Source organism: Staphylococcus sp. Z5-21 (assembly GCF_056529615.1).
In genome coordinates, this window is record NZ_CP096462.1 from 1,903,159 (window position 1) to 1,960,829 (window position 57,671).

Below are 57,671 nucleotides of genomic sequence, written 5' to 3' on the forward strand. Positions count from 1 at the left end.
AAATAAATGAATCATGAACTCTTTTCCAAAAAGGAAATGGTCTAAATCGAGCAAATCGTATCTTCTCATTGGCTACTCTATATTGTATTGCATTCACATTCTTATGTTTAATACTCACATGATCAATGGTAGTTAAAATTGTGTCCTGATTAACTGGTGTTATCAAACACGTATGATGTTTAGGTAAGACTAAGGGAGAACCTACCGTTCTAAAGACTCTATTATTAATCGATGCGATTTCTGCAATTTGCATTGCTTCTAATGAAGGATGTATCAATGCCCCACCTAACGCTTTGTTATAAGCAGTTGAACCTGATGGTGTGGATATACACAAACCATCACCTCTAAAACGCTCAAACTGGTTACCCCTTATATTTACATCCACAACAAGCGTAGACCCATTTTCCGTTTTCATAGTAGCCTCATTTAAAGCTAAATGGCGAGTTTCATAACCATTATCATTATAACGAACGATGATTTCTAATAAGGGATACTCAATGACTTGAAATTCGGAATTATTAATTTCAATAATTAACTTTTCCACTTCATGTGGTAGCCAATCAGCATAAAAACCTAAATGTCCTGTATGAATCCCAACAAATGCACAACGAGAAAGCATGTAACTATACTGGTGAAACGCTTGTAACAATGTGCCATCTCCCCCTACAGAAATGACAATCTCTGGATTATCTGGGTCTTCAACCATTTGAAAATCTTTCATATGGTTAATCATCTTATGTTTTAAAGCATTTGATTTTGAATCACCTTTAGATAATATCGTGTAACGCATCGTAACATCCCCTAGTCATTATTATGCTTTTTCGCACGCTTTTTAGAATAATATTTCTGTGCTTCTTGAATTTCTTCTTTTATTTCAGACATTTCTTCGTCTAATAAGAAAGCTGCTTCTGCCGCTCGCTCTAAACGATGTTGAATCTCAGGTGGATAGTCTCCATCATATTTATATCTCAGTGTATGTTCTATCGTTGCCCAAAAATTCATCGCTAACGTTCTGATTTGAATTTCTGCTAAAATGCTCTTTTCTCCATTAAGTGTTTCTATAGGATATTCAATAATCACATGGAATGAACGATAACCACTTTGTTTCGTATTACTAATATAATCTCTTTCTTCGACAACTTTAAAGTCTTTACGTTGTCTCAATAAATTAACCACGATATCTATATCATCAACAAATTGACACATTAAACGTAAACCAGCGATATCGTACATTTCTTCATGTAAACGATCAAATGATATTTGGCGCTTATTTGCCTTATCAATAATACTCGTCATTGGTTTCACACGGCCCGTTACAAATTCTATAGGAGAAGCATTATCTTCTACTTCATATTGTTTTCTAAGCCCTTTTAATTTAATCTTCAGTTCGTCGACTGCTTGCTTATATGGAGATAAAAACTGATCCCACTGATTCATTGTGCTTCACTCCGCTTCAATCTAATTCGAAAGTATTTTCAACAACGGACACAAACTCCTTACCATAATTTGAATTACCTTGTATGTTATCCAATATATAGTTAAATTCATTTTCGAATTGTTTTAATTCTAGTTCATCATTAATAATCAATTTCTTGCCTTTATTTTCATGTAACATAGACCAAGTTTCTTGGACAAATATTAAATAAGAATATGATTGTCCATCGTCTAAAATATATGCAAAACTATAATTATCGCTATCAACAAGCATTTGTCCTGCTTCTTGTAAGCCTTCTGTAGATTGCTCTGTATAACAATTTATACTGTCTTCTGTAACTTTAATTTCATTTACATAAATACGCATGCTTGTTCCTCCTTATTCCTCATCATTTTAACATAATTCTATCGTACATAACACGTCACAACTTACATGTTTTACCAACATATATACATAACTTTTACTTAATTCAAATTTTACAAATGCAGTTCAATTTAAAATAAGGAAAAAGTGATTTAAAATAAGTTATTATATGTAAAAAAGGAGTGTATGCATGGCTACGAATAATGAAATTGAATTTAAACAATTATTAACCCAATCACAATACCAATCCATTTATAAAACCTATTTTCAGGATGTCGGTACCTTTAGTCAAACTAACTACTATATTGATACACCACAATTTGACTTGAAGGCAAACCAGTCAGCCTTAAGAATTCGTGTGAAAGATGATTATAATGAGATGACTTTAAAAATACCTGCTGAAGTTGGTCTGATGGAATATAATTTTGAAACTCGGGTCGTGCCTGAATTAAACAAATCAATCACGACACAAATGTTGCCTGCTGAAATCATAGAACAACTTGAAAAAATGGACTTTGACTTAAATCAATTAGTTATTCTTGGCGCATTAACGACAGAACGACTCGAAAAAGAAGTTAATGGGAATTTACTTGTATTAGATAAAAGTCGCTATCTTGCTTTCGAAGATTTTGAACTAGAATTTGAAGTTGATGATTACGATGAAGGGTTCAAACAATTTAAAAATATTCTTGAACAATTTAATATGCAACATGAAATACCAGATAATAAAGTCCAAAGATTTTTTAAACGTAAATCAAATTTATCTGGCAATTAATCAAGCACAATAGCAAGAAGTCGAATTACTTCCAAATGTAAAAATTCATGTTATATTAGTAATATATTAACAGGATACGGTGATATTATGACTCAAACACCTTATGAAATCATTGGACATGACGCCTTATACAAGATGATTGATCATTTTTATTATTTAGTTAAACGCGACGATAGAATTAACCATTTGTTTCCTGGGGATTTTGAAGAAACGAGTAGAAAACAAAAGCAATTCTTGACGCAATTTTTAGGTGGTCCAAACCTTTATACACAGGAACATGGTCACCCAATGCTAAAAAAACGGCATATGGATTTCATAATCACAAATCACGAACGAGATGCGTGGCTTGAAAATATGGCACATGCAATCGCGCATGCACAATTTCCAGCTGGTGTTGGTGATTACTTATATGAACGATTACGTTTAACGGCAAATCACATGGTTAATTCCGAAAATTAATTGTAGGTGGAATAGACATGACTGAAGAATTAAGATTAATACAACCTAATAGTCGTGAAGATGCAAATCTTTCACCTGTGAGCAAGATAGAAATTTATTCCTTTTTCGATCCATTCAGTAAGGAATGCTTTAAGCTATCGGCTATCCTTTCTAAATTACGTATTGAATATAAGCAATATATTAGTATTAGACATATATTGAACCCTTCATTACGTGTTTTAACAAAATGCCAAGCTCAGAGCACCTCTGATTTAGATAATATCGCATTAGCCTATAAGGCTGCGGAACTTCAAGGACGTATTCGTGCTGAACGATTTATACATCTCGTTCAAAATGAAATTATTCCTAAGCGTGATATTATTACTGAATCAATGGTAAATAGTTGTATCAGTAACGCAGGTTTAGATTACGAAGTATTTAAAGAAGATTTAAATAGTTCTTGCTTAAAAGAAAGTTTACAAGTAGACTTGCATATTGCTCGAGAAATGGAAATTGAGGAAGCGCCCTCTCTCGTATTTTTTAATGAAGATGTTCATGAAGAAGGCTTAAAAGTGGAAGGCTTATATCCTTACCATATATACACATATATTATTAATGAGCTTATTGGTTCAACAATAGAAAAAGAATTACCACCAAGTTTAGAAGACTATATTCAACAACAACAATTGGTTACCAAAGAAGAGCTACTTACGATTTATGAATGGCCGGAAAAACTAATGAATAAAGAACTTAAAAAGCTAGCACTACAGCAAAAAATTGAAAAACTTAAATCACCAGATGGCAAATTCTGGAAAGCAAAAAATTAATCTTTTTAACACGTACGATATAGTATAAATGTATTAATTTCAAAAACATGAAGTTGGGACATACAGTCCCATGTTCAAATAAAGAGGACTAATCACTATGTAAATGGATTAGCCCTCTTTATTTATATTCATTACACCATTTAGATTGTACTTGCTACTCTAGAGATATAGACCAACCCATAGTCCTTAACTCATACAATTTCTCTGTATATCAGCACGTGAAGATTTCGTGTAGAAACGATAAATACATACAATTTAAAATGCACTTGATTTTCACGCTATTCATAAATAAGAACTTGAAATTGTCCTAATGACACTATAGTAAAAAGATTACTTAATACATTAGAAAATTATATTAATGTAAACAAAACGTGAATTCCTATATTTTGTCCTTTAATCTTACAAATATTTAGTTATTAAGCTATTCATAGTCAAACTATTTTCCTTTATTACGATGACATCTTTTTAATTGCAGAGATATTTGCACTACTTAGTATGTTCATAAAAAATGGACTAGTGCGCTTTTGCTCACCAGCCCATTTTATGATAGTGCTTTATTATGAATGGCTTACTACTTTTTTGTTTTTTGAAAATTACTTTGCAAATACCGCAAAGCGACTTTGAATATGTTCAGGGCCCATTGCCTCATCTACAATTGCTTTAGCAAAATCTGCATAACTTACATGTGTACCTATTACTTCATCATCACTCACTTTATAAGTGCCTGTTTTCTCACCATCAAATTGAAAATCTGGTGCTGGACACACAAAAGTCCATTGCACATCATCACGCTTTTTAATTTCTTCAAATGTTTTGACTTGCGCCATGCTAATAGGTTTTACTTCTTCTGGCATATCAGGAGAATCAATCAATCTTTCTGTATGTGCTTTATCTACGTATAAACTACCTGCGCCACCTATAATAATGAGTCGTTTTTGACTGTCACTAACCAAATTACTAAGATGTTCTAGCGATTGACTGTGCTCATTCAACTTATCTTTATTCATTTGTCCAAATGCATCAACAATGACATCAAAAGGTGCAATATCTTCTTTAGTCAAATCAAACAAATCTTTTTGTAAGACTTGATGCGCAACTGTTTTATTCTCACTTCTAACAATTGCTGTAACATCTAGCGATCTTTCTACCGCTTCCTTAGTAATAAGTTGACCGGCTTTCCCATTTGCTGCTACTACTGCAATTTTCATGAAAACACTTCTTTCTTGTATTTATTTTAGATACAAGTTTAGGATAACGCTTTTTCGGAATAAAGTCAATTGAATAGTTATTCATTTAAACGCATCTTGGAAATTTATTTAAAAAGAGCATAAAAAAACGCCGTGTCTGATTACACGGCGCTAAACAAAGGGGATGGGAGAAATTTTTCACTTCAAACAAAGGGGTATGTTTGTTATGTGATTAATTTCATGTTTATAATATAACACGCTAAAATAGACCTTTCAACCATTTGAATTAAATAATTTTAGTTTGTCACAAACTTGTCATATTGTAAACGAATACATTCACATTAAGCTTTCATTAGCTTTTCAAAAGCGTCTAATTTTTGTTCAAAGACTTTACAAGCTTGTTCAATTGGTTCTGGTGTTGTCATATCTACCCCAGCATTTTTCAATATTTCTATAGGATAATTTGAACTACCTTTTTTCAGAAATTCATTAATATAACGATCAACAGCAGGTTGTCCTTCAGTTAATATTTGATGACTTAAACTTTGTGCTGCACTGTATCCGGTTGCATATTGATACACATAATAGTTCATATAGAAATGAGGAATTCTAGACCATTCTTTACTAATATCTTCATCAGTTTCAACTGAATCGCCAAAGTATAATCTGTTTAATTCTGCATACTCTTCGTTCATACGATTAGCTGTTAACGGCTCACCCGCCTCTTCAATTTGGTGAATTTTATGTTCAAATTCTGCAAACATTGTTTGTCTAAATAATGTAGCACGGAAACGTTCTAACTCTTGATTTAGTAACAATAGTCTTCTTTCATCGTCTAAATGCTTATCCATATAGTCACTTAATAAAGCTTCATTACAAGTAGACGCAACTTCAGCAACAAAAATCGTATAATCACTTGAATTAGAAGGCTGATTTTGACGACTAAAATAACTATGCGCTGAATGTCCAAATTCATGCACTAAAGTATATAAATCAGAAACTGTATTCGACCAATTTAAGAGAATAAATGGGTTGGTTAAGTGCGCACCTGAAGAATAACCGCCTGAACGTTTGCCTTTGTTTTCAAACACATCAACCCAGCGATTGTTTAAGCCTTCATGTACTACTTTCATATATTCTTCACCCATTGGTTGCAACGCTTTTACCATCCAGTCTTTTGCTTCCTCATATGGCATTTCAAATTTCACATCTTTAACTAATGGTGTATAAAGATCATACATTTTCATATCATCTAAACCTAATAACTCTTTACGTAATTTGGTATAGCGATGTAACAATGGTAAGTATTCATGTACTGTTTTCACCAAATTATCATATACTGTCTCTGGTATATGGTTATTACTTAACGCCGCTGCTCTTGCCGATTCATAATGATGTGTTCTTGCATTAAATACATTCTTTTTAACTTCTCCAGCCAATGTAGCACTTAGCGTATTATTGTATGCGCCGTATGCTTTGTATAAGTTTTCGAATGCAGATTTACGTAACACGCGATCATCTGATTCTAAACATTTAATAAATGTACCTTGAGTGAGTGAATGCGTATTACCATCCTTATCGACAGCGTCTTCAAACTCTAAATCAGCGTTACTAAACATACCATATACATTATCTGGTGTTGATAATGCATCTTGCGCTTCTGTTAGTAACTTTTCTTTATCTGCAGTTAATACATGAGGACGTTTTTCATTAATTAATTTCAAATCAAATGCATATTGTTTTAAATCATCATTTTCTTCAATGAATGATTGAATTGTTTCTTCATCTATTTGTAAGATTTCAGGTACTAAGAAACTCCAACCTGAACTAAATTTTATAATTAATTGATGTGCACGTGATTCGTATCCTGTATATTTATCATTGGCAGTGTCTTGGTCTTGTTTTAAATGTGCATATACATATACTTTTTCTAATTTTGAACCTAGTTCATCTTCTAATGCTAACGCTTTATATAAAGTTTCAGCATTATCTCCTAAATGTCCTTGAAATTGTTGCTCTTGACCGAGGTTATCCTCAACCTCTTTGAAAGCTTGTTCAAAAGCTTCATCTGATTCAAATATAGTTGTTAAATCCCATGTATATTCAGGATATTTACGTTCTTGTTCTTCTCTTGTTAATTGTTGTGTCATTTTTAGTAAACCTCCTATGTTTTTCAATACTTTAATTTTCTCACGTCCGGCCTAATTTTGCACGTTATTGTATTCCATTTTACTGTAAGAATTTCTGAATTTATTTATAAGCTCATTAACTATGACATCCTTTGTATTTTCTATGTTATAAAAGTGATTAAGCATTATTTTTTCATTAAATTCGTTTAAATTTTGCGGTGTTTTAACAAGTAAATATAATAATTGCAATTGCCAATAAATAGGATGGGATTGAATGTATAATTGTTCTGGATATATGATTCCTAAATACGTACTTACCCAATTATCAGATAGACCTAAATTATACATAACGCTTAAACTTGGTTCTTTAACAGAGCGTGTACATCGACAACGATTTATATATTGCTGAATCGTATTTTTGTTTAATTTGATATCACGCGTAAAATCTTCAGTTTCAATTTGACTAAACACATAGTCAAAATCTTTAATCTCCAGTTTAAATTTATGTGCAATATAGCGATTGCCACCAATAAAATTATAAATTTGATACATATATAACTGCTTGTTACTACTGTCCCATGTGAGCAAGCGTTTAGATTTAAAATCTATAAAAGTTCTTTCGTACTTCGTTAATATTAAAATATGCCTAAGTTTATCGTAATATGGGTTTGGAATAATCCATATTAATCTATAACCAATATGTAACAAACCGTTACTACGTTTTTTCACACTAGAAATTGTGATTTTTGAAAATTGTATTTCTATGGCGATCTTTTTATCAATAATTAAATCAGGATATTGATAAATCCCAGCAATATAAGGCTCGATTTGTACATGATAACCGATACATGACAATTTCAGTGCAAGCTGATATTTAAGTGAGTAATGTGCCTGAGTTTCACCTTTACTACAAAAAATAGAAGCTACTTTTAAATGAGCAAAATGTGGTGTGATTATTTCACCTTTTTTTAAAATCATTTTATTTTTACAATGTGGACATGTATATTCGGCACCTTTAACAGCATGATTTGCAAAAACTAAATGTTTATGATGGTCATACGCTAACAACACGCTTCTTCACCTCATAATAATTACACCTTATTAATCAATAAATTACTTCTACTACTAGATAAAATATTGCCTATTTATTTAAAAACGCAATTGCTCTATAAAAAAACCAGCTAAGGGTAATGACCCATAGCTGGTTTCAACATCTTATAATGCATTTGTTATCTAACGTGCTTTTATAAATTAAATACGTTAATTTTGACTTGTATTTTATGCTTCTGTGTTTGGGAAATAACGACGTACTTGTGATGCAACATTATGACTCATGATAATTTTGGCATAGTCGTTTAAATACACTTCTGATTTATCAGTAGGATATGCGAACTCAAGTAATTGACTATAACTATCATTAATTGTTTCTTGATCTACTGTTTCATCATAATGGACAGCATAATAATATACATTGTTAAGACTATATAATAAATCTTCGAACTCATCTGTCACTTGATTATTATAGTGTGCATATTCAATAACTTCTTCTAAATCATTGAATTTAACAATCACAGTACGTGTATTTTGACGATTGCGCTCATTTTGATCTTGATTTTGCTTGTTATCTTTTTGTTGTTGACGTTGATCAAATAAATCTTCTAAACTATCATCTTGATCAAATGTTTGTGACAATAAATCATTTACCTGATAATCAAGTTGTTCATTGTCTTCATCTGACATATTAATAAGATCTTCATTTTTAGATTTAGATATCGTAACTTCAACGCCTTTTTCAAACGCATGCACTTGTATCCATAATGGGCCTTCTACTACAAAGTCTTCTTCTTCATTGATTTCTTCCATCATATTCCAAAAGAATTCTTCTCCACGTTTGCGGTTTGTCCATAAATCTTCTCGTTTAAATCCTCTAGCCTCAATATCACTATAAGTTATAAATAATTTAACAGTTGTAGCGTCAACGCGCTCTATTCTCATATCATCTCACTCCTTACAGTCGATGAATAGTAATCATATTGTATTAGAACGTAGTAAGAATTACAATTGATTTGTTTGATTAATTTTTACTAAATCCTATTTGGTCTCTAATATTAACATATACCTTTGAATTAGCCAAAAAAACAGCACTAAACTAAGAAAGTGCTGTTGCAATCATGTCATTACTTATTTACAAATAGCTAGCCACATCATAACAATAAGATGATATCACCTTATCATTTGACGTGCATACCCAATTGTTTGTTATGTTAAAAATATAACAAAACCACAAAGCAACATGCTTAAATATCGCTTTATGGCTCGTCTAGTTCATGTATTTAATGTATTAATTAGTCAACCATACGTTGTGCTTCTTGCAATTGGAACGTACGAACTTTTCTTGGTAAGAAACGTCTAATTTCGTCTTCATTATAACCAACTTGTAAACGTTTTTCGTCTAAAATAATTGGGCGACGTAATAAACCAGGATTATCTTGAATAATTGAATATAAATCTTGAAGTGGTAATGCGTCAATATCCACATTTAATTTTTGGTAAGTTTTAGAACGTGTAGATATAATTTCATCTGTACCATCTTCAGTCATTTTTAAAATTTGTTTGATTTCGTCGATTGTTAAGTGTTCTGAAAAAATGTTACGCTCCGTATACGGAATGTCATGTTCTTGTAACCATGCTTTCGCTTTACGGCAAGATGTGCAACTTGGTGAAGTAAATAATGTTACCATACATCTCACTCTCCTATTTTTCATGAATGTAAATTCATTTGATTTCAATATTTATATGATTAAGAAATTGCTTAAGTAATTTCGTCTTTCTTAACCTTACAATGAAAGTATACCCTTTCAACATTAAAATTAAATGAGAATTCTCTAATTTTTTCAAAAATTTTAAATTAAAAGTATTTCTCAATAAATTCAATTAAAAATATTGATATGTCTATAGTATAACATAACTTACAAATGATTGAAATACTGTTATAATAAACCTATTATGTAAAAAATTAAATTTAAGAAAGTAGGCATTGTAATATGGAAACATTATTTTCGGGTATCCAGCCTAGTGGTATTCCTACAATTGGTAATTATATTGGTGCTTTAAAACAATTCGGTGAAGTTCAAGACGATTACAATTGTTTCTTTTGTATCGTAGATCAGCATGCAATTACGGTACCACAAGATCGTTTGAAATTACGTAAACAAACAAGACAACTAGCTGCAATTTATTTAGCTTCTGGCATCGATCCTGAAAAATCAACTTTATTTATTCAATCAGAAGTGCCAGCGCATGTTCAGGCAAGTTGGATGTTAACAACCATTTCTTCTATCGGTGAATTGGAACGTATGACTCAGTTTAAAGATAAAGCCGTTAAACAAACGGAAGGTGTCCCTGCCGGCTTATTAACATATCCTCCTTTAATGGCAGCGGATATCGTTATATACAACACAAATATCGTGCCCGTTGGTGATGACCAAAAGCAACACATGGAATTAACAAGAAACTTAGTTGATAGATTTAATTCTCGCTACAACGACATTTTAGTTAAGCCTGAGATTCGTATGCCTAAAGTTGGCGGCCGCGTAATGAGTCTCCAAGATCCAACGAAAAAAATGAGTAAGAGTGATGATAATCAAAAAAACTTCATTTCTTTACTAGACCAACCAAGCGTTGCGGCTAAAAAAATAAAAAGTGCTGTAACTGATTCAGATGGTATTATTAAATTCGATCGCGACAATAAACCAGGTATCTCTAATTTATTATCTATTTATTCAAGTTTAACTGACGAATCAATTGATGCGCTTCAAGAAAAATACAAAGATTCGAATTATGGTGTGTTTAAAGCAGACTTAGCAGAAATCGTGAGTGATTTCTTAACTGCTTTCCAAGAAAAATATGAATACTATTTAAATTCAGAAGAACTTGACACTATTTTAGATAATGGTAGAGACAAAGCACAACAAGTATCATTCAAAACGTTGAAAAAAATGGAAAAAGCAATGGGCTTAGGTCGTAAAAGATAAGTTATTTATCTCAAATCCCGCAAGTTAAAAAGGAGCATCCATTAAGTTGGATGCTCCTTTTATGTTACTTTTTAATTTTTTATTAGTCTTTCTTTTTACCAGTTTTAGGATCGATATCTTTATCAATGGTTACATCTTTAAGTGTTGTATCACCACCGATTTGGTGATATACCAAACCTTTAACTTGTGGATTTGTTAAATGCGCTTCCCCTTTTTGATAAATTGGTGCAACTGGGGCATCATTTAACATTAATTCTTCAGCTTGTTTCATAGCTGCATTACGTTCTTCAGGTTTTTTCAATAGTTTTCCGTTAGCATCTTTAACAAGTTTATCGTATTCCTTACTACTCCATGCTGTATTATTATTAGAGTTACCTGTTGTCATAATATTTAAGAATGTTAGTGGATCAGGATAATCAGGACCCCAACCAGATAATGAAGCTTCAAACGTTTCTGTTGATTCTTGATTTAAACGCTGTTTAAATGGTAATTGTTTAATTTTCAAAGTAACACCAGGTAAAGTGCTTTCCACCTGTGATTTAATATATTCAGCAGATATTTTAGCATCTGGTGTATCTTCAGTGTTCATCGTAAAGGTTATATTTTTAACGCCTAAATCCTTTTTAGCTTTTTCAAAATGTTTTTTTGCTGCTTTTGGATTATAAGTTAATGGCGAATCAATAGACTCAGAAAAATCTTTAGCATCAGGTGTCTCTGCTGTTAGTTTCGCAGTGAAACCATTTGTTGCTTCTGACCCATTGTTTTTAACTGAATTAACATATCCTTCTTTATCAATAGATTGTGCAATTGCCAGTCTTAAGTCTTTATTTTTAAATTCAGGTACATTATCTTGGTTCATTTTAATGTAGAATGTACTTGCTAATAAACGTTTTTTCAAGCCTGGGTTGTCAGCATATTTATCCACTTGATCTGCTGTAATCGTCGTATCATCAACTGAACCAGTATCATAAAGTGAGGCACCAGCTTGCTGATCTTTTAATACTTTATAGTTTACACGATCTAAGTGTACTTGCTTTTTATCCCAATAATCTTCGTTTTTTACAAGTTGTATCTTATCTTCTACTTTCCATTCTTTCACTTTGAACGGCCCATTAAATACTGTTTTAGCTGCTGTTGTCCCATATTGGTCACCATTTTTCTTCACTACTTTTTCGTTCAGTGGCATAAACGTACCAAATGCGAACATTTCATTAATATATGGAATCGGTTTTGTTAACTCAACTTTTAATGTATGGTCATCAACCGCTTTCACACCTAGCTCATCGACATCCTTTTTACCCATATTAATTGCTTCAGCATTTTTCAAATCATACATGATATAAGCATACTCAGATGCCGTATCTGGATTCACCACACGTTTCCAAGCGTACTCAAAATCATGTGCAGTTACTGGATCCCCATTTGACCACTTGGCATCTTTACGTAACTTGATTGTAAGTGTTTTTCCCCCATTACTTTCTTTTGGCATTGCTTTTGCTACCCCTGGTTGTGCTTTATCATCTTTATCTAATGTATATAAGCCTTCGTATATTTGATTGAAAATATCGAATGACACCGTATCTGTAGCTAATGCAGAATCTAATGTTGAAATATCTGATGGCAGTACTTTCCTAAAAACTTGTCCTTTATCAGAATATACCCCTTCCGCACTACCACAACCAGCTAATACAACCGATAGTGCAATCAGAATAATAAATAATTTGAATTTTCTCATCGTAATCCCCCTTTCCCATGTTATACAGATGCTTCTTGTGTATATGATTTCAAATCTTCCGCTTCGTCATCTGTTGTAAATACAAAATGATTCGGTCTGATTTCATGCAATGTACGTTGGTCATTTTTAGTCTCGTCTTCTTTAAAAAGTGTTCTCTTTCTCACACGTTCACTTTCTGGGTCTGGCTGAGGTACAGCCGACAGTAGTGATTGCGTATAAGGGTGCATAGGATGATTATAAATTTCATCCGCACTACCAATTTCGACAATTTTACCAAAGTGCATCACTGCAATTCTGTCCGAAATGTATTTAACCATGGAAAGGTCATGAGCGATGAATAAAAACGTAATGCCTCGTTCTTTTTGCAATTTAAGTAATAAATTTACAACTTGTGCTTGTATTGAAACGTCTAATGCTGAAATAGGTTCATCCGCAATAATAAACTCAGGTTCAACGGCAAGTGCACGTGCAATTCCAATACGTTGTCTTTGTCCTCCAGAGAACTCATGTGGATAACGATTAGCGTGTTCTTTACTTAGTCCCACAGTTTCTAATAAATCGTAGACACGTCTTTGACGATCTTTGACACCTGTAGAAAGTTTATGAATATCAATCCCCTCTGCCACAATATCCATTACTTTAAGTCTTGGATTGAGCGATGCGTATGGATCTTGAAAAATCATTTGTATCTTTTTATTAAATTTCAATGAATCTTTACGATTTTTAATTTTTTGAATATCTATACCTTCATATAAAATTTCACCATCAGTAATATCATTTAGTTTAATAATCGCTTTACCTGTCGTTGATTTACCACAACCAGATTCTCCAACTAGGCCGAAAGTTTCACCTTTATAAACGTCAAATGAAATATTTTCAATTGCTCTTACTTCATTGCGTTTACCTTCGTTAAAATACTGTTTTAAATTTTTCACTTGTAATAACAGTTCATTTTTATTTTCCATCGAACGACACCCTTTCTACCTGTTGTGGCTTATCGAAATTATTTGGCATGTTACGCAAACGTTTTTTCACCATTTCCGGTGGTTCCACATGTGGTGCGCGTTCATCTAATAACCAAGATTTTGCAAAATGTGTTGGTGACACTTGGTACCATGGCGGTGGCGTTTTAAAATCAATATCTAAAGCAAATTGACTTCTTTCTGCAAACGAATCACCTTTAGGTGGATGTAACAAGTCGGGTGGTGTACCTGGAATAGCTAATAATTCAGTCTCTGTACCAGTTGTCAAATCTGGCATAGATGATAATAATCCCCATGTATATGGATGTTTAGGATCATAAAATATTTCATCCACATCCCCTGTTTCTACCATTTGTCCTCCATACATGACCGCTACTCGGTCAGCAATATTCGCAACGACCCCTAAGTCATGCGTGATAAATATAATGGAGGTACTAATCTTATCTTGTAGTTCTTTCATTAATTCCAATATTTGAGCTTGCATTGTTACATCAAGCGCTGTTGTTGGTTCATCTGCAATAAGCACTTTAGGTTCACAAGCAAGCGCGGTTGCGATAACAATTCTTTGACGTTGTCCGCCTGAAAATTGATGAGGATATGCATTAAATCTTTTATCTGCATTTGGTAACCCAACTAAATTCAATATGTCTAACGCTCTTTTTTTAGCTTCTGTTTTACTGTAATTCTTATGTTTCATAAGTGGTTCCATGACTTGTTTACCAATTTTCATTGTTGGATTTAATGATGTCATTGGATCTTGGAAAATCATTGAAATGTCTTTTCCACGTAATTTGATTAATTCTTGCTCTGATTTTTTAGCTAAGTCTTCCCCTAAAAAATTAATTTCACCTTTTTTAATACGTCCAGCGTCTCCTTGGAATAACTTAGTGATCGCTTTGGTTGTAACTGACTTCCCAGAACCAGATTCACCAACAATTGCAAGGGTTTCTCCTTTATTGATAAAGAAGTCCACGCCTCTTACCGCTTGCACTTCCCCTGCATCGATATCAAAGGAAACATGCAAATTACTAACTTCCAATACTCTTTCTGACATATATGTTGCCCCCTTTTGTTATCTACGCATTTTAGGATCAAATGCATCACGTAATCCATCACTAAATAGATAGAAGAATAAGATTAATAAACTTAATACAAGTGCTGGAATAAATAATTCATGCGGATGAATTAATAACATGGCTCTACCTTCATTCACTAAAGAACCTAATGATGTTCTAGGTGCTGGTACCCCAATACCAATGAAACTTAAGAAAGCCTCGAAGAATATTGCATTAGGTACTGTAAACATAGATGTAACTACGATAACACCTAATGTATTAGGTAAAATATGTTTGAATATTAATTTTATTTTAGATGCTCCCAAAGTTTTAGATGCTAATACAAATTCTTGGTTTTTTAACTTTAGGAATTCACCACGAACCACACGACTCATGCCAATCCATCCTGTAATTGCCATGGCTAATATAATTGTCCAAATAGACGGTTCGAATATTAGTACGAATAAAATAACAACAATTAGTGTAGGTATAGACGCAACGACTTCAATAATACGTTGCATGACATTATCTATCCGTCCCCCAAAGAAACCGGATATTGCGCCATATACAACGCCTATGAATATATCTAGTAACGCTGCTACAACACCAATGAATAAGGATACTTGTGCACCTTGCCAAGTTCTAGACCATAAATCTCTTCCAAGTTGGTCTGTACCGAACCAGAAGTTTTCTTTCACACCTGCTTCTTTATATGCATCTACGCCCTGTGCTCCTTCACCATCAAAAGGTAAAAATGGAATTTGATCCAATACAGGAATTTTTGCAGGTAAGTTACGTCTCTCTACATCTTGCTCTGCATAATCATGAGAACTTAATAAAGGTCCAATCAATGCTAGTAAGATAATGATGATTAAACCTATCATCCCTACGACGGCAAGCTTGTTTCTTTTAAGCTGTGCCCAAGCGTCTTGCCAAAAGTTTTTACTTTCTCTTTGTATTTCTGGTTCTTTTTCTAAATCGTTTTTACTTCTAATAAAATCCGAAGCTGGTATCGCTTCTGAGGTATGTGTCATAACTGCATTTGAATGGTCATCATTGTATTTTTCATCTCTTTTATCAGCCATTATTTTTTACCTCCTTGTACACGAATACGTGGATCAATCACACCATATAAAATATCTACAAGGAAAATAGAAACAATAAATAGTGTACTGAATAAAATCGTTGTCGCCATAATTACTGGGAAATCATTTGTCGTAATTGAACGTACAAATTGATCCCCTAAACCAGGCACACCGAATATATTTTCAATTGTCAATGTACCCGTTAATATACTTGCTAACATCGGTACAATAATTGTGATGACTGGGATTAATGCATTTCTTAATGCATGACCAAACAACACTCTCATCGTTGAATTCCCTTTTGCACGTGCTAACAAGATATAATCTGAACTTAAAACTTCTATCATTTCCGCTCTTATGTATCTTGCAACTGTTGCTAATACTGCTGCTGACAATGCCAGTGAAGGTAGTACAGCTGTCGATATACCTTCCCAACCTGCGACTGGAAACCACTGTAATCTAACTGAAAATACGTATTGTAACAATACCGCTAACACGAACGATGGTACTGAAACTGCAATAACTGAGATGACCGTTGCTGTATAATCAACCCAAGTATTTTGCCGTACTGCTGCAATAACGCCTAGTATCAAACCTATAATTATACCTATCACCATTGCCGTTAACCCCATCTCAAGCGACGGAACTAATCTCGGTTTAATTAACTCCCATACAGGTTGGTTATCATATTGAAATGAGTTACCAAAGTCCCCCGTAACGACATTCTTCAAATAACTAACATACTGCACTGGTACTGGATCATTGAGACCATATTTTTCATTTAAAATCTGCTTTTGCTCTTCATTTAATTTTTCATCATTAAATGGTGAACCGGGCATCAGCTTCATTAAGAAAAATGTTATCGAAATGATAATGAACAGTGATAAAATCATGTAGCCTAAACGCTTCAAAATATACTTAAGCATTTTTTATCCCCCTTTAATTTCAGAATAAACATTCCCTTCGAAATATTCAGAAATATTTAATAATAGTATACTTATAGTTCATATTTTAATCAATATTGTTTTGCTTTACTTTATTAAAGTAAATGAATTTTATTTAATTTTCTTTCTCTTTAAAAGTGTTGATATAAAAGAATTTATAAGGCAAATTATTCATTTTTTAGTTATTTTAAGTTACAATAAATTTATTAAATAAAGGAGACAATAAATATGAGGAAATTTACCACTTATCTATTTTGGCTATTATTTACACCATTGATTTCATTCTTATGTTGGCTCTTTGCCTCACATCAATTAACTCAGTATTTAAATATCATATTCTATGTATCTTTTATATTTGTGATTATCCTATTTAGTTTAATCATTGTTCAAGAAGGTATATTAGATGCTACGAGTTACGGTTTTAGAAGACTAAAGTATCAGCTAACGAATAAAAAACACAAAGATACGCTAGAAAATGATGATTTTTTTAAACCTACACAAGCCAAAAAATCATCCTACTTTGTAAATCCATGGATTAAAGTGGGCTTTGTTTTTAATTTGCTATATTTACTTATTTCGATTGCCATTTCATTTATTATATAAAAAAGACTGTATTAGCTATTGTGATGATTCACAATAAACGAATACAGTCTTTTCATTATTTTGTTTCAATATTAGGGTTATGAAATAATGCGTAATACAAGAGGATAAATCCTAATAGTACTATAACAGCTACATATACTGACATCATCCAAGGCAGAATAAACGCACCAATTATTAATCCCAAACGTGCCAATATATTCCCTCCATAGAATGAAATCATCCCAAATGTATTATAAGTACTTCGTTTATCTTCAGGAATCATCAAGAAACGTTGCGCATTTTGAATTGGGGAATAAATCAATTCACCTAATGTAGCTATAATAGAAAATAAGCATAATATCCAAAATTCAGAAGCTGACATCAAAACACTGTAACCAACGGTATATAAAACAATACCTATCATAAATGCAATTTTCTTTGAGGTGTTATCTACAATTCTATTAACCGTAAAAGTTAATGTCGCCACTACAAGTGTATTGATGATCATAATTACTGTAAACATTCGGACACCATCAATATAAAAGCCTAAAAAATGTAAAGGTTCAAACGCTTCTTTTAGTCTTACAACTACATAAGAATTCAAACTGAGTTCAGCCATGATGACCATCATAAACCCAATATTAAGCAACATATAGTATTTATCCTTAATGACAACATGATAACTATCTACGAAATGTTTAAATTTAGAGGTTAGATCTTCTTTTTTAGTAATAACTTGCTCCACGTCATAATATTTTTCAAATAAATACCAACTTATCAGCATAGCAATGAAAAATAATACAAATAATAAATGCTTATGTCCTAAATATAACAACGCGCCTAATGCCATGCCAATCGCCGTACCAATATTAAACATCCAATAATTTAATTGATAAACGTACTCGCGAACTTCTTCATAAATGGCATCCATAATTGCTGCTTCAAAAATAGGTTCACTCGCAGCAAACAATAATTCAAAGATAAATACCGTTATACAAAATATGATTAAACCTAAACCATCCATAGTCACCGTAATACTTAAAATAATCAGACACACAGCGTAGATAAAATGTATTAAATTGACTACTTTCTTCCTATTATAATTGTCTCCTAAATATCCACCTACGAAGGACACTACAAAACTTACAATGATATTGGCAATTAAAAATGTACCAGCAAATACAGCATTTACTTTACTCGTTAAATATAATGCCATAAAGGGTAAAATCGCTTGGCTCGCTATAATTAAGATGAAATCTGCTATCATTCTTGTTTTCAACGTTGTAGATAATGTTAGAAATTGCTTCATCTTAATTACACCCCACTTTATAATCCAATAATTTACATTATACACTAAATGTATGTCTTGAATAGACATTTTATAAATATAAAATTATCTTCACTTTATATTTTAACTTTTTCTAAACATTTCACAATATAAATTTTATGTTTTATAAGAATTTTAAATATTCAACCGTTAAAAAGTTATTATAATAAACTATAAGCCTCTCTATTATTGTTATCATTTCTCTAACTTTCTTAAGTTCGATATTTACAAAAAAAGCAAGAGCATCCGGTTGAGATGATCTTGCTTTTCAAAATATAACTTATCTACATTAATCAGTAAATTTTTTCAATACAAGTACAGCATTGTGTCCACCAAAACCTAAACTATTACTCATTGCATAGGTAATATCTAAATCTTCTGCTTTGTTTGGAACGATATCTAAATCGCATTCAGGATCTGGTGAATCAGCATGAATCGTTGGTGCAATACGACTATCTCTAATTGAAAGTGCAGAGAAAATAGCTTCTAATCCACCTGTAGCCCCTAGTAAATGACCTGTCATTGATTTAGTTGAACTTACTTTCAATGATTTCGCCGCTTCACCGAAAGTATTCTTAATAGCTTGAATTTCAGTTAAGTCACCTACTGGAGTGCTTGTTCCATGTGCATTTAAATATTGAATGTCTTTCGCTTCAATACCAGCATCATCTATTGCCGCTTGCATAGCACGTGAACCGCCTTCACCTTCTGGAGCTGGGGCTGTTATATGATATGCGTCACCAGTTGATCCATAACCTACGACTTCAGCGTAAATTTGCGCACCACGAGCTTTCGCTGATTCAAGTGATTCTAAAACGACAATACCTGCACCTTCACCCATGATAAATCCATCACGACCTTCTTGGAAAGGACGACATGCAGTTTCTTTATCATCATTTGTAGATAATGCACGACTCGCACTAAAGCCAGCTAATGCCATATGTGTAATCGGTGCTTCTGTACCACCAGTAATCATTGCATCTGCATCGCCACGTTGTATAATCTTGAATGCTTCACCTATTGAGTTCGTACCAGTTGCACAAGCAGTAACCGTCGAACCATTCGGCCCTTTAGCACCTAAATCTATTGATACTTGACCTGTCGCCATATCTGGGATCAGCATAGGTACGAAGAATGGACTCACACGTCTTGGTCCACGATTTAATAATTGGCTATGTGAAATTTCAAATGTTTCCATACCACCAATACCTGAACCAATCCATACGCCAATTTTATCCGCAGTACTATCATTAATTTCAAGTTTAGCATCATTAACGGCTTCTCTTGCAGCTACAACTGCATATTGTGTAAAGCGATCCATGCGTCTCGCTTCTTTTTTAGGAATATGCTCTTCAATATCAAAGTCTTTTAACTCTCCAGCTAAATGGACATTGTAATCCGTTGTATCTATGCGTGTAATCGAATCTATACCACTTACACCTTTTAATGCATTGTCCCAAGTAGACTTAGCATTATTTCCTATAGGTGATAATGCGCCAATTCCTGTAATAACAACACGTTGTTCTTTGCTCATAATTTATCCTCCTATTTTCCCCATCTTAGTGTCACAGCGCCCCATGTTAAGCCGCCACCAAAACCTACTAACACTAAGACATCATCATCTTTAATCCTACCATTTTCTAACTCTTGTCCTATACTTAATGGGATTGACGCTGCTGAAGTATTACCAAAGCGATCAACAGATACACTCATTTTTTCTTTTGGTATACCTAAACGTTCTCTCGCTGACTCCATAATTCTTATATTTGCTTGATGAGGTACAAACATATCTACATCATCTGCAGTTAAATTAGCTTTTGCTACTGCGTTGTTAGATGCTTCACCCATAATTCTTACAGCAAATTTAAAAACTTCACGGCCATTCATAAATATTTTTCCGTTTTCTGGATTTAAATATAAATGCTTAGCACCTGAGCCGTCTGAACCTAATTCATAACTTAAGATACCTCGACCTTCAGATACTTCACCGATTACTACAGCTCCAGCTCCATCACCAAATAAAATGGCTGTTGAACGGTCTGTCAAATCTGTGATTTTAGATAATTTGTCCACTCCAACTACTAAAATATTTTTATAATCACCAGATTGAACAAATTGTTTAGCATTTATCATTGAATACATGAAACCACTACAAGCGGCTAATTGATCCATAGAAGCAACTTTGCCGATGCCTAATCTTTCTTGTAATATATTGGCAACTGTTGGGAATGGAAAATCCCCTGTTGATGTCGCAACAATAATCATATCTATTTCTGATGCTTCTATACCTGCATCTTCAATTGCTTTTAAACTAGCTTGATAAGCCATGTCTGAAGTTTCTTCGTCTTCACCAGCCCATCTACGTTCTTTAATACCAGTCATTTGAGAAATCCATTCGTCTGATGTTTCTAAAAATGATTCAAAATAGGTATTTTCTACAACTTTTTCAGGTGCGTATGCACCAAAACCTTTAATACCCACGTCCATGGTTGTACACCTTCTTAAATTTAATTTTAATACCAGGTATTAATTTAACATAATACACATTTCAAATACAAGAACTATACATATTTCATTGCGTATTTTCCACAAATAATTATAAATGACTTAGCTCATTATCACAAAGTATAACCACAATTATTACTAACCTACTATACAAACTACACTTTTTTATTTATAATGTAGATATATATACGATATTGGAGGCATTACATAATGAAATACCTCGCAGTTTTATTTTGGTCTATTGTCTTATTACAAATGATTAATTTCGTACTTAACAGCTTAAATGGTGGCGGTGCACTGAACCTCATTACACCAGTCATAGGCGCTGTTGTATTTACGATTATTATTATCTTATTTGATTTGGTAATTAAACCTAAACATAATAATACAAATGAACAACATTAGATGACTAGGATAATGGTTTAGCTTATGTTTAAGAACGAATCATTTTAATGAAATGTAAAGTTTGAAACATTGATTTATATCCTAGAATCTTTAAACTGTCAACAAAGTCTTCTGACTGACGTTGGCAGTTTTTTTATTTTCAATATTAAAAAATAAACTTATTGGTTTGTTGAGATATGATATATCAACTTACAATCTTGTTCCCCGATTTTATAATTAAAAAAGTGGCGCAGAAACCAATGTAAAAATTAAGGTTTCTGCGCCACACCGTTTTGTTAAATTCAATTATACTTACTAATCGATTTCTGGTTTGTTTTCAGTAAATCTTAAACCATCTTCTGATAGGTCGATGTCTATTGTTGTGCCTTCAGGTAAATTTTCTCTAATCATTTTACGTGCAAGTGGTGTTTCTATTTGTCTTTGCACAAAACGTTTCAACGGTCTTGCACCGAATTGTGGTTCGTATGCTTCTTCACCTAACCACGCTTTAGCTTCATCTGACACATTAATTGAAATACGTTGTGCCATTAATCTAATATTCAATTCAGTTAATATTTTATCTACTATAGAACTCATATCACTGATTGTTAATGGTTTAAATAATACAATATCATCCATACGGTTAATAATTTCTGGTTTAAAGTATTGGTTTAAGCTATTCATAACAGCTTTTTCTGTATCATCAGTAATCACACCAGCATCTTTTACGTTTTCTAATAGGATTTGTGAGCCAATGTTACTAGTCATAATGATAATTGTATTTTTAAAATCAACTTCACGACCTTTAGAATCAGTAAGTCTACCTTCTTCAAGTATTTGTAACAATACATTAAATACGTCTGAATGTGCTTTTTCAATTTCATCTAATAATATAACAGAATATGGATTACGACGAACCGCTTCAGTTAATTGTCCACCTTCATCGTGACCTACATAGCCTGGAGGTGCACCAATTAAACGGGAAACTGAATGTTTTTCCATGTACTCACTCATATCAATTCGTATCATATGTTTTTCTGAATCAAATAAAGTTGACGCTAAGGATTTGGCTAATTCTGTTTTACCAACACCTGTAGGTCCTAAGAACAAGAAACTACCTATTGGTCTATTTGGATCTTTAATGCCAGCGCGCGCTCTGACAACAGCATCAGAAACTAAATCTACAGCTTTATCTTGACCAACGACACGTTCGTGTAAAATGTCTGAAAGATTTAATAACTTCTCTCTTTCTGTTTCTACAAGTTTAGAAACAGGGATACCTGTCCATGAACTAACAATATCACCAATTTCTTCATCTGATACAATCTCACGTATAATGCGCTCATTGTCACTATTTTGCTCATTTTGGAATGCAGCTTCTAACTCGCGTAATTCTTTTTCTAATTCAGGAATTTTACCATGTTGTAATTCTGCCGCTTTTTCCAAATTATAATTGTTTTCTGCATCTTCTAAGGCTTTTCTACTTTCGTCTAATTCAGTACGTTTTTCTTGTAGTTTTGCAATTTTGCCTTTTTCTTCTTCTACGCGTGATTGAATTGCGTTTTGTTTTTCTTTTTCATTAGACAATTCTTGTTGTAATTCTTGTAAGCGTTGTTTACTCGCGTTATCTGATTCGTTTTTCAATGCGCTTTCTTCAATTTCTAATTGCATGACGCGACGATTAACTTGGTCTAACTCTGTTGGATTTGAACCCATTTCAGTACGAATCGTTGCACACGCTTGGTCCACAAGATCAATCGCTTTATCCGGTAAGAAGCGATCAGTAATATAACGATCTGATAGTTCTGCCGCAGCTACTAATGCTTTATCTTGAATACGTACACCATGATAAACTTCATAACGTTCTTTCAGTCCACGTAAAATGGAAATTGTATCTTCTACATCTGGCTCAGACACATTTACTTTTTGGAAACGACGCTCTAATGCAGAGTCTTTTTCAATATATTCTCTATATTCATTGAGTGTTGTTGCACCGATACAGTGTAATTCGCCACGTGCAAGCATTGGTTTTAGCATATTACCTGCATCCATCGCGCCTTCTGTTTTACCTGCACCAACAAGCATGTGAATTTCATCTATAAATAATATAATTCTACCGTCTGAGTCTTTCACTTCTTTAAGTACTGCTTTTAAACGTTCTTCGAATTCACCACGATATTTTGCACCTGCAACAAGCGCACTTAAATCTAATTCAAATATTGTTTTATCTAAAAGTGATTCAGGCACGTCTTTACGCACAATACGTTGTGCAAGGCCTTCAACAATTGCTGTTTTACCTACACCTGGTTCACCGATTAATACTGGATTATTCTTAGTCTTTCTACTTAAGATTCTCACAGTATTTCTTATTTCTTCATCACGTCCAATGACAGGATCCATATTACCTTGACGGACTTCTTCAACTAAATCTCTACCATATTTTTCTAAAGCTTCATAATTTGCTTCTGGGTTTTGTGACGTCACATGATTTCCTCCTCTAATTTTTTTAATGATTTCTACAATAACTTCTTTTTTATTATCGACAAATTTAATTGTTGTATCATCTATGTCCATTGCAGCTAAAATGATATGTTCCATAGAAATATACTCATCTTCATAAGTATTCATATACGTTTCAGCTTTATTTATTAATTCATTTGCTTTCTGGCTAATATATTGACCATATTGCACGTTATCCCCTTGTACTGAAGGATAATTTTTCAATTTTTCATCGTAAGCCTTATTTAAAAGTTCGGTCTCTATGTTTGCTCTTTCCAATACACTTTTAAATAAACTTTCACTTTCTTCAAGTGCTGCTTTTAATATTGCTTCTATTTCGATATTTTGATTTTCGTTATCTTTTGCTAGCTCTATTGCTTTTTGCAAAGCACCTTGAACTGCATAGGTCATTTGATTAATATCCAAAATGATTCACCTCACCATTTAGTCTTTGATCAAGAACAAAGTAAGTTTGACTTTGACTTTCTTTGACCTTAATTTTATTATAATCCTATTGTTCACTTTTATCAACCAATATAACTATAAATTTTAAATTATTTTAGCTGCGTGTAATGCTTTATATACCTATGTTTTGCCCATAATTTTTATATTCTAAACAATGACTTTGTTCATTTTAAACATGATATATAAACACCCCTTAGATATGAATATTCATGACACTCAATAAATTAAAAGGCATAACCTCTTGTTCATTAAGCGGTTATGCCTTTTATTGTGTTTTAGCAGTCTATTTCATGCAAATCACACTCTAATTAAATTTATTAAATTGACTCAATTTCATATTTAATTTTGCTACTTAGCGGTTGATTTCGTTGCAATATGTTTTAAAATTTCATCTGTTAATGCTTTTACACCTGAAGGCTCTAAATGAATACCATCTGGTGCAAAGTACTCGCTATGGCCTTTCGAACGTTGATACCAATCAATCAATGTTACATTATGATGCTTTTTAGCTGCGTCTGACATAACTTGGTTGACATGACCTTCATAGCTTCTTGGTACACGCGTGTTAATCAAATACACATTGGCTTTACCATATTTGCCTATCAGTTCGTCCAGCTGTGCTTCAGAAAAATCTCCATTCGTTCCTAATTCTAAAATCACTTGCTTAGACTTATAATTGTAAGATTTATATTTTTCATCTGTTAATGGTATAGCTTCATATAAATTACGTCCGACTTTACCATCAATGGTTGCATTGGGAACGTGTGTTTTAAAAGTTTCTCCAATATCAACCATAACCGAATCACCAATAAGCAGTGGACTCAAATCAGTATATACCTCATTATCTTTATCTTTTTTAAAATTTGAATCTCCTAAAAAGTTAACATCGTCGACCGGTATGGGTCTAACCATATACTTATCAATTTCTGCTGTATTATATGACGTTGATTTATTATTAATTTGGTCTTTTCCTAAACGATCAAATGTCCCCGCAAAAATAAAAATGGTTGGTAGCAGTATCACGCCTAGTAGTATAGTTCTGATTAATGTGGACTTTTTATATTTATTAATACTTAAGGCCTTGAATCCTTGTTTTCTAAACGGTGTTTCAATGAATCTATATGATATTTCAGCAAAGAAAATAGTCAATAAGATGTCTAGAGCATATACATATAATGGGACTTGGCCTTCAACATAATAGGAATGTAAAAAGCTTATGACTGGGAAATGCCATAAATATAAACTATAAGAGCGTTTACCAATATAAACAAAGAAAGGATTTCCTATTAATTTAGCGAAATACCCCGATGGATGCACTACACTAATGATAACAAATAAAGTGATACCGGAAATAAGGTAAAAACCACCATTATAGATCCAATCACTATTATCATCGACTTTAATGAAAAGTAATAAGAGTATTAAAATCCCTATTGCACCTATACTATCAATAATGAACCTGAGACTAGGATTAGGGTTCTGCTTTAATTTAAATGGCGGCCAAATAAAGGCTAATATAACGCCGAGCAACATCGTTTGTAACCTTGTATCTGTTCCAAAATAAACACGAGAATGTTGCATATGTGGTTGAGGAATCCAAACCATTAAAAGTAATGAAATCAGTGAAATAATCCAAAAAATAAGTGTTACATTTCGGTATTTCTTAATTTTTAATAATAATGCTATCAAAACGATTGGAAAAACTATGTAGAATTGCTCTTCAATTGCTAATGACCACAAATGTTTTAATGGCATAAAGGCAAACTGTTCAAAATAATTTACATCAGTTGCAATATACCACCAATTTGATACATAAAAAATGGCTGCAAATGCATCATGCTTTATACTTATAATTTGTTCAGGCTTAAAAATGAGTGTCGCTAAAGTTACTGTAACAACTAATACCAATACGGCGGGTATCAAACGTTTAATTCGCCGTAACCAAAACTGTTTCAAATTGATAATGCCGGTACTTTCATACTCAAACAAAAGTAAACTTGTAATTAAGTAGCCCGAAATTACAAAAAATGTATCTACACCAAGAAACCCACCAGATAACCATTGCTTATTTAAATGATAAATAATAATACCTATAACTGCAATTGCTCTAAGTCCATCTAAACCAGGCATATAACGCGTGTGACGGTTGGTTTGATTACGATTATTAGAATTTCTGTTCATTTACTACCATACTTTCATCTCCGAATATATTACTTTTGCTTTTTAATGTTTTACACCAAGCCATTGTAATACTTTCGTAACATAACTGCAATTATTTTAATGATTTGCACTATAGAAAATTTTTATTTTAAGATTGTCAGCATGCTTTAAATTTTCAAAAAAATACTAGCCTATAGACCATTATCGATCTTTAAGCTAGTATTTTCAATTACTATTAGTAGCGTTAGCCGATGCCTAATGCAATTTTAGCATAACGAGACATCATGTCTTTACCCCATGGTGGACTCCAAACAATATTCACTTCTGTATCTGCTATTTCTGGAATCTCAGCTAAAACCATTTTAACTTGGTTAACAATTTGTGGTCCCATTGGGCATCCCATAGATGTTAATGTCATTTCAACTGTACATAAACCTTCGTCATTAACATCAACATTATATACTAAACCTAAGTTGACAATATCAATACCTAACTCAGGGTCAATAACCATTTCTAACGCATTTAATATGCTATCTTTTAATCCTTCATCCATTCATATCACCTCTTCGAATTTAATGATACTAACAATATATCAAATATCTTACAAAACGCCAATAAAATGCTATGATATTCATACATCAATAAAAAACATTAAGGAGAATTAAATGGAATCTTATTTAATTTGTCTAGATCTAGACGGCACGTTATTAACAGATGAAAAAGTAATCTCACCATATACAAAAAACGTTTTAACAACACTACAACAACAAGGTCATAAATTAATGATTGCTACTGGTAGACCTTATAGAGCCAGTCAAATATATTACCATGAATTAAATATGGATACACCCGTTGTTAATTTCAATGGTGCCTTTGTTCATCATCCAAAAGACGATCAATTTGAGCCAATGCATGAAGTATTGGACTTAGATTTATCTAAAAACATCATTGAATCACTGAATGATTATGGCGTAACAAACATGATTGCTGAAGTTAAAGATTATGTTTTTATTAATAATTACGATCAAAAATTATTCGATGGGTTCTCTATGGGAAATCCAAAAGTTGAAACAGGCGATTTACTTAACTCATTAACTGAGTCTCCAACATCGATTTTAGTTGAAGCAGAAGAATTTATGATTCCTAGAGTCAAACAAATGCTCACACGTTTTTACGCTGAAAATATTGAACATCGTCGATGGGGTTCACCATTCCCAGTAATAGAAATTGTTAAGCAAGGTATTAGCAAAGCACGTGGGATTGATTATGTGAAATCGTATTTAAATATTGATAGAAATCATATCATTGCTTTTGGAGACGAAGATAACGATTTGGAAATGATTAAATATGCGAAACACGGTATCGCGATGGACAATGGTTTAGATGAACTTAAACACGTTGCAAATCAAACTACATATTCTAATAATGAGGATGGCATTGGACGTTATTTAAACGACTATTTCCAATTAAATATGCCTTATGAAGAAACAGTAAAATCTAGTATAGAATCATAGATAGATACTTAAGGAGGCTTTTCATTATGAATAAAATTGTAGTAGTAGGTGCAGTTGCAGGTGGTGCAACGGTAGCCAGTCAAATTAGAAGACTTGATCAAGAAAGCGAAATTGTTGTCTTTGAAAAAGATAGAGATATGAGTTTTGCTAATTGTGCCCTGCCTTATTATTTAGGTAACGTGGTAGATTCGCGCAATAAGGTGCTTGAAGCAACACCTGAATCATTTTATGAAGCTAAAAATATTGTTGTCAAACCTTGTCACAAAGTAACATCAATCAATGACACAGAGAATACAATTACTGTCTATGATCGTATACAGGATACGTATTTTGAGACACATTATGATACTTTAATATTAAGTCCTGGCTGTAGTGCCAATTCATTAAATTTAGATAGTCCTATTGCGTTTACATTAAGAAACATGGAAGATACAGATGCAATTGAAACATTCATCAAAGAAAATCAAGTTAAAAACGCACTTGTCGTAGGTACTGGATATATTGGTCTTGAAATTTTAGATAATCTATATGAAAGAGGTATCTCCCCTACACTCATCCATCGTTCAACACATATTAATAAACTAATGGATCAAGACATGAATCAAGCAATCCTCGATGAAATGGATAAGAGAGATATTCATTATAGATTCAACGAAGAAATTTCAAAAGTTGTGGGCAATGCAGTGCATTTTGAATCTGGTAAAGTTGAAAATTATGACCTAATTATCGAAGGCGTTGGTGTTAAACCAAACTCAGAATTTATAAAAAATTCAAACGTTACTTTAGATGATAAAGGCTATATTCCAGTAAACGACCAATTTCAAACGAACATTCCAAATATTTATGCACTAGGTGATATCATTACGTCCCATTATCGCCATGTTGATTTAAATGCACACGTTCCTTTAGCTTGGGGTGCACATCGTGGTGCTAGTGTCATCGCCGAACAATTAGCTGGTGATCACAAGATACACTTTAAAGGTTATTTAGGCTCAAATATCGTAAAATTCTTCGATTATACATTTGCTAGTGTCGGTGTATCACCGAAAGAGCTTTCAAATTTTGATTATGCAATGGTCGAAGCAAATCAAGGTGAACATGCCGGTTATTACCCAGGAAATACCAAGCTGCACTTACGCGTTTACTTTGATAAGACAAATCGACGTATCATTCGTGCTGCAGCAGTAGGTATGAAAGGTGTCGACAAACGTATTGATGTACTATCAATGGCTATGATGCATAAACTCACTATCGATGAATTAGTTGAATTTGAAGTAGCTTATGCACCACCATACAGTAGACCCAAAGATATTATTAATATGATAGGTTATAAAGCACGAAATAAATAACTATATAAATAAAAGCCGTACATTTCCTAATGGAATTGTACGGCTTTTATTATTGTTATACACTTACGTTTATAAACCAAACATTTGCGTAATTGGACCCATAGGTAAAATAATACCTATAATCATCGTTAAGATGATTACTACAATCGTCGTCCACATTAAGCCATGACTAGGTTGCCCTTTTTTACGTTTAGTAATTGTTACTTCCATTAATGCAACTACAGCCACACCACATATCATTTTCAATGTAAGTAACATGTGCCCACCAGCAGCTCCTGATGAAAATGATTGAATCCAAACCCAAAATCCAGAAATTAAGACTAATAGCATAAATAGTCTTAATAGCATATGAATTGGTTTGAAATATGGTGATGCACCTTGTTTTTCTGAAAAATTAAAATAAGCAGCAAAGAACAAGATGATTAATAAAACCCAACTAGCAATATGCATATGTAACATACTTGATTACCCCCACACAATTTTTACTTCAAAAATATATAAAACAGAAGTATGTTGTCCCCTTTTAACTTTGAAGTCAAAAGATTACATCTCTTATCATACTCAATATAACTGTACAATTCAAAAAAACTACATTACTAATTTACAAAAAATAAAACTGGTTAACCCGCCATGGACTAACCAGTTAACAATAATCAATGATTATTTATCTGCAATAAAGTTTGTTAACGTACCAATATTATCTATTGTTACCTTAATTTCATCACCAGGTTGTAAGAATTGCGGTGGATTCATACCTGCACCAACACCCGCTGGTGTGCCAGTCGCAATAATATCTCCTGGATGTAATGCTACATATTTTGAAATTTCTTCTATTAATTCATCAATTTTAAGAATCATTTGACCTGTATTGCCATCTTGACGAATATCATTGTTAACTTTGGTTACAATATTGACATCTTCTGGCGTTGGTAATTCATCTTTTGTTACAATATATGGTCCTACAGGGCAACCCCCTGTTAAACTTTTAGATAAGAATGCTTGGTCCTGTGCATTTTGAGCTTTACGGTCTGTTATATCATTAATAATTGTATAACCATAAACATAATCTAAAGCGAGACCTTTAGGTATTTTCTCACCAGATTTGCCAATGACAATACCAAGCTCACCTTCATAGTCTAGTTGATCCGTAATATCTTTATGATTTGGTATCGTGCTATTATCACCAGTTAATGACGAAGCAGCTTTAGTAAAAACATACAAACGTTGTACTTCGTGATTTAACTCATTCGCATGATCTTGATAATTACGTCCAAAGGCAATTACATTATTAGTTGGCGTGACTGGTGGTAAAAATTCAATGTCACTAAACTGAACTTTGTAATCTTCACCTTTACCACTGTCTTCCGCTGCAACAACCGCTTTACGAACTTGTTCTTGAAAATCTACGACTTGATTTTGTTGAAGACCATTTAATAACGTTTTAGGGTGAAATGAACCTTCAGTAAAATCTGCAAATACTTTCTTCAAGTCCCATGCAGCTTCTTCACGTTTTACTTTCACACCATATGATGTCTGTCCTTCATGTTTGAATGATAGGAATTTCATTCATTATCAGCTCCTCATCTATATCTTATTTCATATTATAACTATATTTACCACTAAATAACAAATATATAACTAGTATAAGCCAAAAATTCAGGCCTTTTACCTAAACTAAAACGATTACTTCAAATATGTGACTTTTCGCCATAACCATTCTATTGGACCTTTACTGAATTTTTTCAAATAAAAATAGCAACCAATGACTTGTAAGCTATAAAAAATGATAACAATGAGATAGGATTGATATAATGGCAACTTGTTATATAACCCTAAGCCAAAGCCCATAAAAATAAATGTAAACATGATACTTTGAGTAATATAAACCGATAAGCTCAATTTACCGGGATACTTAAATATACGCATGATTTGTGCACCATGAACACTTTGACATAAATATACTATGAGTATAATATATCCTGCAGATACAATCGGGCCACCTACAGCATTGATAACAGCGAATGAACCATTATCATAATCAATAGCAAAAGGCATTTTAATACAATAGCCTAAAATAGCTATTAAACTCCCCCATTTCAAAAAGGATGAGCTTTTTGTTCGAATAAGTTCAATTAAATTCATCTTATATGCAGCAATACCGAAAAGGGCATAAGGTAAAAATTCCAGAAATGCAGATCCCATTAAAATATCCAACATACTATATAGATTCTCAAGAACGTTCAACTTTAAAAATGAATCATAGTGTCCATTCTGTTTAACATCGATAAATTGTTGCAGAGATATACCTAGATAGTTATTTTTCTTATAAACACCTTGCGTATAATTTAAAATTGCAAAAGGCACCACAAAGATAAGGATTTTAAACACAAATAAAATACTAGCTATTTTAATTAGCTTTTGGGCTTTCATTTTAATAAACAGTACTGCGAATAGCCCTGTAAATGCATAACCAAATAGGATATCACCTGAAAAGATAAACATACCGTGAATTACGCCGATGACTAATAAAAAGCTAAGTCTTCTGTAGATCATCGGATAAAATCGAACTTTTCTGATTCGACTATGCTCAAACATCATACCAAGTCCATACCCAAATAAAAAAGTGAATATCGGATAAAATGAACCTATAACAAACAGTGTAATCAAATGGAGTAATACAGCATTAAAGCCTTTTACTGTCTGAGACATTGAAGCCATCTCGTACGGAAGACTAAAAACTAAAATATTCATTAAAATAATGCCGAAAAGACTTATTCCTCGCAAAGCATCTAATTCAAATATTCTTTGTTTCACAGGCACGTGTAACGCTCCTTTTTATCCTTCTATAGATAACTGACCAAATTTAAAGAAATACAAGAATCCTTTCACATCGGTCTTCAATATTGTTTCTAATGTATTACGATAATGATTCATTTGAACCTTATAGCGTTCTCTCAATTGAGCACCAATCTCTTCATCTGACATATTTCTTCGTCTATTAAAGGCATCCGTCTTATAATCTACAAAATAATATTGTCCCTCTTTAACAAATATAAGGTCAATCATCCCTTGAATAATTGAAGCATCTTCTTCACTATGCTTGTTATGGTCAACCTCATTTTGATTAACAACAAATGGCAACTCGCGATATATTTCGTCACTTTCAGCAATTAATTGATACAAGTCACTTGCTATAAAATTGTAGATATCATCAAATCGGATATCTTGTTTGGCATCTTCAGGAATAATATGTTGCGCTATCAGATGATCTACGAGACGGTTTACATCTTCTTCGGTTAATCTATCCTTATTAAAAGGTAAGTGTTGCATAACTGTATGCATTAATGTACCTATTTCATTCGCTTTTCTTTGCTTACTACGGCTTAAAAATGCCGGTCTCTCATATGAAGTAGAACCAATACGATATTGTCTAACTCTATCATAGTTCGTATCTGATTGTTCCGTCTCATGCTGACGCTTCAACTCCGAAACCGACTGCTTTGAGGGCTTTTCTATAGCTGATTGATATGGATATTTATAGCTTAATTGATTACGAATTTGAGCTTGAAGTGCTTCATTTTTCGAATGATTCATTTCTATATCTGCTACCGTGCGCTGTTCGCTTACATCAGTGACTGTTTCTGACGCAATATCTTCATAAAAATCAGTGTTTAATTGTACATATGGTCGCATGGCTTGATCAACGTCCTCTATCGTCTGTTCAAAGCGCAACTCATTTGGCAATGATGAAGACTGGTATTTGGCTAGTATTGGATAAATCATATCAATCGGTCGTTGTGCTGTTATGCGATAACTCACCGGTAAATGGGATTCCGATACGGATACTTGTTCAAACTGTGAAAGTGTTTTTTCATCTTTAACTCTACCAATTAAAAAAAGTTGTTCTTTTGCGCGTGTTAAAGCAACATAAATGAGTCGCATTTCTTCTGAAACCATCTCTTTTTCAGCAATCGCTTTATATGTCACTGAAGATAACGACGGATAAGATAAATTACTTTCAACATCATAATACGCCATACCTAAACCATAACTCTGATTTAATATAACCGGCCGATGTAAATCATCACGTCTAAACTTACGAGAAAGCCCAGAATATATAACAAATGGAAACTCTAGCCCTTTACTGCTATGAATTGTCATCATTCTAACAACATCATCGTTCGGTCCGACTATATTCTCTTCACCAAAATCTTTACCACGTTCAATAAGTTCATCAATAAAACGAATAAATTGATACAATCCACGAAAACTTGAGTTTTCAAATTCGACCGCTTTGTTAAATAATCCATATAAATTCGCACGACGACCTTTACCACCAATAATGCCGCTAAAGTACTGTATGACGTAGTGATCATTATAAAATTTATCGATGAGTTGATAAACTGGATGACTTTGACTATAGTCTTGATATTGTTCGATATCTTCAAGGAATGACGCAAGTTTAGCTACTAATTTTTTATTAGCTACATCATTGGCCATGTAATGCTTTATCGATTGATAAAAGTAATCATCGTTTGGGCTAAATACACGTATATTAGATAACTCATCCTCAGTAAATTGATAAATAACCGAACGCATGAGACCGACTAAATAAATATCTTGTAAAGGGTTATCTATGGTTCTTAAAAACGATAAAATCAATTGCACTTCAGTTTGTTCAAAATAGCCTTCCTTACTGTTCACATGAAATGGGATATTATGATCCTTAAATGCTTTTTGAATTTTACGCGCTTGTCCATATGATCTTTCTAAAATCACAATATCTTTATAGCTCGGTTTTCGATATTGTTCCATTTTAATATCATAAATTTCATGTTGCGACATTATTTTTTCAACTTGCTGTACAATATATTCTGCCTCTTGTTCTGATCCATTTAAGTCTGATGTTGCATCTTCAATTAACATATTCAACTGTACATCATGTGGTTTATGATCAAACGGCGCCCCATAATATAACTGTGCTGCATCGTCGTAAACAATTTCTCCAACTGCCTCGTCCATCATATGCTTAAATAAATAATTCGTCGTTGTTAATACTTCTTCCCTGGATCGAAAGTTCTGAGACAAATCTATGCGCATACCGTGTTCAGACCCATCAAGCGTAAAGCGATTATATTTCCCTATAAAAAGACTTGGATCTGCTTGTCTAAATTTATAAATAGACTGTTTCACATCACCAACCATAAACAAATTACCATCCGCTTCGCCACCACGTTTAATACAAGCAATGATTTTTTCTTGAACACGATTGGTGTCTTGATATTCATCTACAAGGATTTCCTCAAATTGCTTGCGATACATATCTGCAATTTCTGACGGATTACCGTCTGAGTCCATCAAAATACGCAAGGCGAAATGTTCATAATCCGAAAAATCCAGTAAGTTACGACTTCGCTTTTTATGATTAAATTGTTCAATCACATCTGCTGTAACTTGCGCTAAATAAGCGACTCTTGGCGCTAAACGTTGCATATCTGTTTTTAAGTCAGCGGCTTCACGTGAAAAATAATCTTCTTGGACTTTACTTACTAACGCTTTGTAATCATCATAATGCTTTTTACCATCATCATATGCATCCATCATCATTTCATTAGCTTCTTTTATCTTTTTATTTTTTGCAGGAAAACGTGATTCAAATTGATGTTCAGCAATTTTTTGCGTATTTAACAAGCCACCTTCCATCGCTTCTGCTAAGAAACGGCGTTCTTTATCTAATACAGCGACTTGTTTATCTACTTCTTCCAACATCATAAATAAATCGTAACTCTTATTGAGTGCCTCTAACGCAGAATTCATAAATATCATCGCTAAATCATTAAGCAAATTGAATAATGTTTCTTGCTGTGATTCATCTTCGTATGGTGTTGACAAATGTTGTAGCCAATTTAATGGATTTGGGTTAGCAACACTAAAGTAATACATTTCTTTAATGGTATTCCTTAATTGATCATCATTACGGTCAGATGATAATTGCTCTGTTAAATCAACAAAATGAGGATCCAATATATCGTAATGGCGTTCGAGCACTTCATCGATTGTTTGCTCTAGTAATAATATATTTTCCGCTTCACTGCTTGTTCTAAAATTAGGATCAATATCTAAGACATCATAATGTTGTTGAATGAGTTTCAAGCAAAAGCTATGTAATGTAGATATCTGTGCTTGATGTATTTTGACACGTTGATTTTTCAAATGTGCATTGTCCGGATTTTCAATTGAAGCTTCTTGAATGCGTTGATCTACACGTTGTTTCATTTCACGTGCACTTGCATTTGTAAAAGTAACCACAAGCAATTTATCAACATCAATTTCATCTCTGATAATGCGTTGAATGATACGTTCAACAAGTACTGCTGTTTTACCAGAACCGGCTGCAGCTGCAACAAGAATATCCTGGCCTTTGGCATAGATACTCTGCCATTGGTTATCAGTCCATCGTGTCCCTGTTGGTTTCACTGGAATGGCATTCATCATTACTCACCCTCACTTTCTAAATCTACATCTTGGATTGCTTCAAGTGGATTGATTGATTCGTCAACTGTACGATATCGTTTACTATCAATCATGCCATCTACATGACAGACTGATTTATAATTACAAAAATCACATGGTAATGTTTGGTTATATTTCATTGGCGCAACTTCGGTATGACCATCCATGATATTTGACGCTGTTTCAATAAAGTTCTGCTTATTATGCTTAATTAATTTATAAATTGTCTGTTCATCGGCAACTTTACTATTACTTTTAATTCCGCCATCCTTTTTCAAACCTAATGGTACAATATCGGAATTGTAACTTGGTTCTAATCGTGTATCAAACGCATCTAAGACAGATGTGTCACTATTTAATAAACCACTGAGTTTAAACGAATTAATAAATTCGGTGTCTCTTTTATCTTCACTTAATTGATTCCAAGCTAATTTAATACGTGGTTCATGTACGTGAAAATATAGTAGACCTCCTGGTTTAGTCATATCTGTTAAACCAAGTCTTGATTTATTTTGCAGAACAATATCCATATAAGTCATCATTTGCATTTGCATGCCATAATATACTTTAGTTAAATCTAACGTACCACTGTACTTGGAAGACTTATAATCTATAATATTTACAAAACTTTCATCGCCTTGTTGGTATGTGTCGATACGGTCGATTTGCCCGCGAATATTGATTGGAATACCTTGTTTCGTTTGCAATGGTGCTGCTAATAACTCACTTTGATCTTTAGGTTTTCTTCTAAAGCTAGCTTCAAAACGTTGTGGTGTAAACTTAGTATGACTTCCTTGGTATTTAAGTGCAGTCAATGTCGTCTCAACAATGGCACCAATGCGTTGCGACAAATAGCGATAATACGCCGTTGAATTAAGTAAATTAAATTGAACTTCTGGTAATATTTCACTCAATGCTTCTGTCGTTAACTTGTGTATTTGTTTTGGATTTAAATTCTTAAAATCACCATTTACTTTTTCTGAAATGAATTTTAAAACCCGATGAAATATGTCGCCTAAGTCAAAATTTTCTAGTTTATATTTTGTACGTTCATTAAGTCTTAAACCATGAGAAGCAAAATGTTTAAATGGGCACGCCTGATATCCTTCAAAACGAGACACACTTGCATTAATGGTTGAGCCATATAATGCTTTAGATAATGATGGATTGAGTTGAACTGTCTGATTATCGTATGTTAAAGCAGAAAGTAAATAGCTTAAACCATCATTTAAGCGCGTATCATCTCTCATCACTTGATACGTATCTAACCAAGTTTCAGCTACCAATTCATCATCTAGCCATGCCTTCAAAGATTCAAAAAGCGCAATCTTAGTTTGATGAGGATGTTCCATTAACCTTAAAGGCTCTGCTTGATGTTGATGATGAATATTTTGTACTTCTAAATTTGTATACAATTGCTGAATTTGATGTAAGAATGGACTCGGCTCTTTCACATCACCACTCGCTCCCATCAATGCATATGAAAATGTGACATGCGCACGACTTCTTGTCATAGCAATATAACAAACAAATGCTTCATCCATTTGTAAAATATCAGCTGTGGGACTTAATTCGATTGATGACTGCTCTTGGAAATACTTTTTCTCTTCATCTGTAATTAAACTAGATGCAGTCACCGTTTGTGGCAACACGCCATCATTAGCCCCTACAAGGTAAACATGTTGTTTATTATCCACTTTCGCTAAATCCATAGTTCCAATACTCACTTGGTCTAATGTCTGCGGAATCATAATAAATTCTAGTTGTTCTAATCCAATATCAAAGAGTTCTAAGAAGCGCGTTTTTGACATGCTTTGATCATCAAATACTGTCACTAAATCATCTAGTGTTTGTATAAGACCATTCCATATTTGATCTATCTCTTCGGCTTTTTTATGTTCACCATTAAAGTCTAATGCATCTCTATCTGTCATTAATTGACTTGGCAAATCAAATGCTTCCATCGCTTCATAAAATGCAGTTGCAAAAGCGATCGCTGTGCTAGCATTATTTATTTTCTCCTCAAATAACATGACTTTTTTCATTACGTCATTTTTTAATTGAATGACACGCTCAAAGGTTTCGCGTTCTTCATCTGTTAATGGCTGGCGTTTCAAACCCATTTTTCTAAATTGTTCTATATCAAAGTATTTGTCGTCTATCCAACGCTTGCCATATATACCGCGCTCTAATACAAAGTTCTCTAATATATCAATAAGATATTGGCTATCTTTAAATTTTTTAGTTAAAACATTTGTTTTAAACAAACGCATTAATGGATCAAATTGCCATCCAGTTTGGATAACTTCTATAAGTGAACGTATCATTTCCATTATTGGATGATGCGTCATAGATGACTTAACATCTATGTTGTATGGTATATCGTACTGTGGCAATATAGATTCCATTAAATAAGCATATGATTCGTCTCTATATAAAATAGCAATATCTTGGAAACGACGACCTTGTTCACGATTTTCTCTTAAGATACGTCGCGCAACTTCGTTAATTTCTTCACGCATGCCAGAAGCTTCTAGAATTTCAACATTACCTTCTGTTGGAATAGGCTCAAACTGTAATGCATTGAAATTGTGTTCCAAGTGTTTCAAGTCTTTGTGTATGAATCGCTGCACATCCAAAAACTGTCTACTATGTAATTGTATATTTAAATTATTCGCAATTTCTTCTATATGCGTCAATGATTCAGAGGGTTTTCTAAACAAACTAAAAAGATCTCTATCACCATCAGTCGTTAATACAATCGTCACTTTTTTCGCATATTTTACTAAACTTTGTATGATTTGATACTCTAATGTTGAAAAGTTGTGGAAACCGTCTATATAAATTTCTGCGCGTTTAAGCCACTCAGATTGGTCCATCATTTCTATAAACCGCTGCAAACTATCCTCTGTTGATACATATTCACCATTGATTCTATCTTCTAAGTGTTTGTATACCAATGCTATATCTTGTAATTTATGCTTTGTTCTCATTTGTAAATTATTTTCTGCAATATACATTTCTAGTTGTTGTGGCGATACCGCATATTTTTTAAAATCCTGTATTTGTTCATATAGTTTCTCGCTAAAACCATAATATTTTACCTGTGATTGATATAACCTTAATTCAGACTGATGTTGTTGTATGATGTCATATATCATCATTTCTGTGCCTGCTTTTGATAATTGTTGTTCCATCAATCCGCCGACTTCTTGAAATACACGATAGCTCAAACGTTCAAAGTGCAATACCTCTGTTCTCAAACTACCATTTAATGTTTTGTCGTTTACAAATGCTTGTTCAAGTTGAAACGTATTTTGCGTAGGCGCAATTAATACTATCGGATCTCCTAATGGATCTTGTTTCATTTTTTCTTTAATTTCTTCAATAATCGCTTTTGATTTCCCAGTACCTGCTCTACCGATATACGCATTTAATTTCATTATCTACGCCAACTCCTTTGACTCACATTTTAACATATAAAGCTATCTGTTATGACTTCTTACACCTATCATAGTTAATTAATTACCATAAACATTTTACTTATTATATACGTCTATAAGCAATGTCGTAATATTTACATATCTACTTACCATTCACTATTTTTTTATTCACTTTATTATAAGACTGTACAAACTTAAAATATAAAAAATGAACTGGAAACCTACTTGGTCTCCAGTTCATTTTTTAATTATTGTAATAGACAATGAAATCATCTATTGGTACGAGCGTTCTATCTCTTACACAATTTATCTACTTTCCATAATCTGTATCAGGATTGAATCCAAATTTCATTTCATTTAGCGGCCAGAAACTGAATGATACCTTACCGACTATTTGATCTTCGTCAATTAAACCAAACGAACGACTATCTTTACTTACTTCACGGTTGTCCCCTAACACTAACAACTTACCTTTAGGAATTTTATTCTTTTCATCTACTTGATTGATATCTTTAGTTTCAAAGCTTCCTGTAATGTAATTATATTGTTTATGCTTCTTATTATAATCCAAGTAAGGTTCATCTACTTTTTTACCGTTAACGTACAATTCATCTTTCTTGTACTCTACGTTGTCACCTTCTGTACCAATCACACGTTTTACATAATCATTTTCTTTTGTAGCATGGAATACAACAACATTTCCTTTTTCAATGCCACTTAAATTTTTAGAAAATAAATTTACAATCACACGTTCTCCATCTTTCAATGTCGGATCCATAGAGTCACCTTTAACTGTATACGGTTTAGCCACAAAGTTAACAATCAGCAATACTAATGCAACTGCTACTACAATGGATACAATCCATTCGATTATCTCTTTTCTCAATTTTTACACCTCGTCTATTTAATTGAAGTCTACCGTGAATTTTTTAAATGGGTAATATCTCATACTAACATTACCGATAATATCTTCTTTCTTAATATAGCCCAATGTCCTAGAATCATGCTTATTCGTACGTTGATCATTGAGCACAAAATAAGCATTTGGTGGTATGATATCACTTTCAGAATTTTTTATATCCCTAAGTGATAAATTTTCTATGCTGTTTTGGGTATAAGGTTCATCAACTTGCCTATCATCTCTAATAAGCTTACCGCCTTTAAAAGCAATCGACTGCCCAGGCTTGCCAATAATCCTACTATATTGAATATCATCACCATTACGATACATTATAATATCATTATTATCTAACAAATCAAATGTTGATTGTATTTTATTTACAAATATACGATCATTTTCCTTTAGATTCGGAGACATTGTATTGTCTTTCACCACCGAACCAGTAATAACAAAAGCTTGAATCAACAGTACTATAATAATCGCAATTATAATTGAAATCAAATGTTTTAATATTTTTCGCAAGTTGTCACTCCTCCGACGAACTCATAAAATGTTTCTCAATCTTCCTTCCAACGAACCAAACGATGATAATGACAACCACAATTGTAATCAATCGTGTTGGATTAGAGAATAAAGTCGTAATATCATTGCCTAACCAACCAACGAGTCCAATCATGATAAACTTAGAAATAATCAGCACAGTTAGATAAGCATGCGCTTTAATATGGGACATACTTGCAACGATATTTACGAGTGCACTTGGTGTAAATGGAAAGCACATTAAAATAAAGATAGGAATAACGCCTCTTCGATCGATAAAATGAATCAACCTCTGCACAGAAGTACGTTGCTGAACCTTTTTCATATACTTTGTATTATTTAATCTTCTGAAAAACAAGAAGACAATATAACTCCCTGCAACTGTCCCAGCCCAAGCTAATACAGTACCTATAAACCACCCAAAAGCATTGACGTTTACAATGATAAACACAATGATTGGTAAAATCGGAATAAAAGCTTCAATAAAAGGTAGCAGGAAACCTGCAATATAACCTAAACTACCAAACATATCAAACCAATGCTGTACTTGCTCCTCTGTCATTAAATCAACCCTCATTATAACTATTCTATATAATTATAAGTGTAAAGTTGCTTATTTAAAACTATAAAGTATTCAGCATGTGATAAATCGGTCTCAGGAATGAGCTTGCTATCATGTATTAGATTTATGCATACGATAAAAATGCATAAAAAGAGTGCGACGCTATAAACGTCACACTCTTTTTCATTGTCATTACATATTTTAATGTAAGCAATCTAACTTCAAACTACTAGAAAATATTATAAACGTTTTTCTAATGCTTCTTTTTTATCTTCAAATCCTTGTTTACCTAATAAAGCGAACATATTTTGTTTATATGCTTCTACGCCAGGTTGGTTAAATGGATTAACACCCAATTGGTAACCACTCATTGAACAAGCTAATTCAAAGAAGTAAACAACGTAACCAAATGTTTCTTCATCAAGACGAGGTATATTTACAACGATATTAGGTACACCACCATCAGTATGCGCTAATAATGTACCTTCAAACGCTTTTGTATTTACTTCATCGATTGTTTTTCCAGCTAAATAATTTAAACCATCTAAATTATCACTATCTTCTTCAATCGTAATATCATGTTTTGGATTATTTACTTTAACAACAGTTTCAAATAAGAAACGACGACCTTCTTGTACATATTGTCCAAGTGAGTGTAAATCTGTTGTGTAGTTTGCACTTGATGGATAAATACCTTTGTAGTCTTTACCTTCAGATTCACCAAATAATTGTTTCCACCATTCATTGAAATATTGCATTGATGGTTCATAGTTAATTAACATTTCTGTATCATAACCTTTTGCATATAAAACGTTACGAATCGTTGCATATTGATAAGCAATATTATCTTCTAAATTCTCAGATGACAATTCTTCACGTGCTTTCGCTGCACCTTCCATCATTGCTTTAATGTCAATACCAGCAACTGCAATTGGTAATAAACCAACAGCTGTCAATACTGAATAACGGCCACCGATATCATCTGGCACTACAAATGTTTCATAACCTTCATTTGTAGCTAATTGCTTCAATGCACCTTTTTCTTTATCTGTAGTAGCAAAGATACGTTTTTTCGCTTCTTCTTTACCATATTTATTTTCTAAAAGTTGTTTAAACAATCTGAATGATACGGCTGGTTCAGTCGTAGTACCAGATTTAGAAATAACGTTTACTGAAAAATCTTTACCGTCTAGATAATCTATTAATTCTTGAGTATAAGTAGATGATAAGTGATTGCCAACAAATACAATTTCAGGATATTCATCGCTATTTCTAAATGAAGAAGTTAGCATTTCAATCGCAGCACGTGCACCTAAATAAGAACCACCAATACCAATAACTACGAATACTTCCGAGTTGTCTTTGACACGTTTTGAAGCTTCTAAAATACGTGAGAATTCTTCTTTATCATAATCAACAGGAAGATCAATCCAACCAAGAAAGTCGCTGCCTGCGCCAGTACCTTTATGGATAGTATTATGAATTGATTTAACTATATCTTTTTGTTGTTGTAGTTCATGTTCGCCAAAAAATTCTAAAGTTTTACCATAATCTAATTGAATATGCGTCATATTGAATTGCCTCCAGTGTTTTTAATTTCATTATTATTTTACTAAGTTTATTTTGACTATTCAAACAACTAGCCTATCGTTTATCAAAAATAATAGTTAAACCTTATCATCCAAGAATAATGAGCTTTATAATTTATTCACTATTATATACATTACATTTCCCCTTCCTATAACATAAATTCATATTTAAAGCCCTATAAATCAACTTTCATACTAAAGATCAAAATATTATATGTATATTTATGTAAAATAATGGTTTTATTTTCATTCATAATCTGCTATACTATCCATATCAAATTCATAAAAAAAGACAAATTCAATCAAATTAAATGAGGTGGCAGTATGAAAGAGAAAATCGTATTAGCATATTCAGGTGGTTTAGACACTAGTGTGGCAGTTAAATGGTTATTAGATAAAGGTTATGATGTGGTTGCATGTTGCTTAGATGTCGGTGAGGGTAAAGATTTAGAATTAGTACATCAAAAAGCATTAGATATGGGGGCTATAGAATGTCATATTATTGATGCTACAGAAGAATTCAGCCAAGATTATGTATCGTATGCAATCAAAGGCAATCTAATGTATGAAGGAACATATCCTTTAGTATCAGCATTATCAAGACCTTTAATTTCAAAAAAACTCGTTGAAATTGCTAGCAAAACAAACTCAGTAGGTATTGCGCATGGATGTACAGGTAAAGGAAATGACCAGGTACGTTTTGAAGTTGCAATTAAAGCATTAGACCCTGAATTAAAAGTATTTGCACCAGTAAGAGAATGGGCATGGAGCCGTGAAGAAGAAATCGATTATGCAATTAAGCATAATATTCCAGTCCCTATTCAACATGATTCTCCTTATTCAATTGACCAAAATTTATGGGGTAGAAGTAATGAATGTGGCATTCTTGAGGATCCTTATGCTGCACCACCAAAAGATGCATATGATTTAACAAACGAATTAGAAGACGCGCCAGATGAAGCCGAAGAAATTGTACTCTCTTTTGAAAAAGGTATCCCTGTCGCTTTAGATGGCACAGCTTATAAATTAAGTGAACTCATCTTAGAATTGAACAAACTCGCAGGTAAACATGGGATTGGTAGAGTAGATCACGTAGAAAATAGACTCGTTGGTATTAAATCAAGAGAAGTCTATGAGACACCCGCAGCAGAAGTAATTATGAATGCACATAAAGCGCTAGAAACAATTACACTGACAAAAGATGTTGCACATTTCAAACCAGTTATTGAAAAACAATTTTCTGAACAAATATATAATGGCCTATGGTTCTCTCCGCTTACAGATAGTTTAAAAATATTTGTTGATAGTACACAAGCACACGTTACTGGTGATGTACGTCTTAAATTGTACAAAGGCAATGCTATCGTCAATGGTAGACAATCACCTTATACGTTATACAACGAAAAATTAGCAACTTATACAAAAGAAGACGCATTTAATCAAGAATCTGCAGTTGGTTTTATTGATATCTTTGGATTACCTACAAAAGTCAATTCAATGTTACACGGTGGCTATAAAGATGAGCAATAAAGCATGGGGTGGTAGATTTAGCGAGCAACCTGAGGATTGGGTTGATGAATTCAATGCCTCTATCCACTTCGATAAGACGTTAATTCAGTATGATGTGCAAGGGAGTATTGCACATGCAAAAATGTTAGCGAAACAAGATATCATTACAGATTCAGACTGCGAGCAAATTATTGAAGGTTTAAATGCTATATTGAAGGATTATGAACAAGATAATTTAGAATTGGATGCTTCGTTAGAAGATATTCATTTAAATATTGAACATGAATTAATTAAGCGTATTGGTGATGCTGGAGGTAGATTACACACTGGTCGTAGTAGAAATGATCAGGTTGCTACAGATATGCATCTCTATACAAAAGCTGAAGTCAATGCTTTGATTGAATTAATTACACAATTTCAACATACAATTGTAAATACTGCTGAATCGCATATTAACACTATTATGCCAGGCTATACACATTTACAAAGAGCACAACCTATTTCATTCGCGCACCATATACTAACTTATTATTGGATGTTGGAAAGAGATAAATCACGTTTTCAAGATAGTTTAAAACGCATTGATATTTCTCCTTTAGGTGCGGCCGCATTAAGTGGTACTACCTATCCGATTGATCGTCATGAAACGCAATCACTTTTGGATTTTAGTGCCATATATGAAAATAGTATGGATGCCGTGAGTGATAGAGATTATATTGTTGAAACATTGCACAATATTTCATTAACGATGGTACATTTGTCACGTTTTGCTGAGGAAATTATTTTTTGGTCTTCAGCTGAAGCAAATTTTATTACCTTATCAGATGCTTTTTCAACTGGTTCATCCATTATGCCTCAAAAAAAGAACCCAGATATGGCTGAACTTATAAGAGGCAAAGTTGGACGTACAACTGGTCACTTGATGAGTATGTTGATAACACTCAAAGGTCTACCTTTAGCATACAATAAAGATATGCAAGAAGATAAAGAAGGATTATTTGATGCCGTTCACACCTTAAAAGGATCCTTACGCATATTTGACGGTATGATAGATTCAATGACCGTTAATGTTGAACGTCTACAACAAACGGTATACAATGATTTTTCAAATGCGACTGAACTCGCAGACTATCTTGTGAATAAAGGTGTCCCTTTTAGGAGCGCACACGAGGTTGTTGGTAAAATTGTGCTTTGGTCTATTCAACATAATATATATTTATTAGATGTACCTTTAGAACAATATCAGAGTACAAATGAACTGATAGAAGCGGATATCTATGATTATTTAAAACCAGAAAATTGTGTAAGCAGAAGAATTAGTTACGGTTCGACGGGTCAATCATCGGTACAACAACAACTCGATATCATTCATAAACAACTCAATGACTAAACATGCATAGATTTTTAATATGTCATTAGGTCGCATATAATAGTTAGAGTCTGGGACAAAAATAGATGTTCCAGACTCTTCTTCAATTAGGTAATAGATGACTAGGAAAACTCTATTAGAAATTTGGGGTTCAGTTTCATCTTTATTTTAAAAGTTTCCATTGTCTTCACTTTAGATTCTATAACTATATATTTCTTTTAAAATTGTAAGCTTAAAATTAATTTTATTTATTTTGAATTATAATACTGTAAATTCTATTCTCATCCCCCTCTTTTTTATGTACTGTGAGTATATAGTTCATATTAAGGAGTGTCGTCATTATGAAACATACACATAAGCTAATCGTTTCTAGTATAACTGCTTTAACATTATCGGGTTTGTGTACTTCATCATTTATTGAAGCTTCGGGAAACGGTAATACCTATACGGAACAGTCAAACACTACAAAGCAACAAAGCGGGTCTAGTAATCAATCACAACAAAGCCAAAAGAAAGTACAAAATTTGACAGCCGAAAAATTCACGACAATTGCACACAGAGGTGCGAGCGGCTATGCACCAGAACATACTTTTTTCTCATATGATAAGAGTCATAATGCCATAGGTGCCTCATACATAGAAATTGATTTACAGATGACTAAAGATGGCCATTTAGTTGCAATGCATGATGAAACAGTAGATCGTACAACAAATGGAACAGGTAGAGTGGATCAATATACATTAAAAGAATTAAAACAATTAGATGCAGGCAGTAAATTTAATAGTCAAAATCCGCAATATGCTAATTCAAATTATAAAGGTGCAAAAATTCCAACCCTAGATGAAATTTTAGAGCGTTATGGAACATCAGCTAATTACTACATTGAGACAAAATCGCCTGATGTTTATCCAGGTATGGAAGAAAAATTATTGGATTCCCTTAATAAACATCATATGTTAAATAAACAATCACTTAATAATGGTCATGTTTTAGTACAATCTTTTTCACAAGAAAGTTTACTTAAAATGCAGAAACTAAACTCAAATGTGCCATTAATCCGTTTACTTGATAAAGGTGAATTATTAGCTTTATCTCAGCAAGATTTTAATGAAATTAGAAATTATGCAATTGGTGTAGCTCCTGAAGCCTCTGATTTAACAACACAAAATGTTAAAAATCTTAAAAAAGCTGGTTTACTTGTACACCCATTTACAGTTAATGACCCAGAAGATATGAAGCGATTGAATCATTATGGTGTTGACGGTGTATTTACAAATTATCCAGATCTATACAAACAAGTAATAAATGAAGGAGAACAGAATAAATATTAATTTTTGTTTATTCCTTTATTTTTAAATCCATTAAACAACATACGAAAAAACGACAATTGCTGATAAAAACAGCAATTGTCGTTTTTGTTATATCTGTATTGGCTTATGCCCAACCACGGTAACGTGCAGCTTCTGCCGTACGTTTAACACCTACAATATATGCAGCTAAGCGCATATCAATTTTTCTATTTTGAGATAATTCATAAATTGTGTCAAAGGCTGTTGTAAGCTTTTCACGCATTTTCGTGTTAACTTCTTCTTCAGTCCAATAATAACCTTGGTTATTTTGCACCCATTCAAAGTATGAAACTGTAACTCCACCAGCACTTGCTAATACATCAGGTACGAGTAGAATATCACGTTCAGTTAATATGCGTGTTGCAGCTGGTGTAGTTGGTCCATTTGCCGCTTCAACAACAATATCAGCTTTAATATCATGAGCATTGTCTTCAGTAATTTGATTCGCAATGGCTGCAGGAACTAAAATATCACAATCAATTTCAAATAATTCTTTATTTGAAATTGTTTCATCAAATAAGTTCGTAACCGTACCAAAACTATCTCTTCTATCTAATAGGTAATCAATATCTAAACCTTCTGGATCATGTAATGCACCATACGCATCTGAAATCCCAACAATTGTTGCACCCATATCATACAAGAACTTAGCTAAGAAACTACCAGCGTTACCAAATCCTTGGATGACAATACGCACACCTTTAAGATTTAGTCCTCTTCTTTGTGCCGCTTGTTCGATAGCAATGACAACACCTAGTGCAGTAGCACGGTCACGTCCTTGTGAACCACCTAATACAATCGGTTTACCAGTGATAAACCCTGGAGAGTTAAATTTATCTAGCGAACTATACTCATCCATCATCCATGCCATAATTTGAGAGTTTGTAAATACGTCTGGTGCTGGAATATCTTTTGTCGGTCCAACAAATTGAGAAATTGAACGAACATATCCGCGAGATAGACGCTCTACCTCATGAATACTCATTTGACGTGGATCGCACACGATACCACCTTTACCACCACCGTATGGTAAATCTACAATGCCACATTTCAATGTCATCCACATTGATAATGCTTTAACTTCTTCTTCATCAACGTCTGGGTGGAAACGAACCCCACCTTTTGTTGGTCCAACAGCGTCGTTATGCTGTGCACGATAACCAGTAAATGTTTGTACAGTACCATCATCCATACGTACAGGAATTCTAACTTGTAGGAAACGTAAAGGTTCCTTTACCAAATCATACATACCATCGTCAAATCCCAATTTATGCAATGCTTCCTTAATAATTTGTTGCGTAGAAGTAACTAAATTATTATTCTCAGTCATGATTCATTTCGCCTCTTTTTCGTTACTAATGATTTCGCTTTCATGATAATTGTAACATAAGATTTACCTTTTTAAAGGGGTTTCAGAACATATGTTACAGAAATGTGAATTTACTCAAAAACACTTCTAACTTTGTCTAATGCAAAGTCTAATTCTTCCTTAGAAATAATAAGTGGTGGTGCAAATCTAATTACCGTATCATGCGTTTCTTTACATAATAAACCTTGCTCTTTTAAAGATTCACAGAATGGTCTTGCTGCTTCATTAAGTTCAATTCCGATAAACAATCCACGTCCACGTACTTCTTTGATTGCTGGGTGGTCTATTTTTTCTAATTCTGATTTAAAATAATCACCTAACTCTAAAGAACGTCCTGGTAAATCTTCATCGATAATGACATCTAGCGCTGCATTTGAGACTGCACAAGCAAGTGGATTACCACCAAATGTTGATCCGTGTGAACCAGGTGTGAATACACCTAATACTTCTTCATCTGCTAATACCACTGAAATTGGCAATACACCGCCACCTAAAGCTTTACCTAGAATATAAACATCCGGTTTTACATTATCCCAATCTGTTGCAAATAATTTACCTGAACGTCCAAGACCAGCTTGAATTTCATCAGCGATAAATAAAACGTTATGCTCATCACATAATTCTCTAATTTGTTTCAAATAACCTTCTGGAGGTACATTAATACCTGCTTCTCCCTGTATCGGCTCAATCAGAATAGCTGCAGTATTTTCATTAATTGCTGCTTTAACAGCCTCAATATCGCCAAAATCTACTTTACGGAAACCATCTAATAACGGGCCATACCCACGTTGGTATTCAGGTTCAGACGATAAGGAAACAGGCGCCATTGTTCGACCATGGAAGTTACCATTGAAAGCAATAATTTCTGCCTTATCTGGTTGTATATTTTTAACATCATAAGCCCAACGACGTGCTGCTTTTAATGCAGTCTCAACTGCTTCCGCACCAGTGTTCATCGGTAAAGCTTTTGCTTTGCCAGAAAGCTTACAAATTTTTTCATACCATTCACCTAGATTTTCACTATGGAAAGCGCGTGAAACTAATGTAACTTTATCCGCTTGTTCTTTCAAAGCTTGGATAATTTTAGGGTGTCTATGACCTTGGTTTACAGCTGAATATGCAGATAACATATCCATATATTTATTTCCTTCAGGGTCTTTGACCCATACGCCTTCCGCTTCCGAGATAACAATTGGAAGTGGTACATAGTTTTGTGCACCATAATGATTTGTTACTTCAATGATTTCTTCTGATCTTGACATGATATCTCCCCTTTGTAAAAATTTAAGAGCAAAAATGACTCCTAAGCAATACTCACTCATAGCATAACGTATTTACACGTGAACTGAAACTATTTTCTAAAACAGCTTACTCAATCACTGTTCAACGTCTTAAATACGCTATTTTTTGTATTGTTAAATTCATATATACAATTGTCAAAATTATGTAAGCCCTTACATATATAATGACATAACCCTAACTATGATTACAAGAAAATTTCCTTAAATTTAAAAATAAAATTAACTATTATTATTTTTAAATTTAATTGTATGTTTAAGCATTATATTCGTAAAAAACGCATAAATCTTCTGGATTCATTCATCAGAAAATTTATGCGTTCAAATGTGTTATTTATTTGTTATCTGTTCTTGGTAATGGGTAGAATCCTCGATTGAATTGATCCCATAAATTTGGTGGTAAATGATGTCTATCTTTTCTTTCAGGATCAAATTGTGAAATGATTTCATCTTCTTTACCGTCTTTAATTTTACTAATAAAGTTGTGATCTAGTAATATTTCTCTACCTAAAGCAATAAGATCAACTTTCGTAGACTCAATTGCTTCAATTGCTTGATCAGCAGTAAAGATTGAACCAATTCCAATTAATGGCATACGGCCGTCCATCCATTCTAATAATAATTGTACACGTTCTTGACCTTTATATTTACCTTCACGTGTTTTAGAATGTATATCCATTAATGATACATGTAGATAGTCTAATGGTTTTTCAATTAAATGCTTAACCAATGTTTCAGTAATTTCCATGCTTATACCTGGAGATTCTACTTCTTCTGGTGAAAGTCTATAGCCAACAATAAAATCTTTACTACCATACTTTTTAACCGTTTCGGTTACTTCATCAATCACTTCTGAAGCGAATTTCAAACGGTCTTCTCCCCATTCATCATCACGACGGTTGTAATAAGGTGAAACAAATTGATGAATTAAATAATGGTTGGCACCATGAATTTCTACGCCATCGAATCCAGCATCAATGACTCTCTTCGTTGCCTCTCCAAATGCTTTAATTGTTTCTTTAATTTCATCTACTGTAATTTCACGTGCATGGTGTTCTTCTTGCTCACCAAAACTTTTCATTGAAATCGGACTAGGTCCAGCAACATCTCCACCCGGTGTTAAATTAGGTAATGATTGTGCACCACCGTGATGAATTTGAACAATTGCTTTAGCACCATTTTTCTTCATAGCTTGCGCTAAACGTTTTAAACCTTCTAAATTCGAATCATGTGCAACAGATGGTTGACCAGGGAATGCTTTTCCTAAATCGGTAACGTTACTCGCTGCGGAAATGGCTAATCCTACATCTTTTGAGCGTTGTTCCATATATACGACTTCTTCATTAGAAATAGAGCCATCATCATTAGATGATACATGTGTTAATGGCGCTAATACAAAACGATTATCTAATTCAACTTTATTCGGTAAAGTTAATTTTTCAAATAATGGTTGGAATTTTTGATTCATGTTTACTGTTCCTCCTAAATGTACTTTTAAAAAGTTTGGATAATTTTTAATACTTTTTTATTTTAGCTACCTCAGTTTTAATTTAAAATAAATATGCTCACGCATATATTTTTGTATAGCCATATTCGCATACTTTAAAACAAATACTCACTTTATTGTCATATTTACTAAAATGTTATAAACAAAAAAGCTGCCATTTCAATCATGAAATGGCAGCTTTTTCAAAAGATAAATTACTCATCTTTAATCGCGTTTTTGGACTGCTTTATCCAAACCGGTAAGCGTTCTTTAATTGTTTGAAACCCATATCGTTCGGTCTCTTTAATTTCATCTAACACTGACTGTTTTTCTTTCTTACGTTCATAATTTTTAAAATAGTCATTATCTTTTAAAGAAAGATTCAGTTTACCTTCATCATCAATTGAAATCACTTTCGCTCTTACAATTTGCCCTTCTGATAAAAACTTTTTTAAATTATGGACGTAATCATCCATAATTTCAGAAATATGAATTAAACCTTCAGCATTGTCAGGGGTTTCTACAAAAGCGCCATACGGTTGAATACCAGTCACACGAACTTTGACATGTTGACCTACTTTATAGTGATTATTCAACGTGATAACCCCTTATTTCGTTTTTCTTAACACTATTATAATAGCATACATTATACGATGGCACTAATATTATAGTAGAAAAATTTCACATTTCATTCATAGGCAGACATAAATCAGTGGTTCATCATGATTACAGCAATGGATAAAACATACGTATGCCACGCTGATTATTATTGCATTGATATATTACTGCCAACGATGTCTATGCCTTTAAAATTCGTCGATAAAAAAAAAACCTAGATATACCCATACGATTTATTGGGTTGATCTAGGCTTTCAATTCGTACTTTAATTTACAATGTCATTCGTATTATTCGACTATTTCAATTGAATCGATTGTTATATCATGTAATGGTTTATCTTGTGGCCCTACTTTAGTGTTTGCTATGTCTTCTAAAGTATCCTTACCTTCAATCAGTTGACCAAACACTGTATGTTTTTGATCTAACCATGGTGTGCCACCCGTTTCAGCATATGCTTTAACGATTGGCTCTGGCCAACCACCGTCAGCTAACTGACTCAACATTGATTCGGGTACTTCATTCATTTGTACTATAAAGAATTGTGAACCATTCGTATGTGGACCAGCATTTGCCATAGATAACGCACCATAAATATTAAAGGCTTCTTTTGAAAATTCATCTTCAAAAGGTTCACCATAAATACTTTCTCCACCCATACCTGTAGCTGTTGGGTCGCCACCTTGTACCATAAAATCATTAATGACACGATGGAATGTTACACCATTATAGTAACCATTTTTCGCATGTGTCACAAAATTTTCTACAGTTTTTGGTGCTACATCAGGTAATAGTTTAAAGGTCATATCTCCTTTATTTGTGTGCATAATCAATTTAATTTCATTACCGTTAATTTCTGTATTTAACTGAGGATAGTTCGTCATTTTTATTCTCCATTTCATGTTAAGATGATATATGTATTCTAACATAAAAGAAGGGATGGAATGAATCATGTTATATCGTTTTTCACATAAAACTGGCAGTTACGGCGTTACCATTAAGGAAGAAGATGAAAATCAAGTACTCGTACAAGTTGAACAAGTCATTAAACACCCTAAACAAGGGGATTTGCATAATCCAACAGAAACAGAAAATGTTTTCTTTCACGAAAGAAAAGCACTGAGCCAATATGAAAAGCGTTACACTAAAAAATCTCATTTAAGACCTTTTAATGTAGAACCATTACCATATAAAGTATCTTTACAACAAGCTATTACACATTTAGAAGAAAAATTAAAAGCTGAAAATACATTGCACGCAACAATGTCGCTTGAAAATCTACAGCGTCTCAAAGCAGATTATTCACTTCAATATAAACAAAATTTTGAATAAAAATACCGTGTTTCTTCTTATTTAACAACACATATATTTCAAGTCCTTCAAGGCTTAAACACGTTTTTCAGAACTCTTCAATTCATGTATAATGAATTTATAATAAATTTTAAAAGGAGGATAATATAATGAGTTTGTTACATATAGCGGTACTATTACCGTTGATATTTGCACTCATTATTCCATTTGTATATCGGTTCTATAAACGGATACATTTAGGATGGTTTGTGTTACCTATCCCCGTCGTCTTATTTATATATTTTTTATCATATATTTCAACAACGATGTCAGGCAATACCATTATGGAAAAAGCAAATTGGATGCCGCATTTTGGTATGAACTTTAATTTGTATGTAGATGGTCTTGGTTTATTATTCAGTTTACTTATAACTGGCATTGGCTGTTTAATTATACTGTATTCTATAAGCTATTTAAGTCGACAAGAGCAATTAGGACATTTTTATTGTTACCTATTGCTTTTTATGGGTGCAATGTTAGGTATTGTATTATCAGATAATTTAATTATCTTATATTTATTCTGGGAATTAACTTCATTTTCAAGTTTCCTTCTTATTTCATTTTGGCGTGATAAACAAGCCTCAATTTACGGAGCACAAAAATCAATGCTCGTTACTGTATTTGGCGGTTTATCACTTTTGGGTGGTATTATCTTACTTTCCATTGCCGGTGGAACAACAAGTATTCAAGAATTGATAAGTAATGCCTCAGAAATCCAAACAAGTCCATTTTTTATTTTCTCTATGATTCTGGTATTAATTGGTGCAATGACTAAATCTGCACAATTTCCATTTTATGTTTGGTTACCAGATGCGATGGAAGCACCAACGCCTGTTAGTGCATATCTTCACTCAGCAACTATGGTTAAAGCTGGGCTTTACTTAGTGGCACGTATGACACCTATATTCGCAGTGTCTCAAGGTTGGATTTGGACAGTGACTGCTGTTGGCCTCATCACACTATTTTGGGCATCATTAAATGCAACAAAACAACAAGATTTGAAAGGGATACTCGCATTTTCTACTGTATCTCAACTAGGTATGATTATGGCAATGCTCGGTATAGGCGCAGTAAGCTTTCATTTTGAAGGTGCTGAAAGTCAAATTTACATCGCAGCATTTACGGCAGCCATCTTCCACTTGATTAACCATGCTACCTTTAAAGGTGCACTATTTATGATTACTGGTGCTGTTGACCATTCAACTGGTACCCGTGATGTCAAAAAACTGGGCGGTTTATTAACCATTATGCCTATTTCGTTTACCATCACATTAATCACTTCTTTAAGTATGGCAGGCATACCGCCATTTAATGGTTTTTTATCTAAAGAAAAATTTTTAGAAAGTATGATCGAAGTTACTAATGTAAACTTATTTAGTTTAGATACACTCGGTATTTTAATTCCAATTACCGCTATTATCGGTAGTGTGTTTACATTTGTATATTCAGTAAGGTTTATTGGCCAAATTTTCTTAGGTAGTTATAAAGAAGATAAATTACCTAAAAAAGCACATGAAGTTTCACCATTAATGCTCATTTCTCCGTCAATTTTAGCCATTTTAGTTATCGTATTTGGGTTATTCCCTGCGATACTTTCAGGTTCTATTATAGAACCCGCGGTGAATGCAATTGGTCAAACAACAAATTCGACAGCGGAATTTCATATGTTCTATGGCTTTACACCAGCCTTCTTCTCTACATTAGGCATTTATATTGTTGGTATTGTATTAATCATTACATTCAGTTATTGGATTTATTTATTACAAAAACAACCAACTAAACTGACAATTAATTACTGGTATAATAAATTAGGAGATGTAACACCTAGATACTCTAGCAAATTTACAGATACGTATGTTACTGGATTCACACGTAATAATTTAGTCATTATCTTTGCATCTCTCATTGTTATTGCCTTAGTTACATTATTAGTTACACCTTTCAATATTGATTTTAAAGATGTCAGTGCGATACGTCCTTTCGAATTAATTATTGTAGTGCTCATTATTACAGCAGCTTCAATGATTATTTTCGCTAAATCCAGACTATTCAGTATAATTATGGCCAGTGCTGTCGGTTATTCTGTTGCTATATTCTTTATTTTCTTCGGTGCGCCAGACTTAGCACTTACACAATTTGTAGTTGAATCCATTTCTACTGCATTATTCTTATTATGTTTCTATCATTTACCTAATCTAAATAGACATAAAGAAACACGTTCATTCAAATTGGTTAATATTGTTATTTCTGTTGGTGCTGGTATTGTCGTTACCGTACTTGGATTAATCGCTTATGGTAACAGACACTTCGGTTCTATCGCAGAATTTTATAAAACGCATGTCTATGACTTAGCACATGGTACAAACATGGTTAACGTCATATTGGTTGACTTCCGTGGTACCGATACATTATTTGAGTCTTCCGTGTTGGGTATTGCTGGATTAGGTGTTTATACCATGATTAAATTACGTGCGAAAAATGATAAATCTGATGAAGGGGGTAAAAACGTTGAACAGACAGAAGAATAATTTAATTTTTCAATATTCAGCAGTTGTTATCTTCTTCCTCATAGTAATGTTTGGTCTATCTTTATTCTTGGCCGGACACTATACACCAGGTGGTGGTTTCGTTGGTGGTCTATTGTTATCAAGTGCCCTCGTTATTATTACGGTCGCTTTTGATATTAAAACAATGCGTAAGATATTCCCTTGGGATTTTAAAATATTAATCGGTATCGGCTTATTATTTTGTTTAGCAACACCAATGGCAAGTTGGTTTTATAATAAAAACTTCTTCACACATACGCCGTTTGAAATTCCATTAGGTATTTTACCACCAATGGAGATGCACACAGCTACTTTCTTTGATTTAGGTGTTATGTGTGCAGTTGTAGGTACAGTAATGACTATAATCTTATCGATTGGAGAGAATGAGTAATGGAAATATTGATGATTTTCGTATGTGGTATTCTCACTGCAATGAGTGTCTATCTCATTCTTTCTAAGAGTTTGATACGCATTATTATTGGGACTACATTACAAACACATACTGCAAACTTATTTTTAATTACAATGGGCGGTTTAAAAAAAGGTGAAGTACCTATATATGAGAAAGGTATTACTTCTTACGTTGATCCTATACCACAGGCATTAATTTTAACCGCTATTGTTATTTCATTTTCAGTCACAGCGTTTTTCTTAGTACTTGCTTTTAGAAGTTATAAAGAATTAGGCACAGACAACGTAGAAAGTATGAAAGGAGTGCTAGAAGATGATAGAGAGTAACTTAATCATTTCATTACTCGTCATACCAATGATTACTATTATCGCACTCATTTTCATTGGTAAACGTCCTAAAATCAAACGTTATGTTGCCTTAGCAGGTACGGCATTAACTTTAATATTCGCTTTTATTAATTTAAATAATGTTTTAAAAGATGGTCCAATTACTTTAGAGCTTGGTTCATGGGATGCACCTTATAGTATTGTCTTTGTACTTGATATATTCAGTACATTACTTGTCATCACAAGCCTCATCGTCACAATGCTCATCATTTTATATTCCTATCAATCTGTAGGTATTGAACGCGAAACATATTACTATTACTTCGCTGTTATGTTTATGCTAACTGGAGTCATAGGCTCATTTATTACCGGCGATATATTTAACTTGTTCGTATTCTTCGAGGTATTCTTGATGGCTTCCTATATTCTCTTAGTTATTGGCGGCACAAAAGTACAATTGAGTGAAACGATTAAATATGTTCTTGTAAATGTGACTTCTTCAGCATTCTTCGTTATTGCTGTAGCTATGCTTTATTCGGTAGTAGGCACGTTGAACCTTGCTGATATCAGCGAAAAGTTAAGTCAACTACCATCACAAGATAGTGGCATTGTAACCATTATATTTATTTTATTTATCTTTGTATTTGCTACAAAAGCTGGTGCTTTTCCAATGTATATTTGGTTGCCAGGTGCTTATTACGCACCACCTATTGCAATT

49 protein-coding genes (2 of these 49 only partly in view) are annotated in these 57,671 nt (G+C 33.2%); 16 read left to right on the forward strand and 33 right to left on the reverse strand.

Annotated features, from left to right (window positions below):
* The 3 genes in view from M1D64_RS09470 to M1D64_RS09480 are tightly spaced (at most 16 nt apart) and all read right to left on the reverse strand, a layout consistent with a single transcriptional unit that may run on beyond the window.
* Positions 1 to 790, reverse strand: partial view of an NAD kinase gene (locus M1D64_RS09470; protein ID WP_002483755.1) — the 5' portion only. The gene continues 20 nt to the left of window position 1, outside the view; the window shows 790 of its 810 coding nt (coding positions 1-790); the start codon lies at positions 788 to 790; its stop codon lies off the left edge, out of view.
* Between the two features lie 11 nt (positions 791 to 801).
* Positions 802 to 1,437, reverse strand: a complete 636-nt coding sequence (gene yjbM / locus M1D64_RS09475) for a GTP diphosphokinase (protein WP_002483756.1) — start codon at positions 1,435 to 1,437, stop codon at positions 802 to 804.
* A gap of 16 nt (positions 1,438 to 1,453) precedes the next feature.
* Positions 1,454 to 1,801, reverse strand: coding sequence for a UPF0738 family protein (locus tag M1D64_RS09480; protein WP_002483757.1), 348 nt, complete (start codon positions 1,799 to 1,801; stop codon positions 1,454 to 1,456).
* Between the two features lie 187 nt (positions 1,802 to 1,988).
* On the opposite strand from M1D64_RS09480, the gene M1D64_RS09485 reads away from it, so the two are divergent.
* From M1D64_RS09485 to yjbH, 3 genes are all read left to right on the forward strand, one after another.
* Positions 1,989 to 2,573, forward strand: a complete 585-nt coding sequence (locus M1D64_RS09485) for a CYTH domain-containing protein (protein WP_069821851.1) — start codon at positions 1,989 to 1,991, stop codon at positions 2,571 to 2,573.
* 87 nt (positions 2,574 to 2,660) lie between these two features.
* Positions 2,661 to 3,032, forward strand: coding sequence for a truncated hemoglobin YjbI (locus M1D64_RS09490; RefSeq protein ID WP_002483759.1), 372 nt, complete (start codon positions 2,661 to 2,663; stop codon positions 3,030 to 3,032).
* Positions 3,033 to 3,049: 17 nt separating this feature from the next.
* Positions 3,050 to 3,838, forward strand: coding sequence for a protease adaptor protein YjbH (gene yjbH / locus M1D64_RS09495; protein ID WP_011303484.1), 789 nt, complete (start codon positions 3,050 to 3,052; stop codon positions 3,836 to 3,838).
* Positions 3,839 to 4,431: 593 nt separating this feature from the next.
* Here yjbH and M1D64_RS09500 read toward each other — a convergent pair.
* The 5 genes from M1D64_RS09500 to spxA all read right to left on the reverse strand — a co-directional run bounded on the left by M1D64_RS09500 (position 4,432) and on the right by spxA (position 9,895).
* The gene (locus tag M1D64_RS09500) at positions 4,432 to 5,046 is read right to left on the reverse strand and encodes an NAD(P)-dependent oxidoreductase (protein WP_002483761.1); all 615 of its coding nucleotides are present in this window, start codon (positions 5,044 to 5,046) and stop codon (positions 4,432 to 4,434) included.
* 320 nt (positions 5,047 to 5,366) lie between these two features.
* Entirely contained in the window at positions 5,367 to 7,175 is a 1,809-nt protein-coding gene (gene pepF / locus M1D64_RS09505; RefSeq protein ID WP_002483762.1) for an oligoendopeptidase F, read from the reverse strand.
* A gap of 51 nt (positions 7,176 to 7,226) precedes the next feature.
* A complete protein-coding gene (locus M1D64_RS09510; RefSeq protein ID WP_002483763.1) occupies positions 7,227 to 8,225 on the reverse strand; it encodes a competence protein CoiA in 999 nt (332 codons plus the stop codon).
* A 207-nt stretch (positions 8,226 to 8,432) separates the two neighbouring features.
* A complete protein-coding gene (gene mecA, locus M1D64_RS09515) occupies positions 8,433 to 9,149 on the reverse strand; it encodes an adaptor protein MecA (protein WP_002483764.1) in 717 nt (238 codons plus the stop codon).
* Between the two features lie 350 nt (positions 9,150 to 9,499).
* Positions 9,500 to 9,895: a transcriptional regulator SpxA gene (gene spxA, locus M1D64_RS09520; protein WP_002483765.1), complete on the reverse strand. Its 396-nt coding sequence runs from the start codon at positions 9,893 to 9,895 to the stop codon at positions 9,500 to 9,502.
* 303 nt (positions 9,896 to 10,198) lie between these two features.
* Between spxA and trpS the strand changes: the two genes are divergently transcribed.
* Positions 10,199 to 11,188 (forward strand): tryptophan--tRNA ligase, encoded by a 990-nt coding sequence (trpS, locus tag M1D64_RS09525; protein ID WP_002483766.1) that lies wholly within the window; start codon positions 10,199 to 10,201, stop codon positions 11,186 to 11,188.
* An 82-nt stretch (positions 11,189 to 11,270) separates the two neighbouring features.
* Here trpS and M1D64_RS09530 read toward each other — a convergent pair whose 3' ends face one another.
* The 5 genes from M1D64_RS09530 to opp3b are packed head-to-tail and all read right to left on the reverse strand — an operon-like array spanning position 11,271 to position 16,972.
* Positions 11,271 to 12,923: a peptide ABC transporter substrate-binding protein gene (locus tag M1D64_RS09530; RefSeq protein WP_041079586.1), complete on the reverse strand. Its 1,653-nt coding sequence runs from the start codon at positions 12,921 to 12,923 to the stop codon at positions 11,271 to 11,273.
* A 20-nt stretch (positions 12,924 to 12,943) separates the two neighbouring features.
* Complete coding sequence (locus M1D64_RS09535; RefSeq protein ID WP_210136412.1) at positions 12,944 to 13,888, reverse strand: ABC transporter ATP-binding protein; 945 nt, start codon at positions 13,886 to 13,888, stop codon at positions 12,944 to 12,946.
* Positions 13,878 to 14,960: an ABC transporter ATP-binding protein gene (locus tag M1D64_RS09540; protein ID WP_002483769.1), complete on the reverse strand. Its 1,083-nt coding sequence runs from the start codon at positions 14,958 to 14,960 to the stop codon at positions 13,878 to 13,880. Before M1D64_RS09540 ends, M1D64_RS09535 begins: the two co-directional genes overlap by 11 nt.
* 18 nt (positions 14,961 to 14,978) lie before the next feature.
* A complete protein-coding gene (opp3C, locus tag M1D64_RS09545) occupies positions 14,979 to 16,046 on the reverse strand; it encodes an oligopeptide ABC transporter permease (RefSeq protein WP_075339731.1) in 1,068 nt (355 codons plus the stop codon).
* On the reverse strand, positions 16,046 to 16,972 hold the full coding sequence (opp3b, locus tag M1D64_RS09550) for an oligopeptide ABC transporter permease (RefSeq protein WP_129334786.1): 927 nt from the start codon (positions 16,970 to 16,972) through the stop codon (positions 16,046 to 16,048). Before opp3b ends, opp3C begins: the two co-directional genes overlap by 1 nt.
* A 246-nt stretch (positions 16,973 to 17,218) precedes the next feature.
* Between opp3b and M1D64_RS09555 the strand changes: the two genes are divergently transcribed.
* Positions 17,219 to 17,593, forward strand: a complete 375-nt coding sequence (locus M1D64_RS09555) for a DUF3899 domain-containing protein (protein ID WP_075339729.1) — start codon at positions 17,219 to 17,221, stop codon at positions 17,591 to 17,593.
* Between the two features lie 55 nt (positions 17,594 to 17,648).
* Here the strand turns inward: M1D64_RS09555 and M1D64_RS09560 are convergent, their stop codons facing one another.
* The 3 genes from M1D64_RS09560 to M1D64_RS09570 form a co-directional block, all read right to left on the reverse strand.
* Positions 17,649 to 18,881 carry an MFS transporter gene (locus M1D64_RS09560; RefSeq protein WP_037538888.1) on the reverse strand — a complete coding sequence of 411 codons (1,233 nt, stop codon included), beginning with the start codon at positions 18,879 to 18,881 and terminating at the stop codon, positions 17,649 to 17,651.
* A gap of 307 nt (positions 18,882 to 19,188) precedes the next feature.
* Positions 19,189 to 20,433 carry a beta-ketoacyl-ACP synthase II gene (fabF, locus tag M1D64_RS09565; protein WP_210124634.1) on the reverse strand — a complete coding sequence of 415 codons (1,245 nt, stop codon included), beginning with the start codon at positions 20,431 to 20,433 and terminating at the stop codon, positions 19,189 to 19,191.
* A gap of 11 nt (positions 20,434 to 20,444) precedes the next feature.
* Positions 20,445 to 21,386: a beta-ketoacyl-ACP synthase III gene (locus tag M1D64_RS09570; protein WP_002483775.1), complete on the reverse strand. Its 942-nt coding sequence runs from the start codon at positions 21,384 to 21,386 to the stop codon at positions 20,445 to 20,447.
* 228 nt (positions 21,387 to 21,614) lie between these two features.
* On the opposite strand from M1D64_RS09570, the gene M1D64_RS09575 reads away from it, so the two are divergent.
* Positions 21,615 to 21,809, forward strand: a complete 195-nt coding sequence (locus M1D64_RS09575; RefSeq protein ID WP_037538889.1) for a YjzD family protein — start codon at positions 21,615 to 21,617, stop codon at positions 21,807 to 21,809.
* Between the two features lie 294 nt (positions 21,810 to 22,103).
* Here the strand turns inward: M1D64_RS09575 and clpB are convergent, their stop codons facing one another.
* The 3 genes from clpB to M1D64_RS09590 all read right to left on the reverse strand — a co-directional run bounded on the left by clpB (position 22,104) and on the right by M1D64_RS09590 (position 27,465).
* Positions 22,104 to 24,713 carry an ATP-dependent chaperone ClpB gene (gene clpB, locus M1D64_RS09580; RefSeq protein ID WP_041079591.1) on the reverse strand — a complete coding sequence of 870 codons (2,610 nt, stop codon included), beginning with the start codon at positions 24,711 to 24,713 and terminating at the stop codon, positions 22,104 to 22,106.
* 387 nt (positions 24,714 to 25,100) lie between these two features.
* On the reverse strand, positions 25,101 to 26,933 hold the full coding sequence (locus M1D64_RS09585; protein ID WP_129303486.1) for an acyltransferase family protein: 1,833 nt from the start codon (positions 26,931 to 26,933) through the stop codon (positions 25,101 to 25,103).
* A gap of 223 nt (positions 26,934 to 27,156) precedes the next feature.
* The gene (locus M1D64_RS09590; RefSeq protein ID WP_002483779.1) at positions 27,157 to 27,465 is read right to left on the reverse strand and encodes a metal-sulfur cluster assembly factor; all 309 of its coding nucleotides are present in this window, start codon (positions 27,463 to 27,465) and stop codon (positions 27,157 to 27,159) included.
* A 112-nt stretch (positions 27,466 to 27,577) separates the two neighbouring features.
* On the opposite strand from M1D64_RS09590, the gene M1D64_RS09595 reads away from it, so the two are divergent.
* Positions 27,578 to 28,426 carry a Cof-type HAD-IIB family hydrolase gene (locus M1D64_RS09595; protein WP_002483780.1) on the forward strand — a complete coding sequence of 283 codons (849 nt, stop codon included), beginning with the start codon at positions 27,578 to 27,580 and terminating at the stop codon, positions 28,424 to 28,426.
* Positions 28,427 to 28,452: 26 nt separating this feature from the next.
* Positions 28,453 to 29,775, forward strand: a complete 1,323-nt coding sequence (locus M1D64_RS09600; protein ID WP_011303499.1) for a CoA-disulfide reductase — start codon at positions 28,453 to 28,455, stop codon at positions 29,773 to 29,775.
* Between the two features lie 69 nt (positions 29,776 to 29,844).
* On the opposite strand, the gene M1D64_RS09605 is transcribed toward M1D64_RS09600, so the two are convergent.
* From M1D64_RS09605 to M1D64_RS09645, 9 genes are all read right to left on the reverse strand, one after another.
* The gene (locus tag M1D64_RS09605; protein ID WP_011303500.1) at positions 29,845 to 30,234 is read right to left on the reverse strand and encodes a YisL family protein; all 390 of its coding nucleotides are present in this window, start codon (positions 30,232 to 30,234) and stop codon (positions 29,845 to 29,847) included.
* A gap of 201 nt (positions 30,235 to 30,435) precedes the next feature.
* Positions 30,436 to 31,341: a fumarylacetoacetate hydrolase family protein gene (locus tag M1D64_RS09610; protein WP_115340652.1), complete on the reverse strand. Its 906-nt coding sequence runs from the start codon at positions 31,339 to 31,341 to the stop codon at positions 30,436 to 30,438.
* A gap of 117 nt (positions 31,342 to 31,458) precedes the next feature.
* Positions 31,459 to 32,595 carry a DUF418 domain-containing protein gene (locus M1D64_RS09615; protein WP_194379200.1) on the reverse strand — a complete coding sequence of 379 codons (1,137 nt, stop codon included), beginning with the start codon at positions 32,593 to 32,595 and terminating at the stop codon, positions 31,459 to 31,461.
* A 15-nt stretch (positions 32,596 to 32,610) separates the two neighbouring features.
* Positions 32,611 to 36,270, reverse strand: a complete 3,660-nt coding sequence (gene addA / locus M1D64_RS09620) for a helicase-exonuclease AddAB subunit AddA (RefSeq protein ID WP_480977473.1) — start codon at positions 36,268 to 36,270, stop codon at positions 32,611 to 32,613.
* Positions 36,270 to 39,731 carry a helicase-exonuclease AddAB subunit AddB gene (addB, locus tag M1D64_RS09625; RefSeq protein WP_129303483.1) on the reverse strand — a complete coding sequence of 1,154 codons (3,462 nt, stop codon included), beginning with the start codon at positions 39,729 to 39,731 and terminating at the stop codon, positions 36,270 to 36,272. Before addB ends, addA begins: the two co-directional genes overlap by 1 nt.
* 310 nt (positions 39,732 to 40,041) lie before the next feature.
* Positions 40,042 to 40,617: a signal peptidase I gene (gene lepB, locus M1D64_RS09630; RefSeq protein ID WP_011303505.1), complete on the reverse strand. Its 576-nt coding sequence runs from the start codon at positions 40,615 to 40,617 to the stop codon at positions 40,042 to 40,044.
* An 18-nt stretch (positions 40,618 to 40,635) separates the two neighbouring features.
* Entirely contained in the window at positions 40,636 to 41,154 is a 519-nt protein-coding gene (gene lepB, locus M1D64_RS09635) for a signal peptidase I (RefSeq protein WP_002483788.1), read from the reverse strand.
* Between the two features lie 4 nt (positions 41,155 to 41,158).
* Positions 41,159 to 41,734 (reverse strand): TVP38/TMEM64 family protein, encoded by a 576-nt coding sequence (locus tag M1D64_RS09640; RefSeq protein WP_011303507.1) that lies wholly within the window; start codon positions 41,732 to 41,734, stop codon positions 41,159 to 41,161.
* A 239-nt stretch (positions 41,735 to 41,973) separates the two neighbouring features.
* Entirely contained in the window at positions 41,974 to 43,305 is a 1,332-nt protein-coding gene (locus M1D64_RS09645; RefSeq protein ID WP_002483790.1) for a glucose-6-phosphate isomerase, read from the reverse strand.
* 342 nt (positions 43,306 to 43,647) lie between these two features.
* Here M1D64_RS09645 and M1D64_RS09650 point away from each other — a divergent pair, with 342 nt between their 5' ends.
* The 3 genes from M1D64_RS09650 to M1D64_RS09660 all read left to right on the forward strand — a co-directional run bounded on the left by M1D64_RS09650 (position 43,648) and on the right by M1D64_RS09660 (position 47,532).
* The gene (locus tag M1D64_RS09650; protein ID WP_041079603.1) at positions 43,648 to 44,853 is read left to right on the forward strand and encodes an argininosuccinate synthase; all 1,206 of its coding nucleotides are present in this window, start codon (positions 43,648 to 43,650) and stop codon (positions 44,851 to 44,853) included.
* Positions 44,843 to 46,222 carry an argininosuccinate lyase gene (gene argH / locus M1D64_RS09655; RefSeq protein ID WP_069821848.1) on the forward strand — a complete coding sequence of 460 codons (1,380 nt, stop codon included), beginning with the start codon at positions 44,843 to 44,845 and terminating at the stop codon, positions 46,220 to 46,222. The genes M1D64_RS09650 and argH overlap by 11 nt, the downstream gene beginning before the upstream one ends.
* A 320-nt stretch (positions 46,223 to 46,542) precedes the next feature.
* Complete coding sequence (locus M1D64_RS09660) at positions 46,543 to 47,532, forward strand: glycerophosphodiester phosphodiesterase (protein WP_480977474.1); 990 nt, start codon at positions 46,543 to 46,545, stop codon at positions 47,530 to 47,532.
* Between the two features lie 103 nt (positions 47,533 to 47,635).
* Here M1D64_RS09660 and M1D64_RS09665 read toward each other — a convergent pair whose 3' ends face one another.
* The 5 genes from M1D64_RS09665 to M1D64_RS09685 all read right to left on the reverse strand — a co-directional run bounded on the left by M1D64_RS09665 (position 47,636) and on the right by M1D64_RS09685 (position 53,203).
* On the reverse strand, positions 47,636 to 48,880 hold the full coding sequence (locus M1D64_RS09665) for a Glu/Leu/Phe/Val family dehydrogenase (protein ID WP_002483794.1): 1,245 nt from the start codon (positions 48,878 to 48,880) through the stop codon (positions 47,636 to 47,638).
* A gap of 110 nt (positions 48,881 to 48,990) precedes the next feature.
* The gene (locus M1D64_RS09670) at positions 48,991 to 50,181 is read right to left on the reverse strand and encodes an ornithine--oxo-acid transaminase (RefSeq protein ID WP_002483795.1); all 1,191 of its coding nucleotides are present in this window, start codon (positions 50,179 to 50,181) and stop codon (positions 48,991 to 48,993) included.
* Positions 50,182 to 50,551: 370 nt separating this feature from the next.
* Positions 50,552 to 51,685, reverse strand: a complete 1,134-nt coding sequence (locus M1D64_RS09675; RefSeq protein ID WP_002483796.1) for an NADH-dependent flavin oxidoreductase — start codon at positions 51,683 to 51,685, stop codon at positions 50,552 to 50,554.
* A 233-nt stretch (positions 51,686 to 51,918) separates the two neighbouring features.
* Positions 51,919 to 52,299 carry a S1 domain-containing post-transcriptional regulator Ygs gene (gene ygs, locus M1D64_RS09680; protein WP_002483797.1) on the reverse strand — a complete coding sequence of 127 codons (381 nt, stop codon included), beginning with the start codon at positions 52,297 to 52,299 and terminating at the stop codon, positions 51,919 to 51,921.
* 310 nt (positions 52,300 to 52,609) lie between these two features.
* Complete coding sequence (locus M1D64_RS09685) at positions 52,610 to 53,203, reverse strand: peptidylprolyl isomerase (RefSeq protein WP_002483798.1); 594 nt, start codon at positions 53,201 to 53,203, stop codon at positions 52,610 to 52,612.
* A gap of 64 nt (positions 53,204 to 53,267) precedes the next feature.
* On the opposite strand from M1D64_RS09685, the gene kapB reads away from it, so the two are divergent.
* The 5 genes from kapB to mnhD1 all read left to right on the forward strand — a co-directional run.
* Complete coding sequence (kapB, locus tag M1D64_RS09690; RefSeq protein ID WP_100217402.1) at positions 53,268 to 53,651, forward strand: sporulation phosphorelay system protein KapB; 384 nt, start codon at positions 53,268 to 53,270, stop codon at positions 53,649 to 53,651.
* 128 nt (positions 53,652 to 53,779) lie between these two features.
* Positions 53,780 to 56,197 (forward strand): Na+/H+ antiporter subunit A, encoded by a 2,418-nt coding sequence (locus M1D64_RS09695; protein ID WP_041079606.1) that lies wholly within the window; start codon positions 53,780 to 53,782, stop codon positions 56,195 to 56,197.
* Positions 56,178 to 56,606 carry a Na+/H+ antiporter Mnh1 subunit B gene (gene mnhB1, locus M1D64_RS09700; RefSeq protein WP_011303515.1) on the forward strand — a complete coding sequence of 143 codons (429 nt, stop codon included), beginning with the start codon at positions 56,178 to 56,180 and terminating at the stop codon, positions 56,604 to 56,606. The genes M1D64_RS09695 and mnhB1 overlap by 20 nt, the downstream gene beginning before the upstream one ends.
* Positions 56,606 to 56,953, forward strand: coding sequence for a Na+/H+ antiporter Mnh1 subunit C (mnhC1, locus tag M1D64_RS09705; protein ID WP_002483802.1), 348 nt, complete (start codon positions 56,606 to 56,608; stop codon positions 56,951 to 56,953). Before mnhB1 ends, mnhC1 begins: the two co-directional genes overlap by 1 nt.
* Positions 56,940 to 57,671, forward strand: partial view of a Na+/H+ antiporter Mnh1 subunit D gene (gene mnhD1, locus M1D64_RS09710; RefSeq protein WP_002483803.1) — the start only. 765 nt of this gene lie beyond the right edge of the window; only the first 732 of its 1,497 coding nucleotides appear in the window; the start codon lies at positions 56,940 to 56,942; the stop codon falls past the right edge of the window. The genes mnhC1 and mnhD1 overlap by 14 nt, the downstream gene beginning before the upstream one ends.

Excerpts from the sequence above, each read along its gene's own strand:
- argH (WP_069821848.1), top strand. The coding sequence starts at position 44,843 with ATGAGCAATAAAGCATGGGGTGGTAGATTTAGCGAGCAACCTGAGGAT.
- M1D64_RS09695 (WP_041079606.1), top strand. The coding sequence starts at position 53,780 with ATGAGTTTGTTACATATAGCGGTACTATTACCGTTGATATTTGCACTC.
- M1D64_RS09650 (WP_041079603.1), top strand. The coding sequence starts at position 43,648 with ATGAAAGAGAAAATCGTATTAGCATATTCAGGTGGTTTAGACACTAGT.
- pepF (WP_002483762.1), bottom strand. The coding sequence starts at position 7,175 with ATGACACAACAATTAACAAGAGAAGAACAAGAACGTAAATATCCTGAA.
- M1D64_RS09490 (WP_002483759.1), top strand. The coding sequence starts at position 2,661 with ATGACTCAAACACCTTATGAAATCATTGGACATGACGCCTTATACAAG.
- mecA (WP_002483764.1), bottom strand. The coding sequence starts at position 9,149 with ATGAGAATAGAGCGCGTTGACGCTACAACTGTTAAATTATTTATAACT.
- M1D64_RS09640 (WP_011303507.1), bottom strand. The coding sequence starts at position 41,734 with ATGACAGAGGAGCAAGTACAGCATTGGTTTGATATGTTTGGTAGTTTA.
- M1D64_RS09685 (WP_002483798.1), bottom strand. The coding sequence starts at position 53,203 with ATGACGAACTATCCTCAGTTAAATACAGAAATTAACGGTAATGAAATT.
- spxA (WP_002483765.1), bottom strand. The coding sequence starts at position 9,895 with ATGGTAACATTATTTACTTCACCAAGTTGCACATCTTGCCGTAAAGCG.
- M1D64_RS09570 (WP_002483775.1), bottom strand. The coding sequence starts at position 21,386 with ATGGACGTGGGTATTAAAGGTTTTGGTGCATACGCACCTGAAAAAGTT.
- addA (WP_480977473.1), bottom strand. The coding sequence starts at position 36,270 with ATGATGAATGCCATTCCAGTGAAACCAACAGGGACACGATGGACTGAT.
- mnhC1 (WP_002483802.1), top strand. The coding sequence starts at position 56,606 with ATGGAAATATTGATGATTTTCGTATGTGGTATTCTCACTGCAATGAGT.
- opp3b (WP_129334786.1), bottom strand. The coding sequence starts at position 16,972 with ATGCTTAAGTATATTTTGAAGCGTTTAGGCTACATGATTTTATCACTG.
- fabF (WP_210124634.1), bottom strand. The coding sequence starts at position 20,433 with ATGAGCAAAGAACAACGTGTTGTTATTACAGGAATTGGCGCATTATCA.
- M1D64_RS09605 (WP_011303500.1), bottom strand. The coding sequence starts at position 30,234 with ATGTTACATATGCATATTGCTAGTTGGGTTTTATTAATCATCTTGTTC.
- M1D64_RS09560 (WP_037538888.1), bottom strand. The coding sequence starts at position 18,881 with ATGAAGCAATTTCTAACATTATCTACAACGTTGAAAACAAGAATGATA.
- M1D64_RS09600 (WP_011303499.1), top strand. The coding sequence starts at position 28,453 with ATGAATAAAATTGTAGTAGTAGGTGCAGTTGCAGGTGGTGCAACGGTA.
- M1D64_RS09540 (WP_002483769.1), bottom strand. The coding sequence starts at position 14,960 with ATGTCAGAAAGAGTATTGGAAGTTAGTAATTTGCATGTTTCCTTTGAT.
- addB (WP_129303483.1), bottom strand. The coding sequence starts at position 39,731 with ATGAAATTAAATGCGTATATCGGTAGAGCAGGTACTGGGAAATCAAAA.
- M1D64_RS09590 (WP_002483779.1), bottom strand. The coding sequence starts at position 27,465 with ATGGATGAAGGATTAAAAGATAGCATATTAAATGCGTTAGAAATGGTT.
- M1D64_RS09575 (WP_037538889.1), top strand. The coding sequence starts at position 21,615 with ATGAAATACCTCGCAGTTTTATTTTGGTCTATTGTCTTATTACAAATG.
- yjbH (WP_011303484.1), top strand. The coding sequence starts at position 3,050 with ATGACTGAAGAATTAAGATTAATACAACCTAATAGTCGTGAAGATGCA.
- opp3C (WP_075339731.1), bottom strand. The coding sequence starts at position 16,046 with ATGGCTGATAAAAGAGATGAAAAATACAATGATGACCATTCAAATGCA.
- trpS (WP_002483766.1), top strand. The coding sequence starts at position 10,199 with ATGGAAACATTATTTTCGGGTATCCAGCCTAGTGGTATTCCTACAATT.
- M1D64_RS09585 (WP_129303486.1), bottom strand. The coding sequence starts at position 26,933 with ATGAACAGAAATTCTAATAATCGTAATCAAACCAACCGTCACACGCGT.
- yjbM (WP_002483756.1), bottom strand. The coding sequence starts at position 1,437 with ATGAATCAGTGGGATCAGTTTTTATCTCCATATAAGCAAGCAGTCGAC.
- M1D64_RS09645 (WP_002483790.1), bottom strand. The coding sequence starts at position 43,305 with ATGACGCATATTCAATTAGATTATGGTAAAACTTTAGAATTTTTTGGC.
- M1D64_RS09535 (WP_210136412.1), bottom strand. The coding sequence starts at position 13,888 with ATGGAAAATAAAAATGAACTGTTATTACAAGTGAAAAATTTAAAACAG.
- M1D64_RS09485 (WP_069821851.1), top strand. The coding sequence starts at position 1,989 with ATGGCTACGAATAATGAAATTGAATTTAAACAATTATTAACCCAATCA.
- M1D64_RS09530 (WP_041079586.1), bottom strand. The coding sequence starts at position 12,923 with ATGAGAAAATTCAAATTATTTATTATTCTGATTGCACTATCGGTTGTA.
- M1D64_RS09670 (WP_002483795.1), bottom strand. The coding sequence starts at position 50,181 with ATGTCAAGATCAGAAGAAATCATTGAAGTAACAAATCATTATGGTGCA.
- M1D64_RS09675 (WP_002483796.1), bottom strand. The coding sequence starts at position 51,685 with ATGAATCAAAAATTCCAACCATTATTTGAAAAATTAACTTTACCGAAT.
- M1D64_RS09480 (WP_002483757.1), bottom strand. The coding sequence starts at position 1,801 with ATGCGTATTTATGTAAATGAAATTAAAGTTACAGAAGACAGTATAAAT.
- M1D64_RS09555 (WP_075339729.1), top strand. The coding sequence starts at position 17,219 with ATGAGGAAATTTACCACTTATCTATTTTGGCTATTATTTACACCATTG.
- M1D64_RS09610 (WP_115340652.1), bottom strand. The coding sequence starts at position 31,341 with ATGAAATTCCTATCATTCAAACATGAAGGACAGACATCATATGGTGTG.
- M1D64_RS09660 (WP_480977474.1), top strand. The coding sequence starts at position 46,543 with ATGAAACATACACATAAGCTAATCGTTTCTAGTATAACTGCTTTAACA.
- M1D64_RS09665 (WP_002483794.1), bottom strand. The coding sequence starts at position 48,880 with ATGACTGAGAATAATAATTTAGTTACTTCTACGCAACAAATTATTAAG.
- M1D64_RS09500 (WP_002483761.1), bottom strand. The coding sequence starts at position 5,046 with ATGAAAATTGCAGTAGTAGCAGCAAATGGGAAAGCCGGTCAACTTATT.
- M1D64_RS09595 (WP_002483780.1), top strand. The coding sequence starts at position 27,578 with ATGGAATCTTATTTAATTTGTCTAGATCTAGACGGCACGTTATTAACA.